The organism is Pseudomonas sp. 2 (genome assembly GCF_056627435.1).
In genome coordinates, this window is record NZ_JBWXNG010000024.1 from 1 (window position 1) to 56,012 (window position 56,012).

The following is a 56,012-nucleotide window of genomic DNA, read 5'->3' on the forward strand; positions in this document are numbered from 1 at the left end:
CCTTCGGCAGAAGCAGAAGCGCAATGCGTCTGGGGTTACTCGGTACTGCCCAGCCCCTGCCAGCGCTTGGCGCCGATGAAGATGAAGCGCAATTGCTGGGTGATCTTGGCCCGTGGCGTCAGGTGTTCGGCCAGGGTCACGGCAGGCGGGTCGATGAGTTCAGGCAGCATGGCGAACACGCTCTTGACCACAAGGTCGGCCATGACGGAAAGGTCATCGGTGTTCAGATGGTGGAATTTGGGCATCGACGCCAGGTCGGTGGCAAGGTCCGCGATGATGCCTTCACGCAGCGCACCCAGCGCCTGACGTACTTTCAGCGAGCCGCCGTACTGCTCGCGGGCCAGGAACAGGAACTGCGAGCGATTGGCTGCCACCACATCGAGGAAGATCCGCACCGATGCATCGATGATGCCGCTGTTGACGTTGTCGTTGTGGCGCACCCGGCGAATGGTTTCGCGGAAGGTCTGGCCCACTTCGCTGACCAGCGCCAGCCCCAGGTGATCCATGTCGTCGAAGTGGCGATAGAAACCGGTGGGCACGATGCCTGCCGTCTTCGCCACTTCCCGCAGGCTCAGGCTGCCGAACCCGCGCCCGCTCTCCATCAGGCCCCGGGCTGCATCGAGCAGGGCGTGGCGGGTCTGCTGTTTCTGTTCGGCGCGGGGCAACATGAGCGTGTGTATCTGCTTGGAGAAGGGCCGCACTCTAACAGGTGCGTTTATGGTGCGTCGAACCGCAATGATTAAATCACCTGTAGGAGTGAGCTTGCTCACGAAGGCGGTGTGTCATCCAACATCTGCGGCACAGACAAACCGCTTTCGCGAGCAAGCTCACTCCTACAAGTGGGGATGTCCGCGAGTACGAATGAAAAAGCCCGGCATCGGAGCCGGGCTTGATCGACGGACCTTGAATCAGGAAACGCGCTGATACTGTTGCACCAGACGATCCGGGCCGTTGTCGGCTACGCGCTGGTAGCGGTGGGCCAGGCTGTCGCAGTTTTCTTCGCTGGCCACACGCTGATACTGGTTGATCAGGCGGTTGGCGTTGTCTTGGGCCAGGGTTGGCAGACCAACCTCCTGGGCCGCTTTCACTTCGCCGAGCACCGGTTGTTCGCTGGCAGGCAGGGCGAACGCGCTCGAGGCGAGGAGGGAAAGGGTCAGGGCGATCAGTGGGCGTTTCATGAATGTTTGCTCCTCGAAAGGGCGTGTAGAGAACATGGGACGAATTTTACTGGCGCCACCGATATAAAGAAGTTCAAAGGGCTGATGGTGACCATCGATGGAATTGATTCGGGGTTGCAGCCGCTCTAGATCAGGGGTCTCAGGCACGTTAAGAACGTAGCAGCACGGCTTGCCGGCGGGATGGCCCGTGAGCTCGCACCCGCCGGCAAGCCGTGCTGCTACGGGCCTGCCGTGACATTTTTGTGGATTTCATCAAACCCGCGCGGCTTTTGTCAGTCGAACGGGCTATGACGTGCAAGACGCGCCCGGGAAGGTGCGTCGGGATTTGGGAGATGACGCAATGACGCGAGGACGCAAGATTTTCGCCTGGACGGTTGGCATTCTGCTGCTGTTGCTGGCCATTCTGATCATCGTGATCGCTACCTTCGACTGGAACCGGCTCAAGCCGACCATCAACGAAAAAGTGTCTGCCGAAATCCATCGACCGTTCGCCATCAACGGCAATCTGGCGGTGATCTGGCGTCGCGAGGCTGATGAAGGCGGCTGGCGGGCCTGGGTGCCGTGGCCGCACATGTCGGCCGAGGATATCTCCTTGGGCAACCCTGAATGGTCGAAGAATCCGCAGATGGTCACACTCAAACGAGTGGAGGCGCGTCTGGCGCCGCTGCCGCTGTTGGCGCAGCAAGTGGTCATCCCGCGCATCGACCTGACCGAACCCAACGCGAAAATCGAGCGCCTGGCCGATGGCCGGGCCAACTGGGTGTTCGACTTGCCAAAAAGCGACCCGAACGCCGAACCCTCCAAATGGGTGCTGGACATCGGCTCCATCGGTTTCGACAAAGGTTATGTCAGTTACAACGACCAGATGATCAACACCTCGGTGGAAGTGGTCATCGACCCGCTGGGCAAGCCGATTCCTTTCAGCGATATCGTCGGCAGCGGCGAGGCGAAGAAGGTTCAGGACAAGGGTGCGTCGGCGCAGGACTATGCCTTCGGCTTCAAGGCCCAGGGCCAGTACCACGGCCAGAAACTCAATGGCAGCGGCAAAGTAGGCGGGTTGCTGGCGCTCAAAGACGCCGCCTTGCCGTTCCCGGTGCAGGCCGATGTCAGCGCGGGCAATACCAAGGTTGCGGTGGCAGGCACAGTGACCGATCCGCAGAACCTGGGCGAGCTCGACCTGCGCCTGAAACTCTCCGGCGACAGCCTGGGCAACCTGTATCCGCTCACTGGCGTGACCTTGCCGGACTCGCCGCCATACTCCACCGATGGCCGGCTGATCGCCAAGTTGCATGATCCGGCCGGCGCGGCGTTCCAGTACAAGGGCTTCAACGGCAAGATCGGCAGCAGCGACATTCATGGCGACCTGAGTTTCGTGGCCAGCCAGCCACGTCCGAAACTCACCGGCGCGCTGGTCTCCAATCAGCTGCTGATGAGCGACCTCAAGCCGCTGATCGGCGCCGACTCCAACGCCGAGCAGAAAAACCGCGGCGGCGAGAGCAAGCAGCCCAAGGACAAGGTGCTGCCGGTCGAGGAGTTCAAGACCGACCGCTGGAGCGCAATGGACGCCGATGTCGAGTTCACCGGCAAGAAAATCGTCCAGAGCGCCGAGTTGCCGTTCACCGACCTGTACACCCATGTGGTGCTCAACGACGGCCAACTGAGCATGCAGCCCCTGCGTTTTGGCGTGGCGGGCGGCAAGCTGGATGCCGATATCAAGCTCAACGGCCATGCCCAGCCGCTGGACGGCCGGGCGAAACTGACCGCGCGCAACTTCAAGCTCAAGCAGTTGTTCCCGACCTTCGAGCCAATGAAAACCAGCTTTGGTGAGCTCAACGGCGACGCCGATATCAGCGGCAAGGGCAACTCCGTTGCCGCGTTGCTGGGCACCGCCAATGGTGAACTGAAGTTGTTGATCAACGACGGCGCGATCAGTCGCGACCTGATGGAGATTGCCGGGCTCAACGTCGGTAACTACGTGGTCGGCACGCTGTTTGGCGACAAGGACGTGAAGATCAATTGCGCCGCGTCCAATTTCGCCATCAAGGACGGCCTGGCGACCAGCAAGCTGTCGGTGTTCGACACCGAGAACGCGATCATCTACATCGACGGCACGGCGAACATGAAGGCCGAGCAACTGGACCTGAAGATCACGCCGGAGTCCAAAGGCTTCCGGGTGTTCTCGCTGCGTTCGCCCTTGTACGTACGCGGGCCGTTCATCAAGCCGAGTGCCGGGGTGCAGTCGGGTCCGTTGATCTTGCGTGGGGCCGGGATGGTGTTGCTGGGCGCGGCGGTCGGGCCTGCGGCGGGGTTGTTGGCGCTGGTGGCGCCGAGTGGCGGCGAGCAGAACCAGTGCGCACCGTTGCTCGAACAGATGCGCGCGGGCAAGGCGCCGAAGACGGTGCAGTAAAGCCAGTACGCCATTTCGTGTGGGAGCCGGCTTGCTGGCGAATGCGTTGTGTCATTCTCCGGTGAGACACCTGACACTCTGCATTCGCCAGCAAGCCGGCTCCCACGGCCTTCGGCCAGAAGCAGAATTCATCGGTCAGGCGTCATTGGTACAAAAAAGCCAAGGCAATTGCCTTGGCTTTTTTCTTGCGACTTCAAACATCAAAGCCCGTCAAGAATATCCGCCATGTCGTCGGCGTGTTCTTCTTCCTGGGCCAGGATCTCTTCGAAGATGCGGCGGGTGGTCGGGTCCTTGTCGCCAATGTACTGAATGATTTCGCGATAGCTGTCGACCGCGATGCGCTCGGCGATCAGGTCTTCGGTGACCATTTCCTTCAGCGTCTTGCCGGCCACGTACTGGGCGTGGGAGTTCTTGGTCAGCAGGTCGGGGTTCAGCTCGGGCTCGCCACCCAGCTGCACGATGCGCTCGGCCAGCATGTCGGCGTGGGACGCTTCCTGATTGGCGTGCTCCAGGAATTCTGCCGCAGCCACTTGGGCTTTCACGCCCTTGGCCATGTAGTAATGGCGTTTGTACCGCAGTACGCACACCCATTCGGTGGCCAGCGACTCGTTGAGCAGGCGCAGGATGGTTTCGCGGTCGGCGTCGTAGCCTTCGGTCACCGCGCCGTTCTCGACGTGCTGGCGAGCGCGGGCGCGCAGGGAATTGACATCGGAAAGTTGATGCACATTGCTCATGATTGATCTCCAGGGCTGATCCGGTTATTGCCGTCTCGCTCTTGGGCAAGATCGGGTCTTAAGCTGTGAGTCATGCGCGCGGAGAAAAGTTTTATCTGTTTTGCGGCATTCGCCCGGGCGGAGTTGTTGTCATGAACGATGAACGGTTTGCAGCTAGTGTCTGTACAAGGCAATCAGACAAGGATCAAGCCATCCATGACGCAAGCGCAGGCCACCCGCTACCCGATCGTTCTGGTGCCGGGGTTGTTGGGGTTCGTGAAACTGGTGGTTTATCCGTATTGGTTCGGCATCGCTTCGGCGTTGCGCCGTGGCGGGGCGACGGTGATTCCGGTGATGGTCTCGGCGGTGAACTCTTCAGAGATTCGTGGCGAGCAGTTGCTGGGGCGCATCGAGGAAATCCTGCGCGAAACCGGCGCGCAAAAGGTCAACCTGATCGGCCACAGCCAGGGCGCGTTGACCATTCGTTACGTGGCAGGCGTGCGGCCGGATCTGGTGGCGTCAGTGACCTCGGTGGCGGGCCCCAATCACGGCTCGGAACTGGCCGACTTTCTCGAAGAACACTTCCCCTACAGCAAACTGCGCGGGCGCATGGTGCATGGCCTGATCCGCCTGAGCACCCTGGCGCTGGCGCTGTTCGACACCGGCTACCGCGGCACCCGGCTGCCCACCGACGTGCACGCGGCCCACGGCTCGCTCACTTCCAAGGGCGTTGCCAAGTTCAATGCGATGTTCCCCCAGGGTTTGCCTGAAACCTGGGGCGGGCAGGGGCCCGAGCTGGTCAACGGCGTGCGCTATTACTCGTGGTCCGGCACCTTGCAGCCGAGGCGAACCGATCGCGGCAAGAACCTGTTCGACAGCACCAACCTGACCTGCCGCCTGTTCGCCCGCACCTTCACCCGCGAGCGGGAGTGCGATGGCATGGTCGGGCGCTTCAGTTCGCACCTGGGAACAGTGATCGGCGATGACTTCCCCCTCGACCACTTCGACATCGTCAATCAGCACTTGGGGCTGGTGGGCAAGGGCGCGGAACCGGTGCGGCTGTTCATGGAACACGCCGCACGGCTCAAGTCAGTCGGCCTTTGACGAAAGGGCCGCAGGCTTGCTGCGCAATGGCGTGGTCCAGCGCTCGGCGAGGATCACGCCGCTGAGGGTCAGCGCGCCGCCGATGAAGTGATACAGCGCCAGTTGCTCGCCCAGTGCCAGTGCGGCCACCAGCGCGGTGAGGATCGGCACCAGGTTGAAGAACAGCGTGGTGCGGCTCGGGCCCAGCAGCGTGATGGCTTTCATCCACAAAAGCGGCGCGATCATCGACACCGGGATGCAGGCGTACAGCACCAGCGGGATGTTGCTGGCGTTCAGGCCGGTCTTGGGCGAGAGCAGGTAGAGCGGGAACAGCGCGACAATGGCCACCAGCACCTGCAGGTACAGCAACTGCAACGGCGGCATGCGCAACTGCCACGTCTTCAGCAGCGTGCTGTAGGCGGCGTAGGCGAAGGCGGCGATCAGCATCATCGCGTCGCCCAGGTTCACGCCATGGGCCACCAGGACTGTCCAGCTGCCCTGGGACACCACCAGCAGAACCCCGGCGAATGATACTGCCGCGCCAACCAGGGCCCCTGCGGTCAGCGCCGTACCGAGCGTGACGATCGACAGGCCCAGGGTCATCACCGGCACCAGCGAGAGAATGATCCCCATGTTGGTCGCCGTGGTAATGCCCGCCGCGTAATACGCAAGGCTCTGGTAAACCGCCATGCCGAGCACGCCCAGCACGGCGACCTTGCCCAGAATCGGCCTGACCTGCGCCCGATTGCGCAGCACAGGGCCGAGCAGGAACGGGGTGAACAACAGGCCCGCCAGCAGCCAGCGATAGAAGCCGATCTCCGCCGGAAAGATTCGCCCGGCAGCGGCCTTGGTGATGACGTTGTTGCCCGCCCAGAGCATGACGGTGAAGAGGGGATAGAGGTATTGCATCGGTGAGCCGTTTGCGAAGTGAACGGCCATTATCGACGTGGCGAACCTCGCGTCTACCGCAAAGGGCGGTTTCTCTGAAATATGCCGCAATAATATTTGACTACACTGCTTTCACGGCTGCGAATAGACGCGGCGGTTCTGGAGAATGCCAATGAAAATGCTGCGTGTTCCTCTGCTGGTTATGGGCTTGTTGCTGTGTGCTCAAGGGTTTGCCGCCACCGCGCAGCAGAACAAGATGACCACCTGCAACGCCGACGCCACGGCCAAATCCCTCAAGGGCGACGAGCGCAAGGCGTTCATGAGCACCTGCCTCAAGGCCGCGCCCGCTGCACCCGCCACCCAACAGGACAAGATGAAGACCTGCAACGCCACCGCCACCACCCAGGCGCTCAAGGGCGATGCGCGCAAGGCGTTCATGAGTGATTGCCTGAAGAAGAAATAAATTCGGCACGGACCTGTAGGAGCGAATTCATTCGCGAAACGTTGGTACCGGCGATACATCTCTATCGTCTGGCCCATTTTTCGCGAATGAATTCGCTCCTACAGGTCGATCCGGACATTACCGGGAAATGATTGGCGGCAATGGCGGGTGCTGGTTCTGGACCGGGAACGCTGGCAGACTGCCAATCTTTCCGAGCCGTATGTTTTGAGGCTGTATGCCAACGTTTTCGCCGCGACAAGTGTATCTGGCCAGCTGCATTCTGGTGTTTGGTGGCCTGCTGCTGGTGTTACCGCTCAAATTGCTGCCCAGCCTGCTGGCCGGGCTGCTGGTCTATGAACTGGTCGACATGCTCACCCCGCAACTGCAACGCCTGATCGCCGGCGAACGTGCCCGCTGGCTGGCCGTGGCCTTGCTCGGCACGCTGGTGGTCAGTGTGCTGGCGCTGTTGTTTGCCGGCGCGATCAGCTTCGTGTTGCACGAGGCGGAAAACCCCGGCGCCTCGCTGGACAAATTCATGACCCTGGTGGACCGGGCGCGCGGCCAGCTACCGCCGTTCATCGACGGTTACCTGCCTGCCAGCGCGACTGAATTCCAGGCCTCGCTCAGTGCCTGGCTGACCAAGCACATCGGTGAGTTGCAGATGCTCGGCAAGGGCGCCGCGCACATGTTCGTAACCTTGCTGATCGGCATGATCCTGGGCGCGATCATCGCCCTGCAGCGCATCCCCGATATCTCCAAACGCAAGCCGCTGGCCGCCGCTCTGTTCGAGCGCCTGCACCTGCTCAGCCAGGCGTTTCGCAATATCGTCTTCGCCCAGATCAAGATTTCGGCGCTCAACACGGCGTTCACCTCGGTGTTCCTGGCAGTGATCCTGCCGCTGTGTGGCGTGCACCTGCCGCTGACCAAGACCCTGATCGTGCTGACCTTCCTGCTCGGCCTGCTGCCGGTGGTGGGCAACCTGATGTCCAACACGCTGATCTTCATCGTCGGCATGTCGCTGTCGATCTGGGTGGCGTTCGCGGCGCTGGGGTATCTGATCGTCATCCACAAGGTCGAGTACTTCCTCAACGCGCGGATCGTCGGCGGGCAGATCAGTGCCAAGTCGTGGGAGCTGCTGCTGGCGATGCTGATCTTCGAAGCGGCGTTCGGCCTGCCGGGGGTGGTGGCAGGGCCGATTTTCTATGCGTATCTGAAGAGCGAGTTGCGCAGGGCGGAGTTGGTCTGATCTTCACCGCCCGCCCCCTGTAGGAGCGAATTCATTCGCGATGCGGTGGTACATCCGATGCATATGTGTCGGAGGTTCGGTCCCTTCGCGAATGAATTCGCTCCTACAGGTTATGTGAAGGCACCGTTATCCGTAACGCTTCTTCGCTTCGATCGCCAACCCGGCGCCGATGCTGCCGAAGATATTGCCTTCCACATGCCGCGCATTCGGCAGCATGGCCGCCACGCTGTTGCGCAGGGCCGGGATGCCGCTGGAGCCGCCGGTGAAGAACACGGTGTCGACGTCGGTCACACCCACGCCTGCATCGCCCAGCAGTTGCGTCACGCTGGCGCGCACGCGCTCGAGCAGCGATTCGATCGACGCCTCGAACAGCTCGCGGGTCAGGTCGGCAGCAAGGCCCGCCTCGATCCGCTCCATCGGCACCACGCGGTTGTGGGCGTGGGTCAGCTGGATCTTGGTTTCTTCCACTTCCATCGCCAGCCAGTGCCCGGCGCGCTGCTCGATCAGCTTGAACAGACGGTCGATGCCCAGGGTGTCTTCGATGTCGTAGCGCATGCTGCCCAGCGCCAGCTGGGATTTCTGCGAGTACACCGAGTTGATGGTGTGCCAGGTCGCCAGGTTCATGTGGGTGCTGGTGGGCATGAAGGCGCCGCTTTTCATGCGGCTGCCGTAGCCGAACAGCGGCATCACGCCTTGCAGGCTCAACTGCTTGTCGAAGTCGGTCCCGCCGATGTGCACGCCGCCGGTGGCGAGAATGTCGCTCTGGCGCTCATCGACCAGACGGCGCTCGGGCGACAGGCGCACCAGCGAGAAGTCCGAGGTACCGCCGCCGATGTCGACGATCAGCACCAGCTCTTCGCGGTCCAGGGTCGACTCGTAGTCGAAGGCCGCGGCGATCGGCTCGAACTGGAACGACACGTCCTTGAAGCCGATCTTGCGCGCGACGTCGGCCAGGGTGTCTTCGGCTTCCTGGTCGGCCGCGGCGTCGTCATCGACGAAATGCACCGGGCGGCCCAGCACCACTTGCTCGAACGACTGACCGGCAGCGGCCTCGGCGCGCTTTTTCAGCTCGCCGATGAACAGGCCCAAAAGGTCCTTGAACGGCATGGCCGTGCCCAGCACGCTGGTGTCGTGCTTGATCAGCTTGGAGCCCAGCAGGCTCTTGAGCGAGCGCATCAGGCGGCCTTCGTAGCCTTCCAGGTACTCGTGCAGGGCCAGGCGGCCGTAGACCGGACGACGCTCCTCGATGTTGAAGAAGACCACCGAGGGCAGGGTGATCTTGTCGTCCTCCAGCGCGATCAGCGTTTCCGCTCCGGGGCGCAGCCAGCCGACCGTGGAGTTGGAGGTGCCGAAGTCGATGCCAAGGGCACGGGCTGGGGATGGGGTACTCATGTTCGTTGCGTTCCGGTCAAAAAAACGGCCGCGCAGTGTATGCGAGAGCGCGCCGGATGCGTAGCGCGAAACGTCGGTTTATCAGGCTATTTCTGCTCCGAGGCCTTGAAGTCGGGCGTTCGCCCCCCAATCTTGCAGGCAACTCTCAATGCATTCGGCCGGTTTGAACACCCGTTTCAAGCTCGCGAGGCCGTGTGCCGATAACCTTGCAACATTCAGCGCAGCGAACGTTCTCATCTGATGACGCAGACCGAGATGTGCTGGATTCTCCGGAATGGGTGACCGTTAGATGGACTTCAAAGACTATTACAAGATTCTTGGCGTGGAGCCGACGGCGGACGAGAAGACGATCAAGACCGCCTATCGCAAGCTCGCGCGCAAGTATCACCCGGACGTCAGCAAAGAAGCGGGCGCCGAGGACAAATTCAAAGAGGCCAGCGAGGCCTACGAAGCGCTGAGCGATCCTGAAAAGCGTGCCGAGTACGACGACATCCGCAAGTACGGCCAGCACGGCCGCTTCCAGCCGCCTCCGGGCTGGCAGGGGCGCGGCGGCGCGGGGCAGGGCTTTGGCGGCGGTGGCTTCGAGGGCGGCGACTTCTCCGACTTCTTCAGCTCGATCTTCGGCAACCGTGGCGGGCCACAGGGCGGGCGTGCGCGCAGCTCGGGCCGTAGAGGGCAGGACGTGGAACTGGAACTGGCGATTTTCCTGGAAGAAACCCTGTCCACCGAATCCAAGAAGATCAGCTTCAAGGTGCCGCAGCACGCCGCCAACGGGCAGCGCATGGCCGACATCACCAAGAACCTGAACGTGAAGATCCCGGCGGGTGTCACCGACGGCGAGCGCATTCGCCTCAAGGGCCAGGGCGCGCCGGGTGTGGCGGGCGGGGAAAACGGCGATCTGTTCCTGACCATTCGTCTGGCGCCGCATCCGAAGTTTGACGTCGAAGGTCATGACCTGATCATCACCGTACCGCTGGCCCCGTGGGAGGCCGCGCTGGGGACCAAGGTCGCGATGCCGACCCTGACCGGCAAGATCAACCTGACCATTCGTCCGGACAGCCAAAGCGGGCAGCGACTGCGAGTCAAAGGCAATGGTCTGTTGAACAAGAAGGGCGAGCGAGGCGATCTGTTCGCGCAGTTGAAGATCGTCATGCCCAAGACCACCGATGACGCCACCCGTGCACTGTGGGAGAAGCTGGCCGAGAAGGCTGCGTTCGACCCAAGGGCTCAGTGGAGCAGCTAATTGGGGAGTAACTGATCATGCGCAACACCCTGGTCGTAGACATGCAGGAGTTCTGTCAGGTAGTCGACTTGCCCGTCGCCTATGTCATGGAAATCGTCGAACACGGCATAGTCGAACCCCGGGGCAGGCGGCCGGATGAATGGCTGTTCGATACCGACTCGCTGTCGGTCGCCAAGCGCGCGGTCAAGTTGCATCACGAGCTGGAACTGGAGTGGGACGGCGTCGCCCTGGCGCTGAACCTGCTCGAAGAGCTGGAACAGGTGCGGGCCGAGAACCGCATGCTCAAGCAGCGGCTGGGGCGTTTTCTTCAGGATTGACGCGCTCAGCTTCTGCCCGGAGGGCGTGGGAGCGTAGCTTGCTCGCGATCTGGCGCGAAGCGGCAGTAAATCCATTTATCTCGGTATGTCAGAAATGACGCAGTCGTCTGGTTTTGCTGCTGCTTCGCAGCAGATCGCGAGCAAGCTACGCTCCCACGGCCTTCGGCCAGAATCAAAGGCAACGATGTAGCGGTCCTCAGGCGTTTTTTGGCAACACCACGGTAAACGTCGTCCCGTCCCCGAAGTTCGAGGTCACGGTAATGCTCCCCTCATGGGCATTGACCACTTCCTTGACGATGAACAACCCCAATCCCAGGCTGGTCGACGGATTGTGAGTGCCCGCCTCCTCATTGAGTGAACGCACCAGTGGATCGAAAATGCTGCCGATGGCTTCCTGGGCGATCGGCTCGCCGTCGTTGTGCACCGACAGACTCACATGGTTGTCGCCGCCCACCAGCCTGACGCTGATTTTGTGGGTCGCGGCGCCGTGCTGCAGGGCGTTGCCGATCAGGTTCTGCAGCATCTGATCGATCCGCGCCCGGTCCCACTCACCGCGGGTTTCGCCTTCGCTGCTGAACTCGGGGTCGCAGTCCGGCTGCCCGGCGCTGGCCGCCTCGATGGCCTCGCGGCAGGCCAGGGTCATGTCCATGGGTTTGCGTTCGACCGGCAGGGTCACACCCAGGCGGCTGCGCACGAATTCCAGCAAGTCGCTGACCATGGTCGCCATGTGCCGGCTGCTGCTTCTGATGCGTTTGACGTAGGAAAGGTCTGCGTCGGCCAGGCCGGCCTTGCGCAGCAGCAAGTCGGACGACATGCCGATGGCCTGCAACGGCGCGCGCAGGTCATGGCCGAGAATCGCCAGAAAGATATCCCGCGAGCGGGTGACGCGTTCGGCGTAGGCGGCGGTGGATTCGGCCAGCGCTTCGTCGATCGCCTCATTGAAGCGGATCATGTCGGTAAAGTAGGCGATCTGCGGCGAATCCAGGCTTTCGACCCAGAATCGGATCACAGTGGCGCGCAGGTGGCGAAACTCCGAGGTCATCTGCACCAGATCGAAGCCGACCGTATGGCGCAACTCGCCATGGCTGGCTGCCGCCTGATCCAGGCTCGGCGTCTTGCCCACATCCTCGCCCTCGGACTTGGCGATCTGCTCGGCCTTGGTCTGCGCAGTGTTCATGTCCCGCGCGGCAGCCAGCAGGATGGATTTGGCGTGATCGCGCAGCTCCACGCGGTTCATCGTCTCGGCGGCCGGGGTCATGGTCGCGGCGAACTTCTCCCACTCATCGACGATGCGGTCCACGTTCTGCACGATGAAATCGGAAAGACGCATGGGCAGATTCCTTGCTCACAGGCACTGCGGGAGATGGGGCATCTTAGCGCCAGTTTGTGGCGGGAAGAACAGGTAAAAACATCATAAGTACTGTGGGAGTGAGCTTGCTCACGAAGAGATCGTGTCGTCACATCGGTGGCGACTGATCCGACCTTTTCGTGAGCAAGCTCACTCCCACAGAGAGTCGTGCTTTCTACGCGTTTTCGCTAGAACAGAAAATACCGCTGCGCCATCGGCAACACATCCGCAGGCTCGCACCACAGCAGCACGCCGTCGGCCTTGACCTGATAGGTCTGCGGGTCGACGTCGATCTGCGGCAGGTAGTCGTTGTGGATCAAGTCGGCCTTGGTCACGCTGCGGCAGCCCTTGACCACGCCGATCTGCTTTTTCAGGCCCAGTTGCTCAGGAACGCCGGCGTCCATCGCGGCCTGGCTGATGAAGGTCAGGCTGCTGGCGTGCAGGTTGCTGCCGAAGCTTGCGAACATGGGGCGGTAGTGCACCGGTTGCGGGGTGGGGATCGAGGCGTTGGCGTCGCCCATCAGGCTGGCGGCGATGGAGCCGCCCTTGAGGATCAGCGTCGGTTTGACCCCGAAGAACGCCGGGCGCCAGAGCACCAGGTCCGCCCACTTGCCGACTTCGATTGAGCCCACTTCGTGGCTGATGCCATGAGTGATCGCCGGGTTAATGGTGTATTTGGCGATGTAGCGTTTGGCGCGGAAGTTGTCGTTGCCTTCGCCGTCGCCCGGCAGCGGGCCGCGCTGGCGTTTCATCTTGTCGGCGGTCTGCCAGGTGCGCAGGATCACCTCACCGACGCGGCCCATGGCCTGGCTGTCGGAGCTGAGCATGGAGAACGCGCCCAGGTCGTGGAGGATGTCTTCGGCGGCGATGGTCTCGCGGCGGATGCGGCTTTCGGCGAAGGCCACGTCCTCGGCGATGCTCGGGTCCAGGTGATGGCAGACCATGAGCATGTCCAGGTGCTCGTCGATGGTGTTGCGGGTGAACGGCCTAGTCGGGTTGGTCGAGCTGGGCAGCACGTTGGGAAAGCCACAGGCCTTGATGATGTCCGGGGCGTGGCCGCCGCCTGCACCTTCGGTGTGATAGGTGTGAATGGTGCGGTTCTTGAACGCGCCCAGCGTGGTTTCGACGAAGCCGGACTCGTTCAGGGTGTCGGTGTGGATCGCCACCTGCACATCGTACTGATCGGCGACGCTCAGGCAGTTGTCGATGGCCGCAGGCGTGGTGCCCCAGTCTTCGTGCAATTTGAGGCCGATGGCGCCCGCTTTCACTTGTTCGATCAACGGCTCCGGCACGCTGACGTTGCCCTTGCCGGTGAAACCGATGTTCATCGGGAAGGCTTCGGCGGCCTGCAGCATGCGCATCATGTGCCATTTTCCGGGGGTGACCGTGGTGGCGTTGGTGCCGGTGGCCGGGCCCGTTCCGCCGCCGATCATGGTGGTCACGCCGCTCATCAGCGCTTCTTCGATCTGCTGCGGGCAGATGAAGTGGATGTGCGTGTCGACGCCGCCTGCGGTGAGGATCATGCCTTCACCGGCGATGATTTCCGTGGCGGCGCCGATGGCGATGGTCACGTCGGGTTGAATGTCCGGGTTGCCGGCCTTGCCGATGGCGGCGATGCGGCCGTTCTTCAGGCCCACGTCGGCCTTGACGATGCCCCAGTGGTCGATGATCAGCGCGTTTGTGATCAGCGTGTCGACCACCTCGTCAGCGGTCAGCTGGCCTTGGCCCATGCCATCACGGATGACCTTGCCGCCGCCGAATTTCACTTCCTCGCCGTAGACGGTGAAGTCCTTCTCGACCTCGACCCACAGGTCGGTGTCGGCCAGACGCACGCGGTCGCCGACGGTGGGGCCGAACATGTCGGCGTAGGCTTGTCTGGAAATTTTCATGGTCACAGATCCCCCATCACGCGCCCGGCAAAGCCGAACACCCGGCGATGCCCGGCCAGGTCGACCAACTCGACCTCCCGCGCCTGTCCCGGCTCGAAGCGCACGGCGGTGCCGGCCGGGATGTTCAGGCGCATGCCGCGGCTGGCGGCGCGGTCGAAGGTGAGGGCGTCGTTGGTTTCGAAAAAGTGGAAATGCGAGCCGACCTGGATCGGCCGGTCGCCGCTGTTGGCGACGCTCAGGGTGACGGTGCGGCGCCCCACGTTGAGTTCGATCTCGCCGGGCTGGATCTGGTATTCACCAGGAATCATGCGCTCTTCCTCGACAGTAATTTGTAGTAGATGGCCGTTGCGTGGTACTCGCCGTCGGGGTTGCAGGCGTAGTCGGGCAGCTTGCCGGACAGCTGATAGCCCAGCGCGCGGTAGAAATCTTCGGCGGGGGAGCCGGCCAGGGTGTCCAGAAACAGCAAGCCGCGCTGATGTTGATACGCCGCCTGCTCGACCGCGCTCATCAGTTGCGTGGCCAGACCGTGGCGGCGGGCGTGGTTCATCACTAACAACTTCTGCACTTCGGCGCGGTTCAGCCCATTGGCTTTCTGGCACAAGGCAAGCTGCACCGTGGCCAGTACCTGTTCCTCCTGAACCACGACCCATAGCAGTACGTTGCCCTGCTCGACCTCGGCCTTGACGCCGTCCCACCACTGATAGGCCTCGTCGGCGTTCAGGTTCGCCATGAATCCCACCGAGGCACCGCGCTGCACGGCGTCGAGCAACAACGCCACCAAGCCGCGGTGGTAATGCGCAAAGCTTTCACGGGTAACGCGTCGCAGTTGAGCAGCATTCATGGCGGACATTCCTTTCAGAGGGACAATCAGGCTTTGGCCGGGGCTTGCGACGGCGGTGCCGAGGCGCCCGGCGACAGGTCGAGCTGCATGAAGGTCAGGTCCAGCCAGCGGCCGAACTTGGTGCCGACCTGCGGCATCTGGCCGGTGGTGACGAAACCTTCGCGCTGGTGCAGGTAGATCGAGGCGGCGTTACCGCTTTCGATGGCCGCGACCATCATGTGTTTGTCGCAGGCGCGGGCGCGTTCGATCAGGGCTTTCATCAGCAGCGGGCCCAGGCCATTGCCGCGCTGATCGGCGCGCACATAGACCGAGTGCTCCACGGTGTGGCGAAAGCCCTCGAACGGGCGCCAGTCGCCGAACGAGGAATAGCCCAGCACCTGATCAGCGGCATCCACCGCCACTAGAATCGGGTAGCCCTGGGTCTGCCGCGCGGCGAACCACGTCTCGCGGTTGGCCAGGTCCACCGGTTGTTCGTTCCAGATCGCCGTGGTGTTGAGGACGGCGTCGTTGTAGATGTCCAGCACGGCAGGCATGTCAGTCAGCAGCGCGTCACGAATCGTATACGTCATGTTCGTTTTCACTTGTTCAAAAAGCAGTTGTCAGGCGATCGGCTGGTGCACGGTGACCAGCTTGGTGCCGTCGGGAAAGGTCGCCTCGACCTGGATTTCCGGGATCATTTCCGGGACACCTTCCATCACCTGTTCGCGGGTCAGCAGGGTGGTGCCGTAATGCATCAGCTCGGCGACGGTCTGGCCATCGCGCGCGCCTTCCAGCAGCGCGGCGGAGATGAAGGCCATGGCTTCCGGGTAGTTGAGTTTCAACCCGCGAGCCAGCCGCCGCTCGGCAACCAGACCTGCGGTGAAGATCAGCATCTTGTCTTTTTCGCGTGGGGTCAGATCCATGTGTTTTTCCGTTTCAAAATCGGTTATTGAAAGCGTTGAATCATGTAAATGATCAAGTGTGGGAGTGAGCTTGCTCACGAACAGGCCGGTGCATTCGACGCATCTTCAGGCCCTGTTAATCAGCGTTCGTGAGCAAGCTCACTCCCACAGGGGACCGGCGGCGGTCATGTGCTCCATATTCTGGGCGGCACGGCCTCGCGGCCCAATAGCGCCGGGCGCAGCAATTTCCACAAGGCAATCAGCCAGGCCCGGGCGTGCAGCGCCTCGTCGGCCAGGCAGCGGGCGATGAGCAGGCCGGGCAACTGGCTGAGGTCGCCGCGCACCGCTGAATGTTCAGCCAGTTCGCGGCAGCGCTCCATCAGCTCATTGTCTATCTCGCCGGTCACGATCAACGTCGCGAACACCGGTTTGCCATTCAGTCCTACGGGCGAGTCCAGCAGGCCATCGTCGCCAACGATGCGCTGGCGCTCGTGCCATAGCAGCTTGCCATCGCGGCGGATATCCAGATGCGCCTGGAAGTGGCCCTGATCGAAGCGTTCGCCACTGGCCGGGCGCCCCAGCGCCACGACGTCCCAATAGAACAGCCGGGCATCGCCTTCAAGGTCGATGCGGGTGGTCAGTTCGGCCTGGGCCTGGCTGAACACGATCGTCTCTTGTGGCAGCCATTCCAGGGTCGCTCCGGGTGCTACCTTGAGCTCCAGCTGCTGATAGGCCGGGCTTGCCGCGCGATACCACTTGGCCGCGCCGGGGCTGGTCAGCTGCGCCCAGGCATCCACGCCAACGCTGGCGCTGATGTCCAGCCGGTCGCCGCCGGCAATCCCGCCCGGTGGGTGGACGATGATGTGCTGGCAGACTTCAGGCCCTTCGGCGTACAGGTGCTTCTGCACCCGCAATGGCCCTTTGTGGCGGCGTTGAACCGGCCGGGTGCTGTCTGCAAAACGGCCATAGCCCAGCTCCAGCTCGGCGTGCCAGCTGGGGGTGAACAGCGCGGTGTGGGCAGGAAGATTCATAAAGTCGTGATCGTTTTTCGAAGGCACTTACCTTAACCGATGGCCGCGTCAGATGGTCACCAGACCGCGCACGCCTTCGGCTTCCATGTTCTCGCCACGGCCCTGCTGAATGATCTCGCCGCGGGACATGACGATGTACTGATCGGCCAGCTCGGCGGCAAAGTCATAGAACTGCTCCACCAGCAGAATGGCCATGTCGCCGCGCTCGGCGAGCTTCTTGATCACGGCGCCGATTTCCTTGATCACCGAAGGCTGAATGCCTTCGGTGGGCTCATCGAGAATTAGCAAGCGTGGACGGCTCGCCAGTGCGCGCCCGATCGCCAGTTGTTGCTGCTGGCCACCCGAGAGGTCCCCGCCGCGGCGGTGCTTCATTTGCAACAGCACCGGGAACAGCTCGTAGATGAACGCCGGCACTTGCTTGGCCTCTTTGGCGCTGAAGCGGGACAGGCCCATCAGCAGGTTTTCCTCGACGGTCAGGCGCCCGAAGATCTCCCGGCCCTGGGGCACATAGGCGATGCCCGACTGCACGCGCTGGTGCGGCTTGAAACCGGTGATCGGCTTGCCTTCCCATTGCACCGCACCTTCCTTGGCCGGCAACAGGCCCATCAACACTTTGAGCAACGTGGTCTTGCCCACGCCGTTGCGCCCGAGCAGGCAAGTGACCTCGCCGACCTTCACGTCAAAGGACAGGCCGCGCAGGATGTGGCTGCCGCCGTAGAACTGGTGAAGCTTTTCAACCTGGAGCATAAGGGCCGTTCCCTTCTGTTGTGGCTATCGCGGTCCACTGTAGGAGCGAATTTATTCGCGAATCGGTTTTGCAGGCGCTGGGGGATGTGTCGGATGTACCACCGTTTCGCGAATGAATTCGCTCCTACAGGGGTTGTTCTAACGCCCGAGGTACACCTCGATCACCCGCTCATCCGCCTGCACGTCCTCAAGCGACCCTTCCGCCAGCACGCTGCCCTGATGCAGCACGGTCACATGGTCGGCGATGGTGCCGACGAAACCCATGTCGTGCTCGACCACCATCAGCGAGTGCTTGCCCGCCAGGCCCTTGAACAGCTCGGCGGTGAATTCGGTTTCGGCGTCGGTCATGCCCGCCACCGGCTCGTCGAGCAGCAGCAACTGCGGGTCCTGAACCAGCAACATGCCGATCTCCAGAAACTGCTTCTGACCGTGGGACAACAAACCCGCCGGGCGCGAACGTGAAGTACCCAGGCGAATGGTCTCCAGCACTTCGTCGATACGGTCGCGCTGCTCGCCGTTGAGTTTCGCCTTGAGGCTGGCCCACACCGACTTGTCGGTCTTCTGCGCCAGCTCCAGGTTTTCGAACACGCTCAGGGCCTCGAACACGGTGGGCTTCTGGAATTTGCGGCCGATGCCGGACTGGGCGATCTGCACTTCGCTCATTTTCGTCAGGTCCAGCGTCTCGCCGAACCAGGCCTTGCCGTGGGTGGGGCGGGTCTTGCCGGTGATCACGTCCATCAGCGTGGTCTTGCCCGCGCCGTTGGGGCCGATGATGCAGCGCAGTTCGCCGACGCCGATGTACAGGTTCAGATCGTTCAGCGCCTTGAAACCGTCGAAGCTGACGCTGATGTCTTCCAGGGTCAGAATGGTGCCGTGCAGCGTGTTCAGGCCGGAGCCTGCAATCTGCCCGAGGCCGATGGCGTCGCGGCTGGTGCCGGCGTCGCTGTTCGGGTCCAGCACCGGGTCGAACGCGGGAGTCGGTGTGCTCTTCATGCTTCACCCCTTGTCATTGCTCGCCCCTTTTCTTGATCAGGCCAATCACGCCCTTGGGCAGGTACAGCGTCACCACGATGAACAGCGCACCGAGGAAGAACAGCCAGTATTCGGGGAAGGCCACGGTGAACCAGCTCTTCATGCCGTTGACCAGGCCTGCGCCCAACAGCGGGCCGATCAGTGTGCCGCGCCCGCCCAGCGCGACCCAGACGGCGGCCTCGATGGAGTTGGTCGGCGACATTTCGCTGGGGTTGATGATGCCCACCTGCGGCACATACAGCGCGCCCGCCAGGCCGCACAACACGGCGCTCAACACCCAGACGAACAGCTTGAACCCGCGCGGGTCGTAGCCGCAGAACATCAGGCGGTTTTCCGCATCACGCACCGCAGTCAGCACTCGGCCGAACTTGCTGCGGGCCAGGCGCCAGCCGGTGTACAGGCTGCCCACCAGCAGCAAGACGGTCAGCAGAAACAGCACCGCACGAGTGCCTTGGGAGGTGATGCCAAAGCCCAGGATGCTGCGGAAGTTGGTGAAGCCGTTGTTGCCGCCAAAGCCAGTCTCGTTGCGGAAGAACAGCAACATGCCGGCGAAGGTCAGGGCCTGGGTCATGATCGAGAAATACACGCCCTTGATCCGCGAGCGGAAGGCGAAGAAGCCGAACACCAGCGCCAGCAAGCCCGGCGCCAGCACCACCAGGCACATCGCCCAGAGGAAATGCTGGGTGCCGACCCAGTACCACGGAAGCTCCGTCCACGACAGAAAGGTCATGAACGCCGGCAGGCCGTCGCCGGATGCTTCGCGCATCAGGTACATGCCCATCGCGTAACCGCCCAGGGCGAAGAACAGGCCGTGGCCCAGCGACAACAGCCCGGCGTAACCCCAGACCAGATCCAGCGCCAGGGCGACGATGGCGTAGCAGAGAATCTTGCCCACCAGCGTCAGGGTGTAGGCCGACACTTGCAGGCTGTTGCCCTCAGGCAACAATGAAAGCAGCGGCAGGGCGATCAGCAGGGCGAGGATGACCGCGCCCACCGAGATCGTGACTTTGGTGCCAGCGCGTTGCGCGGCGGTAACCATCAGTGGCTGGTTCATCAGTCGATCACCCGTCCCTTGAGCGCGAACAGCCCTTGCGGACGTTTCTGGATAAACAGAATGATCAGCGCCAGGATCAGGATCTTGCCCAGCACGGCGCCGATCTGCGGTTCGAGCAGCTTGTTGGCGATGCCCAGGCCGAACGCGGCCATGACGCTACCGGCCAGTTGCCCGACGCCGCCGAGCACCACCACCAGGAAGGAGTCGATGATGTAGCTCTGGCCAAGGTCGGGGCCGACGTTGCCGATCTGGCTCAGCGCCACGCCACCCAGGCCGGCGATGCCGGAACCGAGCCCGAAGGCCATCATGTCGATTCGCCCGGTCGGCACGCCGCAGCAGGCGGCCATGTTGCGGTTCTGGGTCACGGCGCGCACGTTCAGGCCCAGGCGGGTCTTGTTCAGCAACAGCCAGGTCAGCGCAACGACAAACAGCGCGAAACCGATAATGATGATGCGGTTGTACGGCAGCACCAGATTGGGCAGCACTTGAATGCCGCCCGACAGCCACTGCGGGTTGGCCACTTCAACGTTCTGCGCACCGAACAGCACGCGGATCAACTGGATCAGCACAAGGCTGATGCCCCAGGTGGCGAGCAGGGTTTCCAGCGGGCGGCCGTAGAGATGGCGAATCACGCTGCGTTCCAGAATCATGCCGACGCCGGCGGTGACGAAGAACGCCACCGGCAGCGCAACCAGTGGATACAGCTCGATCGCACCGGGTGCGTAACGCTGGAACATCAGCTGCACGACGTAGGTGGCGTAGGCGCCGAGCATCAGCATCTCGCCGTGGGCCATGTTGATCACGCCCAGCAGGCCGAAAGTGATCGCCAGGCCCAAGGCCGCGAGCAGCAGGATCGAGCCCAACGACACGCCGCTGAACACTTGGCCCAGTACCTCGCCGATCATGAGCTTGCGCTTGACCTGCGCCAGGCTGGTTTCGGCGGCCAGACGTACCGTGGCGTCGGTTTCGACGTTGGGTTCGAGCAGGTTTTCCAGGCGAGTGCGGGCCAGCGGGTCGCCGGTTTCACCCAGCAACCGCACGGCGGCCAAGCGCACGCTCGGGCTGGTGTCGACCAGCTGCAGGTTGGCCAGCGCCAGATTCAACGCCGAATGCACGGCGTCGTCTTTTTCATTGGCCACTTGTTGTATCAAGAGCTGCAGCTGGGCAGGGCGGGCGCTTTTTTGCAACGTCAGGGCAGCGGCCAGGCGCAGTTTGGCGTCGGCGGCGAGCAGCTGGTGGCTGGCCAGCGCGGTTTCGATCAGGCCGCGCAGACGGTTGTTCAGGCTGATGGCCTGAGGCTCGTCCGGGTTGGGCGCATCGGCCAGCGCCGGGGCATCCGGGTCGACGGGGATGAAGCTGTCGTCGCTGTTCTGGATGAACGCGCGGTTGCTGCTGTCGGCAGCCACGCGGCCTTCCTGCAGCGCAACCAGCAGCCCGACGCGCGCCGGGTCAGGCCGGGCGGCCCAGGCTTCGAGCAGTTCGGCGCGTTCGGAAGACTCGGCAGCGACAAAGTCGCCGGCATCGCTGGCGTGGGCTGCGAAGGGTAGCAGCAGGCTCAGCGTGAGCATGAGGCGGTGGAGAATTCTGGGCATATCGGTGTCCTGGAAGCACCTGCATGACCTGCGTCATGAGGAACCTGTGGGAGTGAGCTTGCTCACGATTGCAATATCTCGGTGACGGCGAGCTGCCTGACACGCCGCCTTCGTGAGCAAGCTCACTCCCACAGGTGGATGTTGAGCCGGAGCATTTGCGTCCGGCTGGAACCCGGTGTTGCTTAGTTACTCTTCACCGCATAGTCCGGCTTCTTGTCGTTGCCCGGAATGAACGGGCTCCACGGCTGGGCACGCAGCGGCTCTTTGGTTTTCCAGACCACGTTGAACTGACCGTCGGCCTTGATCTCGCCGATCATCACCGGCTTGTGCAGGTGGTGGTTGGTCTTGTCCATTTCCAGGGTGAAGCCCGACGGCGCGGCGAAGGTCTGGCCGGCCATGGCTTCGCGGACTTTATCCACATCGGTGGACTTGGCTTTCTCGACCGCCTGCGCCCACATGTGGATGCCGACGTAAGTGGCTTCCATCGGATCGTTGGTCACGGCCTTGTCGGCGTTCGGCAGGTTGTGGGCCTTGGCGTAGGCTTTCCAGTCCGCCACGAACTTGCTGTTGACCGGGTTCTTCACCGACTCGAAGTAGTTCCAGGCCGCCAGGTTGCCCACCAGCGGTTTGGTGTCGACGCCGCGCAGTTCTTCTTCGCCCACCGAGAAGGCCACCACCGGCACGTCGGTGGCTTTCAGGCCCTGGTTGCCCAGTTCCTTGTAGAACGGCACGTTGGAGTCGCCGTTGACGGTGGAGATCACCGCAGTCTTGCCGCCCGCAGCGAACTTCTTGATGTTGGCCACGATGGTCTGGTAATCGCTGTGGCCGAACGGGGTGTAGACCTCTTCGATGTCGCTGTCCTTCACGCCTTTGGAGTGCAGGAACGAACGCAGGATCTTGTTGGTGGTGCGCGGGTAGACGTAGTCGGTGCCCAGCAGGAAGAAGCGCTTCGCCGCGCCGCCGTCTTCGCTCATCAGGTACTCGACCGCAGGAATCGCCTGCTGGTTGGGTGCCGCGCCGGTGTAGAACACGTTCGGCGACATTTCTTCGCCTTCATACTGCACCGGGTAGAACAGCAGGCCGTTGAGCTCTTCGAACACTGGCAGCACCGATTTACGCGACACCGAGGTCCAGCAGCCGAACACTACCGAGACCTTGTCCTGGGTCAGCAGCTGGCGGGCCTTCTCTGCGAACAGCGGCCAGTTCGAGGCCGGGTCGACCACTACCGCTTCGAGTTTCTTGCCATTGACGCCGCCCTTGGCGTTGATTTCGTCGATGGTCATCAGCGCCATGTCCTTGAGCGAGGTCTCGGAGATGGCCATTGTGCCGGACAAAGAATGCAGAATGCCGACCTTGATGGTTTCGGCGGCCTGGACGGTCCAGGTCATGCCCATGGCGGCGATCGAGGCGGACAAGGTGAACGCTTTAAGCAAACTGCGACGCTTCATTGGCTAGCTCCATTCTTCGATTTTTTGAAATGACGGCGGTTGGCGGTGCCGGGAGTTGAGGCTGATGAGGTCATAGCAAAGGCTGGGCCAAGGCAGAAAATGCTGTTGAATCAAGGGGATTCGGAATATTCGCAAAGCGCTTTGCACCAATCTGGGATTCGTTTGATGCGAGGGTGCGCAGGGTGCGCCGATGTGGTGCGCAGAAGTTGTCGGAGTCGACAGGATTTCTTTTGATTCTGGGCGCAGCCCGTAGGAGCTTGGCTTGCCAGCGATCGGCGACGAAATCGTCGTGAAATCTCGTTGTGTGGTGTGTCAGGTGTAACTCGATTGTTCTTTCGATTTGCCTCCGGCGGGTCACTTTTTTCAAGAGCCAAAAAAGTAACCAAAAAGGCCCTCCCCGCCATACGGGTCCTCGCCTAGGCTCGGACTACCCTCATTCCGGCACCGCGAAGTGGGCACGCCGCAAATGGGCCATCCATGGCCCACAGCGGCTTGCCGGGCATCCATGCCCGGCAGCCCACTACGCAATACCTCCATTCGGCCTTCTGGAACGGGGCCCGACCTCACCGTTGGATTCAATTCGGCAGAACATCAAAAGCCAAAATCAAAATCACGGGTAACTCCCGACCGTAGCAGCACGGCTTGCCGGCGGGGCGATCTTGAGGGCGACCCGCGGGCAAGCCCGGCTGCTACGGGACGGTGGTGTTTGTGCGCTTTTGATCTGGCTTTTGATCTTCATGCGCGACAGCCCAGACGACACAAATCGCGACTTGGGTGCAGGCTGAACGGAGGTCTCGCGGAGTGGGTCAAGCGGCAGGATGCCGCGCGAGGCGCGGGGCCATGGATGGCCCATTCGCGCCGGGCCCACGGAGCGGGACCGGAGTGAAGGTAGTCCGACGGAGGAGGACCCAAACCAGGAGCAAAAGCGCTTTGGTTACTTTCGCGCTTTTCGAAAGTGACCCGCCGGAGGCAAAACGAAAGAACACATCAGCTCTAACTGACACGCCGCGTAATCAAGTTCAAACCTGAGGCCGCGCGCAAAAGCGCAGAAAAAAAACAAAGAGCGGGGCCTGAAACCGGAACTGAGGAGGAATTCATCACTAAACCACTCAAAAAGGTTCCAGGCCCCGCAGGACGCAATCTAAGCTGTTGCCGCCGTTTTGGCAAAGCGCGAAAGGGCTATCCGATCGAGCAACCATACTGCCAGCATGGAAATCCCGACGAGCGGGAAGGCAACGCCCAGTACCACCATCACGATAGTCGCAATTTTCCAGCGTGGGAGGTCATGACGCAGCGGCGGTACACCAAAGCCGTTCTGCGGCCGACGCTTCCACCAGATCACGATCCCGCTCACGGAACTGAGCAACACCATCAGGCAGATAAACAGAATCACCAACTGGTTGAACCGGCCGAACATCTTGCCTTCGTGCAGCATCACCCCCAGCTCGGTCGCCTTGGAAACGGCGCTGTAATCGGCGTAACGCACATCCGCCAGCACCTTGCCGCTGTATTGGTCGATATGCAGCGTGGCGTCGTTGCGCGGATCGTCGGCGAATACCGAAACCGTGAACACGCCGTCGGCGGTTTTCGGTGCGCTGATGCTGTAGCCCGGTTCGATCTTGCGCTCGCGGGCGATGTCGACCACCTGTTGCAGGCTCACCACAGGCGCCGCCGGCGCTGCAGACATGCCGCCGTGGTTCATGTGTTCGGCGTGATCGCCTGAGGACACTGGCATCGGGGTGTTTTCCATGGCCCATGGCACGGTCTGCACGGCGGCATTGTTCAGATCGCCCGCCTGCTTGGCAGACTTGGGCACGTCATTCCACATTGCTGCCGGGAAGGTGTTCCACACATCGGCGTAGACCTTGCCCCACATGCCGGTCCAGGTCATGCCGCTGAGCAGCATGAACAGCAGCGCCACCGAACCCCAGAAACCGGTCACGGCATGCAGGTCGCGCCACAGCACGCGTCCGCGGGCGCTGATGCGTGGAAAGAGCACGCCAGCGGAAGAGCGCCCGCGCGGCCACCACAGGTACAGGCCGGATACCACCAATACGATGCCCCAGCCGGCGGCCAGCTCGACCAGCCGGTCGCCGACCGTGCCGACCATCAGCTCGCCATGAATCTCGCGAGCCATGGCCTGCAGGTTGTTCTTGGCGTCCTGGGTGCCGAGGATGTTGCCGGTGTAGGGATCGACGAACACGTTGGTTTCGCGGCCGTCTTTCTTGATCACGAACTGCGCGCTGCCCTCGGCATTCACTGGCGGCAGGTATTTGCTGATCGGCGCCTGTGGGTAAGCGGTGAGCACGCGCTGTTGCTGCGCGTCGGCGCTGAGCAGGTGGTGGGCCGGTTTGACGGTCAGCAGGTCGCTGTACATCAGCGAATCGAGCTGAGGCTTGAACAGGTAAACCATGCCGGTCAGCGACAGCATGATCATGAAAGGGGCGACGAACAGGCCGGCATAGAAATGCCAGCGCCACGCCAGGTTATAGAACGACACGTTGGGTTTGGACATGATGCAACGCTCCCGTCAGGGAAGAACACGGCGCAACGCGCAGGCGGCGCACAGGCGGCCAGCGGATACGAAATCTTTTTTTAAGGTTCAGGCGACGGACGAGAGCGGCGGGGCGCGGGTGCGGGCGTTGGGGAAGATGCTTCTTTGCGCGTGCCCTTGTTGCGGGGCCGCGTTGTAGAAGTCGGCAGGTTTGGGCGGGATTGGCGCAACGACCGCGAGCGTCTGGGTCAGGGCCGGGCAACTGAACAGCAGGGTGCAGTAGCCACACTTGGCCCAGATCACATGGTCTACGGAGGCGACGTCAGGGGAGTCCGCGTGATGACCGTTATGGTCGCCCGCTTCCATGTGCATGGGCTGCGACATGTCCATGCCTGACGACATCGAGCCCGACATCGACATCCCGCTGTGATGCTCCATCGGCATCGACTGGGAAATCAGCGGGCCGATGAAGATCATCAGCATGGCGAACAGGCTCAGCCAGGTCGCCGACGACGTGCGGGATGCCTGGGTGGAGTGAGCGCGGATCGCGGTTACGGGTTTCATGTCGCTTCAGCTTCGACGGTCAGCTGCCATCAATGAACGTGGGCCGGAGCTGCGTCTGGTGACTGTTTCTGCACCATGACATCGACGGTCACGTCGCCGGTTTTCTCGAAGTGCAGGGTCAGGGGAAACTTCTGGCCATCAACAAGCTTCGAGCGGTCCTTAAGATCCAGCAGCATGACGTGGTAAGCCATGGGCGCGAAGGTCACCGCGCCACCCGCCGGGATCCCCACCGTCTGCACCTGCTGCATCTTCATCAGGCCGTCTTTCATCGTGTGCTCGTGCAGTTGAGCGGTGCCGGCAATGGGGCTGTCGACACCGGTCAGGCGATCGGCATCGGGGCCTGCATTGCTGATCACGAAATACGCCGCAACCGTGGGCGCATTCGGCGGCAGCTCCATCGACCACGGGTGGGCGATTGCAAGATGGCCTTTTGCATACTCATGAGCATCAACATAGCAGGCCGGCAACAGCAGCGCTGCCAGCAACAGGAACTTTTTCAGCATGGGTGACCCCTCTCCAATCCATTCAGATACGCAATTCAGAGCGTGAACGAACGATCAGACGCGAGGGGAGGCTCTGGGACTGAGGTTGGGCCACAAGACCCGGGGCGGGGCGTGAAAGACCAGCACCGAATCGGGCAGACGAACGGGCTGTATGAAAGCGATGAAACCCAGCTGATTGCCCGCCGGAACCGCCACCATCGTCAGCGCCCCTGAGCAGCAAGGGCAATGCTGCATCGCCCCGTGATCGCCCCGATCCGGCGCCTGCCGATCGGCCGGCGCAATGTTCGTGGCCACCAGACGCGGCCCGTTGCTCGTACAGAAACTGCCCCACAACACCTGCTCGCCCTGAGTGCGCGGCATGGTCGGGGTCATCGGCATCGCCAACATCCCGAACAGCAGCACGAAGCAGGCGATCCAGGCAAAGGCCCGGCGCCGCTTGAAACTCTGAAGGGATTGTTGTTGTGCGTTCATGCCGGCCATTTAGCCTGAATGGGCGGGAGATGTAAAAAGGCTGGGTGCGGCGATGTGTCGCGGGGCTCAAGTGGAGGCGTGTAACTTGAGCCCCAGTGCTTTCATCACTTTCATGATGGTGGCGAATTCGGGGTTGCCGCTTTCGCTCAGCGCTTTGTACAGGCTCTCCCTTCCCAATCCTGTGTTTCGCGCTATTTGAGTCATGCCTTGCGCGCGGGCAATGTTTCCCAGCGCTTTGCAAACGAGAACACCATCTCCTGCATCTTCTTCAAAGCAGGCATTCAGATACCCGGCCATATCTTCAAAGGTTTCTAGATACTCTGCCACGTCATACGGCTTGAATTCTTCTTCCACTTTCACTTTTGTGTACCGAGGTTCTTGGCCATTTCTCTGGCTTGATCGATATCCCGGATCTGGGTTGATTTGTCGCCGCCGATGAGAAGCAGATAAACCACTTCGTTACGGCGAGTCAGGTAAACGCGATATCCGGGTCCATAATGTATTCGCATCTCGAATACGCCGCCGCCGACGGGTTGGCAATCGCCAAAATTCCCCTCTTGGGCCGCGTCGAGTCTGGCAAAGATGCGCTGTTGTCCGGTTTTGTCCCTGAGGGATTTCAACCATTTTGAGAATGAGGTAGATCGTTCGAAAAAAATCATACGGGAAATGTATTCCAAGGGATACATTCCCGATGTCAGGCGTCACGGATAGCAGCGTTCAGATTTTTTGTCACGAACGTGATGACTTGGTGCGGTCGACGGCTACCGCTAGGGCGATTCCTGCAATGCCTCTAACACTTCTCCCACATTCCCAAACTCCCGATCCACCCCCGCCAACACCGGCCGTTTCAGCACCAGCACCGGCACCCCCCGCTCCCGCGCCACGTCCAGCTTGGGCTCGGTTGCGCTGCTGCCGCTGTTCTTGCTGATCAGCACATCGATGCCCCGGGCTTCGAACAGCCCGCGCTCGTCGTCGAGCTGAAACGGCCCGCGTGCACCGATGACTTCGCAGCGTTCGTTGCCGGGGTAGAGGTCGAGAGCGCGCAGGGTCCAGAACTGGTGTTCGGGGATTTCATCCAGGTGCTGCAGCGGCTCGCGGCCCAAGGTGAACAGCGGGCGCTTGAACGGGGCGAGGGCGGTGGTCAGTTCTGTCCAGTCGGACACTTCGCGCCAATCATCGCCCGGCCGTGCCTGCCAGGCCGGGCGGCGCAGGGCCCAGCTTGGGATGCCGGCCAGTTTCGCGGCTGCGGCGGCGTTGGCGCTGATCTGTGCGGCGTAGGGATGGGTGGCGTCGAGGACCAGACCGATCCCGTTATCCCGTACGAATTGCGCCAGTCCTTCCGCGCCGCCATAGCCACCGACACGCACCTGACAACGCAAGTCGGTCGGCACCCGGCCTACGCCTGCCAGGCTGTAGATATGTTCCGGTCCCAATGTGCGGGCGATCGCCAGCGCCTCGGTCACCCCGCCTAGCAGCAAAATGCGCTGTTTCAAAAGAAGGCTCCCGCATGGCCCACGATCCCACCCTGACGGTCGATGGCGAACACTTCCACCTGCACCTGCGCAGGCACCACGCTGCGGGCAAAGTCCAGGGCGTGCTGGCAGACCGCATCACCCAGCGCGATGCCTGCCTTTGAAGCCATGGCCAATGCCTGCTGGCTGGTGTTGGCCTCGCGAATCTGTTGTTGCAGTTCGGCATCTGCGCCCACGTCCGCCGCCCACGAGGCCAGTTGTTCGAGATTGATGCTGGAGTGGCGGCTGTGCAGGTCCATGTGGCCAGCGGCCAGTTTGCTGATCTTGCCGAAGCCGCCGCAAAGGCTGAGTTTATCCACAGGCACTTTGCGCAGGTGCTTGAGCACGGCGCCGACGAAATCGCCCATTTCGATCAGGGCGATGTCCGGGAAGTTGTAGACCCGGCGCATGGTGTCTTCGCTGGCGTTGCCGGTGCAGGCGGCGATGTGCTGATAGCCGTTGGTCTTGGCGACGTCGATGCCTTGATGGATCGACGCGATGTAGGCCGCGCAGGAAAACGGTCGCACGATGCCACTGGTGCCGAGAATCGACAGGCCACCGAGAATGCCCAGACGCGGGTTCATGGTCTTGAGCGCCAGTTCGCTGCCGTTGTCCACGCAGACCGTTACTTCAAAACCGCCGGCGTAGCCGAGTTCGGCGGCCAGGGCGCTCAGGTGTTCGGTCATCATCCGCCGCGGCACCGGGTTGATCGCAGGTTCGCCCACACCCAGCACCAGACCCGGCCGGGTCACGGTGCCTACGCCGGGGCCGGCTACAAAATGCACGCCTGTTTCAGAGATCAGCCTGACCTGGCTGTAGAGAAGCGCGCCATGGGTCACGTCCGGGTCGTCGCCGGCATCCTTGATCGTGCCTGCCTCGGCGCCGCCGTCGATCAGCCGACAGAACTCCAGGCGCATGGTCACACGCTTGCCCTTGGGCAGAGTGATATCGATGGCGTCGCACGCCTCGGTAGCCAGCAGCAGGCGCGCCGCCGCCAGTGAGGTGGCCGTCGCGCAACTGCCCGTTGTCAGCCCGCTGCGCAGCGGCGCGGGTTGTTCGCCGGTCTCTTCACGCATCAGGGCTTGATCGCTTCGAGCAGGGTGATGGGCAGCGCCTGACGCCAGGTGTCGAATTTGCCCAGGGGCTTGGAGTGCGCAAGATGCACGCGGGTCAGTTCGCCGCCATGGGCTTCACGCCAGTTGACCAGCATGGCGTCGCTCTGCAGCGTGACCGCGTTGGCCACCAGCCGCCCGCCCGAGCGCAGCTGTTGCCAGCAGGTGTCCAGCACACCGGCGCGGGTCACGCCGCCGCCGATGAAGATCGCATCCGGTGGTTCCAGGTCGTCCAGTGCATCCGGCGCGCGCCCACGCACCAACTGCAGGCCCGGCACGCCGAGGGCGTCGCGGTTGAATTCGATCAGTTGCTGACGCTCTTCGTGGGCTTCGATCGCCACTGCGCGGCAGGTTGGATGGGCGCGCATCCACTCGATGCCGATCGAGCCGCAACCGGCGCCCACGTCCCATAGCAACTGGCCGGGGACCGGTGCCAGGCGGGCCAGGGTGATGGCGCGCACGTCGCGTTTGGTCAGTTGGCCGTCATGGCGAAACGCATCGTCGGGCAAACCGCCGAGTGGCGACAGACGCAAGGTCTCGGGCGCCGCGCGGCAATCGATGGCCACCAGATTCAGCGCCGCGATTTCCGGGTTCGACCAGTCGTTGGCAGTGCCCTCGACACGCCGTTCCGCCGGGCCGCCCAGATGTTCCAGCACGGTCATGTGGCTGGGCCCGAAGCCGCGCTCGCGCAACTGCGCGGCAATTGCGGCGGGGCTTGTGCCATCGTTGCTCAACACCAGCAGCCGCAGCCCGTGGTGCAGTTGCGCATTGAGCGCCGCCAGCGGGCGCGCCACCACCGACAGCGTTACTACGTCCTGCAACGCCCAGCTCAGGCGCGCCGCCGCCAATGAATAAGAGGAGGGCGCGGGAATCACCCGCATCTGTTCCACCGGCACCTGGCGCGACAGGCTCACGCCCACGCCATAGAGCATCGGGTCGCCGCTGGCGATCACACACACCGGTTCACCGCGCTGCTCCAGCACCGGCTGCAGGGAAAACGGGCTCGGCCACTGCTGCCGTTCGGCGCGTATGCAAGGCGGCAGCAAATCGAGCTGGCGCGAGCTGCCAAACACCTGCCGCGCCTGCAACAGCGCATGCCGGGCGTTCCTGCCCAGCCCCTTGAAGCCGTCTTCACCGATTCCCACGACTGTCAGCCACGGCGACATGTATTGCCCTCAACCTTGAAACCTGCGACAGGCCGCTCTGAGGCCTGTGGATAAGGCGGGCATGATAGCGCGCTGGCGGGACGTCGTCGTCGACGCAACAGATTCGATCCTGCAATCAACATTCGCCCCACCCGACAAACCGCCTTTTCATGCCCACCGCCAAAGCAGGCATAATACGGCCCTTTCCAGCCCGTCCCTGTCAGGTGATCCCTTGTCCGAGCCGTTGTCCGCTCGCCCGTCCGCTGCGCCGCTGCGCCCTTCGGCTTGCCCTGGGTTGTTGCGCATCGTGCCGGCGCTCGATGGTGGGATCTGTCGGATCAAGCTGCCGGGCGGGGTGATCACGGCGCAGCAGGCGCTGGCCGTGGCCTGTGCGGCCGAGCGGTTTGCCGGTGGTGTGATCGAGGCGACCAACCGCGGCAATCTGCAGATTCGTGGCATCGGCGCTGACCATGACGGCCTGATCGCGGCGCTGCTGGATGCCGGGCTTGGGCCGCGCAATCCGGCCAGCGACGATGTGCGCAACTTCATGCTCAGCCCCACCGCCGGTGTCGACCCGCTTCAGGCGTTCGACGCCCGGCCGTTGGCGGCGCAGATTCTGCACTCGCTGGAAAACCATCCGCGTTTCCATGAGCTTTCTCCCAAGTTCGCGATTTCGCTGGATGCGGGGGAGGGGCTGGTGATGCTCGATCATCCCCACGATCTCTGGCTGTCGGCGGTGGATGTTGCGGGCGAAATGCTGCTGGGATTCGGCCTGGCCGGTTGCCCTGGCAACGATGCGCCGCTGGCGGCGGTGCCGGTTGCGGCGGGGCATGAGCTGGTGATCGCGGTGCTGGAGTTGTTTCTGGACCATGCGCGGCCCGAGCAAACCCGCATGCGGCATCTGTTGCAGGACATGCCGACCGCACATCTGCTCGAACATCTGAGCGCACGATTGACTGTGCCGCTGAGAACCGGGCGCGAGATCACCGACTGCAAGCGGGCGCCGATCCAGGCCCATGGGCACATCGGCATTTATGCCCAGTCGCAGCCGAATCTGCTCTGTGTTGGCGGCGTCGTGCCTTTGGGCCGTCTGACGCCGTCCATGTTGCGCAGCGCTGCAGAAGTGGCAACGACGCTGGGCGATGCCACGCTGGTGATGACGGCCTGGCAGAGCCTGATGCTGCGCAACGTTCCCAAGGCTTCGTCCGCCAACGCGCTGGATGATTTAGCCGACGCGGGGCTGCTGTGCGACGTCGATCAGGCACTCGCCCATGTGATCGCCTGCACCGGTTCTTCCGCGTGCAAAAAGGGCCTGGCCGACACCAAGGCCGACGCGCTGCAACTGGCAGCAATCCTGCAGCACAACGGTGTGACGCAAGCCGTGCACCTGTCTGGCTGCGACCGTTCCTGCGCCGCCGCCCATGCTGCGCCAGTCACCCTGCTGGCGGTGAGCGCCGGGCGCTATGACCTTTATTTTCACCACGCAGACGAGCCGGATTTGGGCCGGTTGCGTGGGCGTGACCTCACTATTGAAGCAGTCGGTGCGTTGTTGACCGCCGACTCACGGAGCAACACCGATGATTGATTACATCCGCGACGGTCAGGAGATTTATCGCAACTCCTTCGCGATCATCCGCGCCGAGGCCAACCTGGAGCGGATTCCGGCCGATCTGGAAAAACTCGCTGTGCGGGTGATTCACGCCTGTGGCATGGTCGACGCGGTCGATGGCCTGCGCTTTTCTCCGGGGGCAGGCACCGCCGGGCGTCAGGCCTTGGCCGCCGGCGCGCCGATCCTGTGTGACGCGCACATGGTCGCCGAGGGCGTGACCCGGGCGCGCCTGCCTGCCAACAACCAGGTGATCTGCACCCTCAAGAACGAAGGCGTGCCGGACCTCGCCCGCGAGCTGGGCAACACCCGCTCGGCGGCGGCGCTGGAGTTGTGGCGTCCGCATCTGGAAGGGGCGGTGGTGGTGATCGGCAACGCGCCGACCGCGCTGTTCTATCTGCTGGAAATGATCGACGCCGGTGCGCCGAAACCGGCACTGATTCTCGGCTTTCCGGTGGGCTTCGTCGGCGCCGCCGAATCCAAGGACATGCTCGCTGCCGACAGCCGCGGCGTGCCTTACGTGATCATGCAGGGCCGCCGCGGCGGCAGTGCCATGGCAGCCGCTGCGGTCAATGCGCTGGCCACGGAGGTCGAATGATGCAGGCTCGTGGTCGTCTGATCGGGCTGGGCGTAGGCCCAGGGGATCCGGAACTCATTACCGTCAAGGCGCTGCGCCTGCTGCGTGAGTCGCCGGTCGTTGCCTACTTCGTTGCCAAGGGCAAGAAAGGCAATGCATTCGGCATCATCGAGGCGCACCTGCAAGAGGCCCAGACGCTGATGCCGCTGGTCTACCCGGTCACCACCGAGGTGCTGCCCGAGCCCATGTCCTACGAGCAGATCATCAGCGACTTCTACGACAGCGCCGCTCTGGACGTGGCGGCGCACCTGGACGCCGGGCGCGATGTGGCGGTGATCTGCGAAGGTGATCCGTTCTTCTATGGCTCCTACATGTACCTGCACGACCGCCTGGCCGCGCACTATGAGGCGCAGGTGATTCCAGGTGTCTGCTCGATGCTGGGCGGTGCTTCGGTGCTGGGCGCGCCGCTGGTGTATCGCAATCAGAGCCTGTCGGTGCTGTCCGGCGTGCTGTCGGCTGACGAGCTCAAGCGCAAGCTGGTGGACGCCGACGCGGCGGTGATCATGAAGCTGGGGCGCAACCTGCCCAAGGTCCGTCAGGTGCTGGTGGAGTCGGGGCTTGCCGAGCGCGCGCTGTACGTGGAACGCGCGACTATGAGCAATCAGAAGGTCGTGCCGCTGGCGGAGGTCGATCCGATGTCCTCGCCGTACTTCTCGCTGATCATTGTTCCGGGCGAAAGGTGGCAGGGCTGATGGGCGCATCGAACATGAAAGCCCCGGCCATCGTCATTCTCGGCAAGGGCGCGCTGGCGACGGCGCAGCGCATCCAACGGATCTACCCGGATGCGTTGATCCATGGTCTGGCCGGTCGGGTCGAAGGGGCTGATCGCAGCTATTCGGACTTCGGCGCGATGCTTCGCCAGTTATATCAGCAAGACACGCCGATCATCGCCCTGTGCGCAGCAGGCATCGTCATTCGCACGCTGGCGCCGCTGCTGCTGGAGAAGGGCGTCGAGCCGCCGGTGCTGGCCGTGGCCGAAGATGGCAGCGCCGTCGTGCCGCTGCTCGGCGGGCTGGGCGGGGTCAATGTCATGGCCCGGCAAATCGCTGCAGGTCTGGAGACCGCTCCTGCGATCACCACCAGCGGCGAGCTGCGTTTCGGCACCTGCCTGCTCAACCCGCCGGCCGGTTACGCGCTGGGTGATCTGGAGCTGGGCAAGCGCTTCGTTTCGGATTTGCTGTCGGGCGAGAGTGTGCGCATCGAAGGCGCGGCGCCCTGGCTGGCCCAGGCGCAACTGCCCCAAAGCGATCAGGCGCACCTGGCGATTTGTGTGGGCTACGCCGAGCGCGAACCATCGGCCCATGAGCTGCTGATCTACCCGCGCAATGTGCTGGTGGCGGTCGATGTTCCGTTCGACGGCCTTGCCGATAGCATCAGAAAAGCACTGCATGACGCGCATATTGCCCAGCAAGCGCTGGCGTGCCTGCTGGCCCGCGAAACCGAGATGGCCAATCCTGCACTGCACGCCGCTGCGCGGGAACTGGGCGTGCCGCTGCGCTTCACCGCTGGCGCTTCGGCTGCTGAAATGGCGCAGCAAGTCCTGCCGCAATTGTTGCCGCCAATCAGCTGCGTTGAAGGCCTTGCGATTGCAGTCGCTGCGCAACCGCTGGACATCGAACAGATCGGCCGCCCACGCGGGCGGCTGGCGGTCATCGGCCTGGGGCCGGGCGCTTCCGAGTTCATGATCCCGGCGGTCAAGGCCGAGCTGGCCCGCGCCAACGACGTGCTGGGTTACGAAACCTACGTGCGCATGGCCGGCCCCTTTCGCGCCGATCAAGTGCTGCACTGCACCGACAACCGCGAAGAAATGCAGCGCGCCCGCCACGCCTTCGAACTGGCGGCTCAAGGCCGTTCGGTAGTGGTCGTGTCGTCGGGTGATCCGGGAGTGTTCGCCATGGCGGCGGCAGTGCTCGAAGCGCTGCACGAATCCGACGACCCGCAGTGGCACGCAGTGGATCTGGAGATTCTGCCCGGCGTCTCGGCGTCTCTGGCCACCGCCGCGCAAGCGGGTGCGCCGCTGGGCCATGACTTCTGTGTGATGTCGCTGTCCGACAACCTCAAGCCCTGGGACATCATCGAAAAACGCCTGGACCTGGCCTGCCAGGCCGATCTGGCGCTGGCCTTCTACAACCCGATTTCCCGCTCGCGCCCTTGGCAACTGGGTCGTGCGCTGGAAATCGTGCGTCAGCATCGCTCGCCGCGCACGCCCGTGACGCTGGGGCGGGACATCGGGCGGCCGGGGCAGACCTTGCGCGTGACTACCCTCGGCGACTTGACGCCCGAGCAGGTCGACATGCGCACCATGGTGCTGGTGGGGTCATCGGTCACCTGCGTGTTCCCGCGAGCCGATGGCACCGAGTGGGTCTACACCCCGCGCTGGTACGGCGAGAAGCCTGCCAAGTGATGGCTAGCGTCTGAATGTGTGTTTGGGGAAGTAGTATCGGTCGGGGTTAGCGTCCATTTCGGCCGATACGCTTCCCTGATCCTTTCCTTCCGGGGTGCCCGAAAATTCCGGTTGTATCCCCTTTTCGATGTCAGCCATTTCTCCCTGCACAATTAGGCACCTCTGATTTTTCCTTGTTTTCTGGGGGTTCTTGTTCGCGTTGGTCCCGAGATAACGTCGAGTGCCTTGTAGGATCATCAGGACGCTCATTGCAAAGTGACGTCGTCTCGCCACGAGTTTTCTTTCGCTGCTAACTCGTTAGTCTCTTAAGTGCCATTGAGGCAATGACTTTCAAGGGACTAAACAATGAATTCGCAACTGGATAATGGCGTGGCCCGTGCCCGAGCCTTCATCGCCAACAGCGAGATGGCCGACGGTGCGCGCTCTCTGATGGACACGCTCGCCGATAGCAAGATCGCGTTCGATAACCCGGCAACCGAGCCTGCAAGTGCTGCGGTTACAGGCAGCAACCTGTTGGTGTTTACCGAGGGCGTTTCGCGCCAGAACAGGGAGGACGTGATGGATTCCTACCTGTTCGCGACCCTGGTGGCCAACAAGGCGTTCAACCCCGAAACCCAAAGTGAGCGGTGGTACGCGAAGTTTAACGAGGTGCTCTCCAAGGTGGGCTGGTTGTCGAGCAACTGGAGCTACTCGCGTTACCGCTCGACCGATCGCAGTTTCAGCATGGACAAGGCCGGCCTGGAGATCCTCGGTTCAGCCATCGCGGCAGCAGCGCTGCCGGGGCCTGCCTCCGCCGCGATGCTCAAGGTCGCCGCCGATGCTGTGCAGACGCTCGCGGCCAGAAACGAGCCATTGCAATTGTTCGAGCGCCAGACCCGCTCCCATAGCGGGGCGAACTTTCGGCTGGGCGCGTGCATGGAGTCGTCGGACGGGACCATCAGCCTGGCCATGGGCGCCGTGAACTTTCAGGCCGATGCAGCGTTCACCAACGTCCTGTTCTGGGAGTGGAACAGTGCGCAGGTCAAGACCTTCAGGGGCGAAAGCAATCTGGTGCTCAACAGTTCGCTGTACGCCACGGTGCGGGCTGCTATCCGGGCAAGGCTGGGCAACAACGCCGAAGCGGCGATTGCCGAATTCGACATCTGAACATGGAAGGGAGCGCCTGGCGTTCCCTTTTTTCGCAGGAGCGACATATGAAGCAGGAACCGTTCACCGCCCAGGTCAACGCCGGATGTTTGCTGTTCCTCCACCGGGATTGTTCCGCGCAACTGCAGGAAGACACGTCGGATTGCCTGCTCTACACGCAGCTGGCTGCGACGAAGAAACACGACCGCTTCAATGCGGCTGACGACTGGAGCAACACCAGGTTGGCGGCCATGAACCGGTTTGGCTACGTATTGAAAAATGCTGAAAGCCTGAGCCTGCCCTCACAGGAAATGAGGGGTACGACGATCTGGGAATGGATTGACGGGCACCTGCCCAGCTTTCTTTCGCGCGGGCTATTTATCGAGATCGAGAGGCTGGTGAAGCGTTCATTCATGGCGTTCCCGGGTCAACCTGCTTTTGAGTTGCTGGCTCGACAGACGCTTCAACCCGTGGCCCCCGGCGATCATCCGGCAGGACACTGCCAGCAAAAGGCCCTGTTGCAGCTCGGTATGCTCGATGCAGGAGGGGAGCTTTCGCTGGTGACGCTGGGCTTTACCTCGTGTACGGCTTTAGGGCCGGATTACCTGTTCCAGAACCTGGCCATTGCGGACGTGAAAGGCAACATCGAGATGCGTTTTCAGTCCATGCGCATGATGGATATCGTTTACGGCTCCCTGCGAAATGCCGTTCGAGGGGCGCTTGAGGACAAGCGTACCGGTTTGAGTCAGGTGCTCGAAACAAGGGCAGCTGGTGAGGCCATATCGCTATGAACGGAACGGGCGCAGTCATTGGCAGCAGTTTGGTTTCGATGTCTGCGGGCACTGGCGCGCAGGACCGTGATGATCTGTTCAATTGCTTGCTACGAGTCGACCGGCTGGCAGGGCAGGTGGATCGGCAGGAGCATTTTTCCTACTGGACGTATCGATACGGCATGGGCCTGGAGCAGCGGGGCTTTACCAAAATGGCGTCCATTCACCCTCAACCCACGGTGATCAACAGCGCCCCGGAACTCAAGTCCATCACTTTCGACGTTACCCGCCAGACCGCGTCCGAGGCGCTTGCCAGACAGGCCATCGCGTCGTTGGAGGCCATGCAGCTTCGAGGGCAGGCTGATCGTTTTTTTACCAATGGCAGTGGTCGGAGCGATCTGGCCCGCTTCCAAGTAGTGCCTTGTCAGACCGGGCGATACGGGCAGGTATCTGTCGTGGTTTGCGGTATCCAGCTCACCGGCTATGCCGATGTGCGTGATTATGAATTCTGGACCCAGACATCTCGGGACATGGTGCTGCGCATCAGCGGTGCGGTTTACCGCTTCGATCGCGACGCGTACGCACCGCATCGCGAAAGAATCCGGCGGGAACTGGGTGACGCTGCGCAAGGTGCAATCCGGTCATTCGAACTTTGAGGGGCGTCCGCTCAGGGCACCAGATACCCCTTGATCCCGGTAAAGATGATCTGCGCCGCAAGCGCGCAGACGAACAGCCCCATCAACCGGCTGACGATCTGCAAGCCCTGGTCGCCCAGCAGCCGCTCGATGCTGTTGGACAGGTACAACACAACGCCGACGGTGAAGCTGGCCAGGGCGATGCTGACGATGGCGGTGAGCTTGTCGTCCCAGTGCGGCTGGCTCACGCCCATGACCAGCAGGGCGCCGATGGTACCGGGGCCGACGGTGATCGGGATGGTCAGCGGGACGATGGCCACGTCCTGCTGCACGTTGTCGGTCTGCACGCCGGATTTTCCCTGGGCCATGCCCAGCGCCGAAATGAACAGCACGCTGCCGGCGCCGATGCGAAAGGCGTCGGCGGTGATGCCGAACACGCCGAAAATCACCCGCCCGAACAGGTACAGCAGCACGCTGGAAACCAGGGTCGCGAATGCGATCTTCCACGCCAGGTAGCGGCGTTCCTTGCGCGAATAGCCGCGGCTCAGGCTGATGAAACAGGACAGGACGAAGAACGGGCTGTAGAGCACCAGCATCTTCAGGTAAACGCTGAACAGCACATGCAGCATGGTATCGGCTCTTGGCGGCAGACTCGGAAGGGGGCCAGTCTATCAGGCGCCGCGCAGGAGAGCGGGGTCAGTTTTGTCCGTAGCGTTCCTGATCACCGGGGGTGTCTCCCGCCTGTTGCCGGGCGCGCTGCTCGACCCAGTATTCGACCAGTTCGCGCAGTTGTGACAGCTCGACCGGCTTGGACATGTGCCCGTCCATGCCAGACTGACGGGCGCGATCCTTGTGCTCGGCCAGGATGTGCGCGGTCAGGGCCACGACTGGGGTACGCAGCCGCTGGTTACCCATTTCCCAGGCGCGCAATTGCTGGGTGGCCGAGAAACCATCGAGGATCGGCATTTCGCAGTCCATCAACACCAGGTCATAGCGCTGGGCCTTCATGGCGCGCAGGGCTTCCTCGCCGTTGCTGGCGGTGTCGGGCTGCAGGTTGAGCTTGCCGAGCATGCCGCGGATCACCTTGGTGGAAATGCTGTTGTCCTCGGCCACCAGAATGCGGAAGTCGCTGGGCACGTCGATTTCCGGCAGCACGTTCGGTGCGGGCGGGAATGTCGCCTGGCCCTTGTTGCGCTGATTCAGCTCATCGGCCAGGGTGGTTTTCAGGGTGTAACCGGCCACCGGCTTGGCGAGGATACGCTTGACCCCGGCGTTGCGCGCGATGACCTTGCTCGGCGCGTTACTGATGCCGGTGAGCATGATCAACAGGATGTCGTGGTTCAGGCTCGGGTCTTCCTTGATCTTGGCCGCGAGCTGCATGCCGGTCATGCCGGGCATGTTCTGGTCCAGCAGAACGATGTCGAAGTAGTCGCGCAGGTGCGCCTTGGTCCGCAGCAGCGCCAGCGCCTCCTTGCCCGACGGCACGGCGCTGACGTTCAGGCCCCAGGCGCTGCATTGCTGCACCAGCACCTTGCGGCAGGTGTCGTTGTCGTCGACCACCAGCACCCGCGCGCCCTTGAGCGGGCTGTCCAGATCAGACGGCGGCTGTTCCAGACGCTCGGGGTCCAGCGGCAGGCTCATCCATAGCGTGCTGCCCTGGTTGCTGCCGCTCTGGATGCCGAATTCGCCGTTCATCAGCAGGATCAACTGCCGGGCGATCACCAGCCCCAGGTGGCCGCCGACCTTGCTGGCGGCCAGGAAATTCTTGCTGTGCAGCTCGGCGTGCAGCAGCGCATCGCGCTCTTTGGGGGTCAACGGCATGCCGCTGTCCTGCACCGCGATGCGCAGCCGCGGCTTGCCGCCCCGGGAGTCGAGCGCCACGACCAGCAGAATCTCGCCCTCGTCGGTTTTCTTCAGAGCGTTTTCCAGCAGGCTCAGCAGGGTCTGGCGCAGGCGCGTCGGGTCACCGCTGATCACCCGTGGCACTTGCGGCTGAATGAAACTGATCAGCTCGACACTCTGCTGCTCGGCCTTGGCGCGAAAGATGTTCAGGCAGTCTTCGATCATCGCGTTGAGGTCGAACTGCACGTCATCCAGTTCGATCTGCCCGGATTCGAGCTTGGTGATGTCGAGGATCTCGTTGATCAGCGTCAGCAGTTCGTTGCCCGCGCTGTGGATGGTCTGCACGTAATCGCGCTGCTTGACCGACAGCGGCGTGCCCAGCAGCAGTTCGGTCATGCCCAGCACGCCGTTCATGGGCGTGCGGATTTCGTGGCTGATCTTGGCCAGAAACTCCGCCTTGGCGTTGATCTCGGCGGTGCTGGCGGCCAGCTCGCGGCTGATGCTGAAGTTGTCTTCGGTGATGCTGCGATGACGTTCGCTCAGGGCGATGCTCATCAGCAGCCCGCACAGGCAGAACATGCCCATCACCGCGATGATCAGGGTCTGCGCGGGAATGGTGGTCAGCCACAGCATGGCCGGCAGGATCACCAGATTGCCCAGGTTGAAGACGATCATGGCGATGACGAACGGCCGCGCCGGGGCGTAGCCTTTTTGCAGGTGATAGATCGAGACGAGGGTGATGGTCAGGGTGGTCAGCGCCACCAGCAAAAAGGTCAGGATGTTCAGCGGCAGGGTGTTGACGAACAGCACCAGCAGGCCGCCGAAGCCGACCACCAGCAGCACGCTCATCAGCATCCGGTTGAGCGACTCGACGCCGCGCTGAATGAAGAAACAATAGGTGTAGATCAGCCCCGTGGCCGCAGCGAACAGCAGCGCGATGTGGGCGCTCGGGGTCTGCGCCAGATGCCAGCGCGACAGCCAGGGCGCCTGCAGGTTGAGCAGCAACAGTGCGCTGAGCCCCAGGAACGCCTCGCAGGCCGCCAGCCACAGGCTACTGACCGAGCGCGACTGGGCGTAGCGGGTGATGTTCTGCACGATCAGCATGATCAGCGAGCCGAAGAACAGCCCCAGCAGCAGCGGGCGACGCTCGTCGGCGGCGATGTCCACGGCCGCGTCCAGGGAGATATTGGGGCGCAGCTCCTGCTCGGATTTCAGCCGCAGGTAGAGGTCCAGCGGCCGGTCGCTTTGCGGCACTGGCAGGAGAAAGTCGATGGAGGGCAACGGTTGAGCGTCGCGCCGGATCTTGTTGCCAGTACGCGAATGGTCGACGAGGTTTTCGCCGTCCAGCACGTACATGTCCACCGTGGCCAGGTCCGGGGCGAAGATGCGCACCAGTTGTTCATGGTCGGTGGGGGCGAGGCGATAGTGCAGCCACAGCGCGGAGTCGCGGCTGGTGGCGCGAACCTGATCGAGTTCGACCGGGCTGAATTGGGATTCGTAATGGGGGGAGCGGATGTCGCTGAGCTGCAGATTGGCCTGATCGTCGACAAGGGTCGACCAGCCTGCAGTGACCTCGGCCGTTGCCGTGGGTACACAGAGCAGTGTCATCATCGCGATGATCAAACAAGTGGCAATCCTGAGCCAGCGCACGGCGAAATCCCTTCGTGAATGTAGCCAGTTTACTCTGGGGCGGCACAGGAAAACCGGGCAGCTGTCCCAAAAGGGAAAACTGCCCGACCCGGACTTACTCCAGATGTTCGCCGCGTTCCCGGGCAATGGCACGGTAGCCAATGTCCTTGCGGTAGAAACAACCTTGCCAGTCAATCTTTGCAGCCAGTTCGTAAGCGTGCTTCTGCGCGTCACCTACGCTGTCACCCAGCGCGGTCGCACACAGGACACGACCGCCGGAGGTGACCACCTGGCCATCCTTGAGCGCGGTACCTGCGTGGAACACCTTGCCCGGCAGACCCGCTGCCGCGTCCAGGCCGTTGATCGCCGCGCCCTTGGCGTAATCGCCAGGGTAACCGCCAGCGGCCAGCACGATGCCCAGACTTGGACGCGGATCCCACTGCGCTTCCACCTTGTCCAGAGCTTGCGCCATTGCCGCCTCGACCAGCAACACCAGGCTCGATTGCAGACGCAGCATGACCGGCTGGGTTTCCGGATCGCCGAAACGGCAGTTGAACTCGATGACCTTCGGGTTGCCAGCCTTGTCGATCATCAGACCAGCATAGAGGAAACCGGTATAAACGTTGCCTTCCTCGGCCATGCCTCGGACGGTCGGCCAGATCACCTGATCCATCACGCGCTGGTGCACTTCGGCGGTCACGACCGGAGCCGGGGAGTAGGCGCCCATGCCGCCGGTGTTCGGGCCGCTGTCGCCGTCGCCGACGCGCTTGTGGTCCTGGCTGGTGGCCATCGGCAGGACGTTCTTGCCGTCGACCATGACGATGAAGCTCGCTTCTTCGCCGTCGAGGAATTCCTCGATGACCACGCGCGAACCGGCGTCGCCGAAGGCGTTGCCCGCCAGCATGTCGCGCACGGCGTCTTCGGCTTCCGCCAGGGTCATGGCGACGATCACGCCTTTACCGGCGGCCAGGCCATCGGCCTTGATCACGATCGGTGCGCCTTTTTCGCGCAGGTAGGCCAGCGCCGGCTCGATTTCGGTGAAGTTCTGGTACTCGGCGGTCGGGATCTTGTGACGCGCCAGGAAATCCTTGGTGAAGGCCTTGGAGCCTTCCAGCTGAGCGGCGCCCTTGGTCGGACCGAAGCAGTCCAGGCCACGGGCGCGGAACAGGTCGACGACACCGGCCACCAGCGGCACTTCCGGACCGACGATGGTCAGCGCAACGTTCTTCTCGGCGAAGTCGGCCAGTTGCTCCAGCGCGGTGACGTCGATGGCGACGTTCTCGCATTTGGCTTCGATGGCGGTACCGGCGTTGCCGGGCGCGACGAAGACCTTCTGCACGCGGGCATCCTGCGCGACCTTCCAGGCCAGCGCGTGTTCACGGCCACCGCTGCCGATGATCAAAACATTCATTTCAAAAACCTCGATGACGCTGATTCTGTGGGTGTCGCTGGCAAGTCGACGATGTGTGCGTCGCGTACCAACCCTGTGGGAGCGAGCTTGCTCGCGAAAGCGGTGTGTCAGTCGACATCAATGTCTCTGGCAGATTGCATTCGCGAGCAAGCTCGCTCCCACAGTTGATCGATGTATCAGTGACGGAAATGGCGCATGCCGGTGAACACCATTGCAATGCCCGCTTCGTCGGCGGCAGCAATGACTTCCGCATCGCGCATCGAACCGCCCGGCTGGATCACCGCAGTGATGCCGACCTTGGCCGCATTGTCCAGGCCGTCGCGGAACGGGAAGAACGCATCCGATGCCATGACCGAGCCCGCGACCTGCAGGCCAGCGTGCTCGGCTTTGATCGCGGCGATGCGCGCGGAGTTCACGCGGCTCATCTGGCCGGCGCCGACACCGATGGTCTGGCGGTTCTTGGCGTAGACGATGGCGTTGGACTTGACGTATTTGGCCACTTTCCAGGCGAAGATCAGGTCGTTGATTTCCTGCTCGGTCGGCGCGCGCTTGGTCACCACTTTCAGGTCGTCGGCGCTGATCATGCCGTTGTCACGGCTCTGCACCAGCAGGCCGCCGTTGACGCGCTTGTAGTCCCAGGCCGGTGCACGGTCGGCAGCCCATTGGCCGCTGGTCAGCAGGCGTACGTTGGCCTTGGCGGCGACAACGGCCGCCGCTTCGGCGCTGACGCTCGGGGCGATGATCACTTCGACGAACTGACGGTCGACGATGGCTTTTGCGGTTTCAGCGTCCAGCTCGCGGTTGAAGGCGATGATGCCGCCGAAGGCCGACTCGCTGTCGGTGGCGTAGGCCAGCTCGTAGGCCTGACGGATGCCGCCTTCGGCGTCCGGGCTGACCGCCACGCCGCACGGGTTGGCGTGCTTGACGATGACGCAGGCCGGTTTGGTGAAGCTCTTGACGCATTCCAGCGCGGCGTCGGTGTCGGCCACGTTGTTGTAGGACAGTTCCTTGCCTTGCAGCTGGGTCGCGGTAGCGATGCCCACTTCGGCCGGCTTGGCTTCAACGTAGAACGCCGCGCTCTGGTGCGGGTTCTCGCCGTAGCGCATTTCCTGCGCCTTGATGAACTGGGTGTTGAAGGTGCGCGGGAACTCGCTGCGGCCTTCGGTGGACAGGGTGTCGGCGCTCTGGTCGACGCTGCCCAGGTAGTTGGCGATCATGCCGTCGTAGGCGGCGGTGTGCTCGAACGCCTTGAGCATCAGGTCGAAGCGCTGGGCGTAGGTCAGGCCGCCGGCCTTGAGGCTTTCCAGCACCTGGCCATAGTCACTGGCGTTGACCACGATGGCCACGTCTTTATGGTTTTTCGCCGCCGAACGGACCATGGTCGGGCCGCCGATGTCGATGTTTTCAATGGCGGTCGGCAGGTCACAGCCAGGCTTGGAAACCGTAGCTTCGAATGGGTAGAGGTTCACCGCCACCAGGTCGATCGGCTTGATGCCGTGCTCGGCCATGATGGCGTCGTCGGTGCCGCGACGGCCCAGGATGCCGCCGTGGATTTTCGGGTGCAGGGTCTTGACCCGGCCGTCCATCATTTCAGCGAAGCCGGTGTAATCCGCGACTTCCACCGCTGCAACGCCGTTGTCCTTGAGCAGCTTGAAGGTGCCGCCGGTGGACAGGATCTCGACGCCCAGGGCTTCGAGTTCACGGGCGAATTCAAGGATGCCGGTCTTGTCGGAAACGCTGATCAAGGCGCGGCGGATCGGCAGGCGGGTAGTCTGGTCGGTCATCTCAACTTCCATTATCAATTCAGCAAAAAAAACGACCGCAGGGAATGAGGTCGCTTTTAGTGTTTTGGATGCTTACAGCAGGTCGTACTGCTTGAGTTTCTTGCGCAAGGTGCCACGGTTCAGGCCCAGCAGCTCGGAGGCCTTGGTCTGGTTGCCCTTGACGTAGTTCATCACGCACTCGAGCAAGGGGGCTTCGACTTCCGAGAGCACCAGGTTGTAGACGTCGGTGACGGCAGCACCTTCAAGGTGAGCGAAATAATTGTGCAGCGCCTTTTCGACGCTTCCGCGCAGGGTCTGACCCTCTTCGCTCGGCGTGTTGAGGTGCTGTTTCAAATTGACGTTGTCGCTCACGGGTGTTGTTCCACTCACTAAAGTCTCTGTCATCATCGTCATGCGGCCACCTCTTGTTCGTTCCCTGACTGCGGGCTTTTTATGCGTTCGGCAAAGAATTCCCGAACGTTGGCGCACTGTGCTTGCGTATCTTCCAAACGATTGAAAAGGGCGCGAAACTCCCTGGCGCCCGGCAAGGTTGCGAGATACCAGCCGACGTGCTTGCGGGCGATTCGCACGCCCATCACGTCGCCATAGAACGTATGAAGTGCTGCCAGATGCTCTAGCAGAATGCGTTCCACTTCATGCAGATCCAGCGCAGGGAGTTTTTCCCCGGTGCGCAGGTAGTGCTCTATCTCGCGAAAAATCCATGGGCGCCCCTGGGCGGCCCGGCCAATCAACAGCCCGTCGGCACCGGTTGCGTCGAGCACATGCCGGGCTTTCTCGGGTGAAACGATGTCGCCATTGGCGAACACCGGGATCGACACCGCTTGCTTGATCGCGGCGATGGTGTCGTACTCGGCTTCACCGGTGTAGAGGTCCGCACGGGTCCGTCCGTGAACCGCCAGTGCCTGGATGCCGGCTTGTTCGGCGATCCGGGCGACGGTCAGACCATTCTTGTTCGCGCGGTCCCAGCCGGTGCGAATCTTCAGGGTGACCGGTACCTCGACTGCCGCGACCACCGCGTGCAGGATTTCGGTCACCAACTGCTCATCTTTCAACAGTGCCGACCCTGCGGCCTTGTTGCAGACCTTCTTGGCCGGGCAGCCCATGTTGATGTCGATGATCTGCGCGCCAAGTTCGACGTTGGCACGTGCTGCATCCGCAAGCATCTGCGGATCGCCACCGGCGATCTGTACCGAGCGCGGCTCGGGATCACCTTCGTGGATCATGCGCAGCCGCGATTTGCGGCTGTTCCACAGGCTCATGTCACTGGTGACCATTTCCGACACCACCAGGCCGGCGCCGAGTTGGCGGCACAGCTGGCGGAAAGGCTGGTCGGTGACGCCCGCCATGGGGGCGAGGATCAAGCCGTTCTGCAATGTATATGGGCCGATGCGTACCGCCGACATAGGGTGACCTGTTGTGGGGCCGTATCACGAGGTCGGGTCCGAAAAGTGCGGCCGCATTCGGCATGGCGCTTTTCAGACGGGACCCGGAGTATGAAAAAGGGTGGGCATGATACCCGCTCTCGATGACCGGATAAAGGCTGAATTGGATAAAATCTGAACAGTTGCTTTCTTATCGCGAACGGTTCGGTTCGGGTTCGCGCTGTCATTAAACTGTCGTCGAATTTTCGACTGCCCTGCGCCGCCTTTCAGTGCGTCTGCGGCGCGGGCCATTCAGCTTGCCTGTCTGTGGAGTTTACTCCGGCGAGCGAAAACTCAAACTGTAATTCACCGCCTTGGGACCGGGGTCCAGAATGTCCAGCGCGATGTGAATGGGCGTCTGGGGCGGCATTTCGTCCTTTCCGGCCAGTTCTCCCGAGAGATATTCGCCGGGCTTGAACCGACGACTGGCAATGAGCTGACCATTGGTATCGGCGAAACGCAGCTCCAGCAGCGGGAACGGCTGGGAGAATGAAGCACGGTTGTAGATGATCGCGTCCACCACCAGCGCGCCCTGGAACTCAGGATGGGTGCGCACCACCAGATTGCTGCTCTTGAGCAGTTTGATATCGACCCGCGATGGCACCTTGCAGCCGACCTGCGGGCACAGCTCCTGGAACCAGGGCCGGTACTGATCCTGGCGCGCCAGTTCGTCGAAGTGATACCAGACGTATTGCCCGACCAGCGCGCCCAGGGCGATCAGCACCAACAGCAGCCACAGCATGCGCCGGCCCCAGCGAGGCTTGGGTTTCTGCCAGGACAGCTGCAGCGGGTCGTCCATCAGGTCATGCAGGGCCTGATCGCGCAGGGCGGGTTCGCTGCGGGCACGCTTGCCGCGATTGTGCCGGCGATCATCGTCGTCTTCATCGTCCAGTTCATCGCGTTTGTGGGCGTGACGATCGTCTTCGCCATCAAGCGCGGAAAACCGCTCGCCGCGATGCGCGTCGTCATGGGGTTCGTGGTGTTCGTCGTCATCCCGCGCGTCGGCGTTCAGGCGTTGGCCGTGGGCCGGTTCGTCTTCCAGATCCACCGGCGTCAGCGACAGTGAAGGCTCCGTGCGCGGATCATCGTCATGGTCGATGTCTTCCGGTTCGGCGGTTTCGGTCAGCAGCGCGGGCTCGTCCCGTTCGTCGATGACTTCGGCGCGCAGTTCGGGCAGCTGGCTGATGTCATCGTGGCTCGGGCCGTGGTCCCACTTCTCGGTGGCGATCTGCGGTTCATCGCGGCTGGCGCTGAAAGACTCGACTTCATCGTGCTCATGCTCGCGGCTCGCACCCCGGCCAGCGCGGCCAAAAGACTCGGGCAGCTGAATCTCGCGTTGCTCCAGGCGCGCCAGTTCGACGTCCAGATCATCCAGGTCGAGGCTGTCGAGGTCGACCGGGGATGTCTCCTGCCTGACCGGCACTGGCACTGGCGCCTGCACCGGCAATGCCGCTTGGGGCTGCGGTGCGGGCACTTCGACAGGTGCAACAACAGGCTCGACCGGCTTTGGCGCGGCTTCAGGCAGCTGTGCAGCGATTTCTTCGGCGCGCTGTTCCAGCAGTTGCTTGGCGGCATTGAACACTTGCAGGCAGGAGCCGCAACGCACCATGCCACGGGCCACGCTCAGTTGAGCGTGGCTGACGCGGAAGCTGGTCTGGCAGTGAGGGCACTGGGTGACGAAACTGTCGGTCATGCGGGTATCCGGAGATGAAAGCGCCTGAGTGTCTGGGGAGTGTCAGCGACGACGGCCGGTAATGCGTACCCAGCCGTCGCGATTGGCGATCGGGTCCAGGTCGAATGTGTCGGCGTAGGCCGCTGCCACTTCATCGCCTTGCTCGGCAAGAATGCCGGACAACGCCAGGCGTCCACCGGGTTTGACCAGACTTGCCAGCTGGGGTGCCAGCGAAACCAGTGGTCCTGCCAGAATATTAGCCACCAATACGTCGGCTGGCTGCTTGGGCAGGTCTTCAGGCAAGTACAGCGGGAATTTCTCGGCAGGGACGTTGTTGCGCCCGGCGTTGTCGCGGGAGGCTTCCAGCGCCTGCACATCGATATCGGTGCCGACGGCGTGTTCGGCGCCCAGCAGCAGTGCGGCGATGGCCAGGATGCCCGAGCCGCAGCCGAAATCCAGCACGTTGGCGCCGGACAGGTCCTGGCCGTCGAGCCACTCCAGGCACAGGGCGGTGGTCGGGTGAGTGCCGGTGCCGAACGCCAGACCCGGATCGAGCAGCAGGTTGACCGCGTCAGGTTCGGGGGCGGCATGCCAGCTCGGCACGATCCACAGGCGCTGGCCGAAACGCATCGGCTGGAAGCCGTCCATCCAGCTGCGTTCCCAGTCCTGGTCCTCGATCACCTCGTGGCTGTGTTCAGGCAGCTCTGCGCCGGTCAGCAGTTTCAGGTGATTGAGGGCCATGTCGGCGTCGGTGTCGGCTTCGAACAGGGCCAGCAGGTGGGTGTGAGTCCACAGCGGCGTGGTGTTGAGCTCGGGCTCGAAGATGGGCTGGTCTTCAGCGTCCATGAACGTCACGGACACGGCACCGACTTCAAGCAGCGCGTCTTCGTAGGTTTCGGCTTGTTCTGGGCTGATGGCGAGACGGACTTGCAGCCAAGGCATGGCGGATTACCTTCGAATGAAAAAATGACAGGCGGCGCAAATGCCGCGAAAGACCGGCAAGTTTACGGGGTTCGGCCAGAAACAACAAAGCCGCTCGAAAGCGGCTCTGTTGGTCTGCAACATTGACTGACGGATCAGTGTTTCTCACCGGCCAGTTTGTGTTCCAGGTAGTGAATGTTGACGCCGCCCTTGCAGAAGCCAGGGTCGCGGGTCAGTTCACGGTGCAGCGGGATGTTGGTCTTGATGCCGTCGACCACGATTTCGTCCAGGGCGTTGCGCATGCGAGCCATGGCTTCGTCACGGGTAGCGCCCCAGGTGATCAGCTTGCCGATCAGCGAGTCGTAGTTCGGCGGAACGGCATAGCCACTGTACAGGTGCGAATCGACGCGAACGCCGTTGCCGCCTGGTGCGTGGAAATGCTTGACCGTGCCAGGGCTCGGCATGAAGGTTTTCGGGTCTTCGGCGTTGATACGGCATTCCAGCGCGTGACCGTGAATCTTCACGTCATCCTGAGTGAACGACAGCTTGTTGCCAGCGGCGATGCTCAGCATCTCCTTGACGATGTCGATACCGGTGACCATTTCCGAAACCGGGTGCTCGACCTGGACGCGGGTGTTCATTTCGATGAAATAGAACGCGCCGTTTTCGTACAGGAATTCGAAGGTACCGGCACCGCGGTAACCGATATCGATGCACGCCTTGACGCAGCGGGCCAGTACTTCCTGGCGAGCCTTTTCATCGATGCCTGGAGCCGGCGCTTCTTCAAGCACCTTCTGGTGGCGGCGTTGCAGCGAGCAGTCACGGTCGCCCAGGTGGATCGCCTGGCCCTGGCCGTCGGACAGCACCTGAACTTCCACGTGACGTGGGTTGGTCAGGAACTTCTCCAGGTAGACCATCGGGTTGCCGAAGGCCGCACCGGCTTCCGAACGGGTCAGCTTGGCCGACGCGATCAGGTCTTCTTCCTTGTGAACCACGCGCATGCCGCGACCACCGCCGCCGCCGGCGGCCTTGATGATCACCGGATAACCGACCGCACGGCCGATACGCAGGGCTTCTTCTTCGTCTTCAGGCAGCGGGCCGTCAGAACCTGGAACGGTCGGCACGCCCGCCTTGATCATGGCGTCCTTGGCCGACACCTTGTCGCCCATCAGGCGAATGGTCTCGGCGTTCGGGCCGATGAAGGCGAAGCCGGATTTCTCGACCTGTTCGGCGAAGTCGGCGTTTTCCGCCAGGAAGCCGTAGCCAGGGTGAATGGCGGTGGCGCCGGTGACTTCCGCAGCGGCGATGATCGCCGGGATATGCAGGTAGGACTGCGCAGCCGATGCCGGACCAATGCAAACGGATTCGTCGGCCAGGCCCAGGTGCATCAGTTCTTTGTCGGCCTTGGAGTAGACGGCGACAGTCTTGATGTCCAGTTCCTTGCAAGCACGCAGGATTCGCAGAGCGATTTCACCGCGGTTGGCGATCAGGACTTTTTCCAGTTTCGCAGGTTTCAACATCATTGGCTCCTCGCGGTTCAAACGATGGTGAACAGCGGCTGGTCGAATTCAACCGGCTGGCCATCTTCAACGAGGATGGATTCGATCACACCGCTGGTTTCAGCTTCGATGTGGTTCATCATTTTCATCGCTTCAACGATGCACAGCGTGTCGCCTTTCTTGACGGTCTGGCCGACTTCGACGAACGCAGGGGAAGTCGGGGACGCCTTGCGGTAGAACGTACCGACCATTGGCGAACGGGCGACGGTGCCGTTGAGTTTTGGTGCGGCGGCTTCGGCGGCGGCAGGTGCAGCAGCGGCAACCGGGGCGGCAGCAGGGGCTGCGACAGGCGCGGCAGCCGGGGCTGGCGCGTAGAACTGTTGAGCTGGAGCCTTGCTGTGGCGGCTGATACGTACGGACTCTTCGCCTTCCTTGATTTCCAGCTCGTCGATGCCGGACTCTTCCAGCAGTTCGATCAGTTTCTTGACTTTACGGATATCCATTAATCATCAACTCCCAGGGGACGGTCAGGGGTATGGGGTAGCCGGTTCGGGCTGTGTGTGGCTCAGTGCGAAACTGCGCCGGTCATGCCTTCGAACGGGTGGCCAGTTGTTCCAGGGCAGCCTCCAGGGCCAGTCGGTATCCGCTGGCGCCAAGGCCGCAGATCACTCCTACGGCGACATCTGAAAAGTAGGAGTGATGGCGGAAAGGTTCGCGTTTGTGCACGTTCGAGAGGTGCACTTCGATGAATGGGATGCTCACTCCCAGCAACGCGTCACGTATTGCGACACTTGTATGCGTGAAAGCGGCCGGATTGATCAGAATGAAGTCCACGCCTTCGTCGCGCGCGGCATGGATGCGGTCGATCAGTTCGTACTCGGCATTGCTTTGCAGATACATCAGATGGTGGCCGGCTTCGCGCGCACGCTTTTCCAGGTCCTGGTTGATATCGGCCAACGTGACCGCGCCGTAGATGCCCGGTTCGCGGGTGCCCAGCAGGTTCAGGTTAGGTCCGTGAAGAACCAGAAAAGTCGCCATCGTGTGTCCCTTGTTGTGTGCTGTGTCGACACTCATACGAGGGTATGAGTCGTTGATGCGCAGCGACTATGCCGCAAAGGTCAATGGACTGTCCAGTTAGCGCCGCAGATATCGGCAATGTTCAGCACGATGACCGATGTTCGCGCAAAGTTTGTGACTAAAGGGCTAAATTTGGTCATTTGCTCTAGTTAGGTGCTCAGAGAAACCTTCGACGTCGATTTCGCCGACAACTCGCGCATTTGTCAGCTCGTTCCCGTCTTTTCCGAAAAACAGCAGCGCCGGCGGGCCGAACAATTTGTAGCGATCGAGCAAGGCGCGCTGTTCGGAGCCGCTGGCCGTCATGTCGAAACGAATCAGACGGAACCCCTTGAGTTGGCTGACAATTTTCGGATCGGGCAGCACTTGATGCTCGATCACCTTGCAGCTGATGCACCAGTCGGCATACCAGTCGACGAGGACCGGTTTTCCGGCGTTTTTCGATGTTTCGAGGATCCGGTCCAGTTCACGGGCGTCGGTCACGGTTTGCCATTCAGACGCTGGATTGCCGTTGCCTTGTGTAGCCATTCGAGTGTCTTGCGATTGCCCCAGTGGCTGCAGCGGATCGCCTTGCCCGCCCAAGGCCCCAAACCAACAGCAGAGAGCGTAGACCAACAGCAGAATTCCGAGCAGTTGATTCAGGCGGCCGCGGGTGGACTTCTCGACGAACTCCAGCGCCCCGAGAAACAGCGCGACGCCTGCACTGAGCGCGCCGATCAGCATCAGCGTCAGCGGCTCAGGGATGACCCGGCTCAGCAGGCCGATGGCCAGGCCCAGCAGCAGAACGCCTATGATGTTCTTCACCGTCACCAGCCACGGGCCGCTTTTCGGCAGCCATGCCGCGCCGCCGGTGGCGACCAGCACCAGTGGCGCGCCCATGCCCAGCCCCAGGGCGAACAGCTTGAGTGCGCCGCCCAGGGCATCGCCGCTGGCGCTTATATAGAGGAGGGCGCCGGCCAGTGGCGCCGAGACGCAAGGGGAGACCACTAGGCTGGATACGGCGCCCAGCACTGCAGCGCCCCACAGCGAGCCGCCCTGGGTGTTGCCCGCGATGCGTTCGAGGCGGTCGTTGAGTGCTCGGGGCAGGCGCAGCTCGAACGCGCCGAACATGGCAATGGCGAACACCACGAAGAACAGTGCGAACGGCACCAGCACCCAGGCCGATTGCAGCCGCGCCTGCAAATTCAGACTGGCGCCGAACAGGCCCATCAGCGCGCCGAGCAGGGCAAAACAGATGGCCATCGGCAGCACATAAGCCAGTGAAAGCGAAAAGCCGCGCATGCCGCCGACCTGTCCGCGCAGCACCACACCCGAGAGGATCGGCAACATCGGCAGCACGCAGGGGGTGAAGGTCAGGCCGATGCCAGCGAGAAAGAACAGGGCCAGTTGCTTCCAGCTGAAGGCGGCCTTGGTCGTTGACGTCGTTCCTGCTGCTGGGGCGATTTCGGCTGCGGCCTCGTCGTCACCGATCTTCAGGCGCTCTGTCTCGGGCGGGTAACACAGGCCTTTGTCGGCACAGCCCTGATAGGTCACCACCAGCGTGAACGGGCGATTGTCACCGGCCTTGCGTGGCAGGGTGACGTCGAGAATGCCGTGGTAGACCTCGACGTCGCCGAAATACTCGTCGTGTTTCTTTTTCCCGTCCGGCAGTTGCGCCGCGCCCAGGCCAATGTCGGCAGGCTCGGTGCGAAAGGCAAAGCGATGGCGGTACAGGTAATAGCCTTCAGTGGCGACGAACTGCAGCTTGATCGCCTCGGGCGAGGTGTCGATCAGGTTCAGCTGGAAGGCCTGGCGAACAGGCAGGAAGTCCTTGCTGTTGTCGATGCTAGAGGCGCTCAGCGACGAATTGCCCAAGCCTGTGGCAGGCCGATTGTCCAGAATGCTCGCGCTGAAGGCGGGCAGGGCAAGGGTCAGCAGTATCAGACAAAGCAGGCGGCGCATGGCGGTCTCGCAGTACAAGGATGCGCGCATCATAACGGACCCCGCGACACATCGCATGGGAACGCCATTCGTAGCAGCACGGCTTGCCGGCGGGAGCGATCTCAAGGGCCAACCCGCGGGCAAGCCCTGCTGCTACGGGGTGAGTTCGGGGGCGGGGTGGTTGTGCACGGCGTGATCCCGCGCCGAATGCACCTGATTGCGCCCGGCCTTCTTGGCCCGGTACAGCGCGTCGTCCGCCTGCGCGGCCAGCAGCAGCGCGTCGTCGTTGTCGCGCAATTCCACCACGCCGGCGCTGAAGGTGCAGAACAGGTCGGCAGGTTGCGCCGGGTAATGGATTTCGGCGAAGCGTCGGCGGATTTCGTCCAGCACGCTGTGGGCCGCCGCAAGGTCGGTGTCGGGCATGACCACCGCGAACTCTTCGCCGCCGTAACGGCCGATGTAGTCGGTCTTGCGCAGGCGTTGCTTGAGGAACAGCGCCAGGCTTTTGATCACCCGGTCGCCCATGGGGTGGCCGTGGGTGTCGTTGACCTTCTTGAAGTGGTCGATGTCGAGCATCACGAAGCTCAGCGGCTTGTTCTCGCGGCGGGCGCGGAAGCTGCAGTCTTCGAGCAATTGCAGGATGTGGGTGTGGTTGTACAGCCCGGTGAGGCTGTCGCGCACCATGCGCGCCTTGAGGTTGCGCGCGCGGGCAGCGCGGTTGCGCACGGTGGTGATCAGGTGCCGTGGCTTGATCGGCTTGGTGAGGAAGTCGTCGCCGCCTTCGCTCATCGCGTCGAGCTGTTTATCCAGGTCGTCCTCGGCAGAGAGGTAAATGATCGGCACGCTGACGTAACGGTCGTTGTGGCGGATCACTTTGGCCAGTTCCGTGCCGGTGCAGCCGGGCATGTACATGTCGAGGATGATCAGGTCGGGCTGGAATTCGGCGAGTTCGGCCATGGTCTTGATCGGATCGAACAGCGTGCGTGTGACGATCCCGGCGCTGTTGAGCAGGCGTTCGGTGTGCGTGGCCTGGGCGCGGGAGTCGTCGATGATCAGCACTTTATAAGGCTCGTACTGCGCCACCCGGGTCAGGATTTCAATCTTTTCCAGGAGGCTCGACGCTTCCAGCGTGCCGGTCAGGAATTCCTCGCCACCGGCGCGCACGGCGGCCAGGCGCGTTGGCGTGTCGGTTTCATGATGGCTGAAGAACAGCAGCGGCAACTTCTGCTCCAGGCCTTCCTGCATCTTGCTCGCCAGCTTCAGGCCTTCGCCGATGCCACCGAAATCCACATCCATCACCACTGCCGCCGGCAGGCGCTCGGCCAACGTCGCGTGAAAGGCCTGAACGCTGTTCAGCGATTGGGCGATCAGGCCGAAGAACTCCAGCTGCTTGGCCAGCCGGTCGCCGCGTTCGTGATCCTGCAGCATCACGTAGATGGGCTTACGCAGGGGCGGCAGCGAGGTGTGCTCCAGCCGGTCGCCATGGCGCAGGCCGGTGCGCGACAGGCGCTGCATCAAACGGTTGAGGTCGGTAATCAGGGCGCTGCTCAAGCGGCCGCGATTGGCCTGCACTTCGTCCAGCGAGCGGCTGATGCCGCGGGCCAGTTGCGCGTGGTCGGCCTGCTCGAAGCGTTCGGCAAAGCGCAGCAGGCGCTGGTTGGCGTCGACCAGTTCTTCCATGTCCGCCACCGACCACTCGCTTTGCTGCAAGCGCTGCCATACCTCCAGGATCTGTCGTGCCTGATGGATGACGCGCTGGGCGAAGTGATGTTTGAGGCGGTCTGCGCTCGGATCTTCTGGCTCGGTCATGTCCTGACTACTTATCGGGGAAACCCTGATGCAAATGCTGGCGCTATGCTAGCACTACTTTTATGGCGCAAGTGCGCCGCAAGTCATTTTGTTGTCATTTTTTTCATGGCTTTTTGCGTCAAATTTCTATCTTTTGCGACAGGCGCATTGCCCTGCCAGCGGTCCGGATTGCGACCAGCCAGTCAGGGATTCCCTGATGGCCAATTGTGGAGATGGCGCACATGGACCAATGGATTACGCAAATGGACCTTCCCCCGCGTTCCTGCCAAACGCACCTTGCTGTAAGGTTGCGGTCCTAAGCACTGAATTCCGTGATTGAAAGGACAAGGCCATGCTGGATTGGAAGAAGCGCTCGGGCGCTGCGGGTACAGGCGAGCGTGTTGACGAGAAGCCGGTAGGCAAGGCACCTCGGGCGCCTCGCGGGTACTGGGGCGGTCTGGTGTTCAGCCGCGCGGTGGGCGCAGTGGTGGGCATCTATCTGCTGGTGACCATCGTGCTGGGCATCTGGTGGAGCAGCGAGCCGGCCCTGTTTCCGGTTCAGCAACAGGCTCAGGCGGCCGCCGAGCGTGATGGCAAGCCGATGGTGATCGGTTACACCACCGTCGAAACCCTCAAGACCGTGGTCTCGACCCTGCTCGACAAGCCGGGCGGCTACATTTCCAACGACCGCTTCCCGCCTGGCCTGTGGATGGACAACATGCCGAGCTGGGAATACGGCGTGCTTGTCCAGGTACGTGACCTGACCCGCGCCCTGCGCAAGGACTTCGCCCGCTCGCAGTCCCAGTCGGCTGAAGACAGCGATCTGGGCCGCGCCGAGCCGTTGTTCAACTTCGACAACAAGAGCTGGATCCTGCCCTCGAGCGAATCCCAGTACCGCGACGGTATTGCTGCGTTGAGCCGCTATCAGGCGCGTCTGTCCGATCCGAACCAGCGCGGCGCGCTGTTCTACACCCGCGCCGACAACCTGAACAACTGGCTGGGTGACGTCGGTACTCGCCTGGGTTCGTTGTCGCAGCGCCTTTCGGCCAGCGTTGGCCGGGTCAAGCTCAACAGCACCCTGAAGACTGAAGCGCAGTCCACCGTGACCGTGAAGCCGGGCGAGGTGCCGCAGGTCGACGAGGAAATCGTCGAAACCCCATGGATGCAGATCGACAACGTGTTCTATGAAGCACGCGGCCAGGCCTGGGCGCTTTCCCTGCTGCTGCGCGCCATCGAAGTCGACTTCGCCGACGTGCTGGCCAAGAAGAACGCTACCGTGAGCGTGCGTCAGATCATTCGTGA

General features: G+C 62.5%; 53 protein-coding genes (1 of these 53 running past the window's edge). 14 read left to right on the forward strand and 39 right to left on the reverse strand.

Going from position 1 to position 56,012, the window contains the following annotated elements; genetic code table 11:
* Nucleotides 1–35 precede the first annotated feature (35 nt).
* Nucleotides 36–668 (reverse strand): TetR family transcriptional regulator, encoded by a 633-nt coding sequence (locus AC1MEK_RS27970; protein ID WP_480399497.1) that lies wholly within the window; start codon nucleotides 666–668, stop codon nucleotides 36–38.
* Nucleotides 669–908: 240 nt separating this feature from the next.
* Nucleotides 909–1,178 carry a hypothetical protein gene (locus AC1MEK_RS27975; RefSeq protein WP_480399498.1) on the reverse strand — a complete coding sequence of 90 codons (270 nt, stop codon included), beginning with the start codon at nucleotides 1,176–1,178 and terminating at the stop codon, nucleotides 909–911.
* Nucleotides 1,179–1,518: 340 nt separating this feature from the next.
* Between AC1MEK_RS27975 and AC1MEK_RS27980 the strand changes: the two genes are divergently transcribed.
* Nucleotides 1,519–3,585 carry an AsmA family protein gene (locus AC1MEK_RS27980; RefSeq protein WP_480399499.1) on the forward strand — a complete coding sequence of 689 codons (2,067 nt, stop codon included), beginning with the start codon at nucleotides 1,519–1,521 and terminating at the stop codon, nucleotides 3,583–3,585.
* Between the two features lie 200 nt (nucleotides 3,586–3,785).
* Here AC1MEK_RS27980 and AC1MEK_RS27985 read toward each other — a convergent pair whose 3' ends face one another.
* Nucleotides 3,786–4,319: a ferritin-like domain-containing protein gene (locus tag AC1MEK_RS27985; RefSeq protein WP_480399500.1), complete on the reverse strand. Its 534-nt coding sequence runs from the start codon at nucleotides 4,317–4,319 to the stop codon at nucleotides 3,786–3,788.
* Nucleotides 4,320–4,514: 195 nt separating this feature from the next.
* Between AC1MEK_RS27985 and AC1MEK_RS27990 the strand changes: the two genes are divergently transcribed.
* Nucleotides 4,515–5,402 (forward strand): esterase/lipase family protein, encoded by an 888-nt coding sequence (locus AC1MEK_RS27990; RefSeq protein WP_480399501.1) that lies wholly within the window; start codon nucleotides 4,515–4,517, stop codon nucleotides 5,400–5,402.
* Here the strand turns inward: AC1MEK_RS27990 and AC1MEK_RS27995 are convergent.
* Complete coding sequence (locus tag AC1MEK_RS27995; protein WP_480399502.1) at nucleotides 5,388–6,290, reverse strand: DMT family transporter; 903 nt, start codon at nucleotides 6,288–6,290, stop codon at nucleotides 5,388–5,390. The two genes, AC1MEK_RS27990 and AC1MEK_RS27995, sit on opposite strands and share 15 nt — an antisense overlap.
* 151 nt (nucleotides 6,291–6,441) lie before the next feature.
* Between AC1MEK_RS27995 and AC1MEK_RS28000 the strand changes: the two genes are divergently transcribed.
* Complete coding sequence (locus AC1MEK_RS28000; RefSeq protein ID WP_480399503.1) at nucleotides 6,442–6,732, forward strand: PsiF family protein; 291 nt, start codon at nucleotides 6,442–6,444, stop codon at nucleotides 6,730–6,732.
* Nucleotides 6,733–6,946: 214 nt separating this feature from the next.
* On the forward strand, nucleotides 6,947–7,957 hold the full coding sequence (locus tag AC1MEK_RS28005; RefSeq protein ID WP_480399504.1) for an AI-2E family transporter: 1,011 nt from the start codon (nucleotides 6,947–6,949) through the stop codon (nucleotides 7,955–7,957).
* A gap of 126 nt (nucleotides 7,958–8,083) precedes the next feature.
* On the opposite strand, the gene AC1MEK_RS28010 is transcribed toward AC1MEK_RS28005, so the two are convergent.
* Nucleotides 8,084–9,349: an Hsp70 family protein gene (locus AC1MEK_RS28010; RefSeq protein ID WP_480399505.1), complete on the reverse strand. Its 1,266-nt coding sequence runs from the start codon at nucleotides 9,347–9,349 to the stop codon at nucleotides 8,084–8,086.
* A 289-nt stretch (nucleotides 9,350–9,638) separates the two neighbouring features.
* Here AC1MEK_RS28010 and cbpA point away from each other — a divergent pair, with 289 nt between their 5' ends.
* Nucleotides 9,639–10,592: a curved DNA-binding protein gene (gene cbpA / locus AC1MEK_RS28015; RefSeq protein ID WP_480399506.1), complete on the forward strand. Its 954-nt coding sequence runs from the start codon at nucleotides 9,639–9,641 to the stop codon at nucleotides 10,590–10,592.
* 17 nt (nucleotides 10,593–10,609) lie between these two features.
* A complete protein-coding gene (locus AC1MEK_RS28020; RefSeq protein ID WP_480399507.1) occupies nucleotides 10,610–10,909 on the forward strand; it encodes a chaperone modulator CbpM in 300 nt (99 codons plus the stop codon).
* Between the two features lie 196 nt (nucleotides 10,910–11,105).
* Here AC1MEK_RS28020 and AC1MEK_RS28025 read toward each other — a convergent pair whose 3' ends face one another.
* The 21 genes from AC1MEK_RS28025 to cbiE all read right to left on the reverse strand — a co-directional run bounded on the left by AC1MEK_RS28025 (nucleotide 11,106) and on the right by cbiE (nucleotide 30,593).
* Nucleotides 11,106–12,239 carry a sensor histidine kinase gene (locus AC1MEK_RS28025; RefSeq protein WP_480399508.1) on the reverse strand — a complete coding sequence of 378 codons (1,134 nt, stop codon included), beginning with the start codon at nucleotides 12,237–12,239 and terminating at the stop codon, nucleotides 11,106–11,108.
* 206 nt (nucleotides 12,240–12,445) lie between these two features.
* Nucleotides 12,446–14,146, reverse strand: coding sequence for an urease subunit alpha (gene ureC / locus AC1MEK_RS28030; protein ID WP_480399509.1), 1,701 nt, complete (start codon nucleotides 14,144–14,146; stop codon nucleotides 12,446–12,448).
* Nucleotides 14,147–14,148: 2 nt separating this feature from the next.
* Nucleotides 14,149–14,454 (reverse strand): urease subunit beta, encoded by a 306-nt coding sequence (locus AC1MEK_RS28035; protein WP_480399510.1) that lies wholly within the window; start codon nucleotides 14,452–14,454, stop codon nucleotides 14,149–14,151.
* Nucleotides 14,451–14,987: a GNAT family N-acetyltransferase gene (locus AC1MEK_RS28040; RefSeq protein ID WP_480399511.1), complete on the reverse strand. Its 537-nt coding sequence runs from the start codon at nucleotides 14,985–14,987 to the stop codon at nucleotides 14,451–14,453. Before AC1MEK_RS28040 ends, AC1MEK_RS28035 begins: the two co-directional genes overlap by 4 nt.
* Before the next feature lie 26 nt (nucleotides 14,988–15,013).
* The gene (locus AC1MEK_RS28045; RefSeq protein ID WP_480399512.1) at nucleotides 15,014–15,556 is read right to left on the reverse strand and encodes an N-acetyltransferase family protein; all 543 of its coding nucleotides are present in this window, start codon (nucleotides 15,554–15,556) and stop codon (nucleotides 15,014–15,016) included.
* Nucleotides 15,557–15,586: 30 nt separating this feature from the next.
* Nucleotides 15,587–15,889, reverse strand: a complete 303-nt coding sequence (locus AC1MEK_RS28050) for an urease subunit gamma (RefSeq protein WP_274136241.1) — start codon at nucleotides 15,887–15,889, stop codon at nucleotides 15,587–15,589.
* Nucleotides 15,890–16,053: 164 nt separating this feature from the next.
* Complete coding sequence (locus tag AC1MEK_RS28055) at nucleotides 16,054–16,899, reverse strand: urease accessory protein UreD (protein WP_480399513.1); 846 nt, start codon at nucleotides 16,897–16,899, stop codon at nucleotides 16,054–16,056.
* A gap of 48 nt (nucleotides 16,900–16,947) precedes the next feature.
* Nucleotides 16,948–17,646 carry an urea ABC transporter ATP-binding subunit UrtE gene (gene urtE / locus AC1MEK_RS28060; protein ID WP_480399514.1) on the reverse strand — a complete coding sequence of 233 codons (699 nt, stop codon included), beginning with the start codon at nucleotides 17,644–17,646 and terminating at the stop codon, nucleotides 16,948–16,950.
* 138 nt (nucleotides 17,647–17,784) lie between these two features.
* Entirely contained in the window at nucleotides 17,785–18,639 is an 855-nt protein-coding gene (gene urtD, locus AC1MEK_RS28065) for an urea ABC transporter ATP-binding protein UrtD (RefSeq protein WP_480399515.1), read from the reverse strand.
* 13 nt (nucleotides 18,640–18,652) lie between these two features.
* Nucleotides 18,653–19,732, reverse strand: a complete 1,080-nt coding sequence (urtC, locus tag AC1MEK_RS28070) for an urea ABC transporter permease subunit UrtC (RefSeq protein ID WP_480399516.1) — start codon at nucleotides 19,730–19,732, stop codon at nucleotides 18,653–18,655.
* A complete protein-coding gene (gene urtB, locus AC1MEK_RS28075; RefSeq protein ID WP_480399517.1) occupies nucleotides 19,732–21,324 on the reverse strand; it encodes an urea ABC transporter permease subunit UrtB in 1,593 nt (530 codons plus the stop codon). The genes urtC and urtB overlap by 1 nt, the downstream gene beginning before the upstream one ends.
* Before the next feature lie 182 nt (nucleotides 21,325–21,506).
* Nucleotides 21,507–22,772 (reverse strand): urea ABC transporter substrate-binding protein, encoded by a 1,266-nt coding sequence (urtA, locus tag AC1MEK_RS28080; RefSeq protein WP_480399518.1) that lies wholly within the window; start codon nucleotides 22,770–22,772, stop codon nucleotides 21,507–21,509.
* Nucleotides 22,773–23,913: 1,141 nt separating this feature from the next.
* On the reverse strand, nucleotides 23,914–25,287 hold the full coding sequence (locus AC1MEK_RS28085) for a PepSY-associated TM helix domain-containing protein (protein WP_480399519.1): 1,374 nt from the start codon (nucleotides 25,285–25,287) through the stop codon (nucleotides 23,914–23,916).
* An 87-nt stretch (nucleotides 25,288–25,374) separates the two neighbouring features.
* Nucleotides 25,375–25,830: a DUF2946 domain-containing protein gene (locus tag AC1MEK_RS28090; RefSeq protein ID WP_480399520.1), complete on the reverse strand. Its 456-nt coding sequence runs from the start codon at nucleotides 25,828–25,830 to the stop codon at nucleotides 25,375–25,377.
* Between the two features lie 29 nt (nucleotides 25,831–25,859).
* A complete protein-coding gene (locus AC1MEK_RS28095) occupies nucleotides 25,860–26,333 on the reverse strand; it encodes a copper chaperone PCu(A)C (protein ID WP_480399521.1) in 474 nt (157 codons plus the stop codon).
* A gap of 54 nt (nucleotides 26,334–26,387) precedes the next feature.
* The gene (locus tag AC1MEK_RS28100) at nucleotides 26,388–26,804 is read right to left on the reverse strand and encodes a DUF2946 domain-containing protein (protein WP_480399522.1); all 417 of its coding nucleotides are present in this window, start codon (nucleotides 26,802–26,804) and stop codon (nucleotides 26,388–26,390) included.
* Nucleotides 26,805–26,870: 66 nt separating this feature from the next.
* On the reverse strand, nucleotides 26,871–27,158 hold the full coding sequence (locus AC1MEK_RS28105; RefSeq protein WP_480399570.1) for an addiction module antidote protein: 288 nt from the start codon (nucleotides 27,156–27,158) through the stop codon (nucleotides 26,871–26,873).
* Nucleotides 27,159–27,160: 2 nt separating this feature from the next.
* A complete protein-coding gene (locus AC1MEK_RS28110) occupies nucleotides 27,161–27,463 on the reverse strand; it encodes a type II toxin-antitoxin system RelE/ParE family toxin (RefSeq protein WP_480399571.1) in 303 nt (100 codons plus the stop codon).
* Nucleotides 27,464–27,571: 108 nt separating this feature from the next.
* A complete protein-coding gene (locus AC1MEK_RS28115) occupies nucleotides 27,572–28,297 on the reverse strand; it encodes a cobalt-precorrin-6A reductase (protein WP_480399523.1) in 726 nt (241 codons plus the stop codon).
* Complete coding sequence (locus AC1MEK_RS28120; protein ID WP_480399524.1) at nucleotides 28,294–29,391, reverse strand: cobalt-precorrin-5B (C(1))-methyltransferase; 1,098 nt, start codon at nucleotides 29,389–29,391, stop codon at nucleotides 28,294–28,296. The genes AC1MEK_RS28115 and AC1MEK_RS28120 overlap by 4 nt, the downstream gene beginning before the upstream one ends.
* Entirely contained in the window at nucleotides 29,391–30,593 is a 1,203-nt protein-coding gene (cbiE, locus tag AC1MEK_RS28125) for a precorrin-6y C5,15-methyltransferase (decarboxylating) subunit CbiE (protein ID WP_480399525.1), read from the reverse strand. The genes AC1MEK_RS28120 and cbiE overlap by 1 nt, the downstream gene beginning before the upstream one ends.
* Nucleotides 30,594–30,804: 211 nt before the next feature.
* Here cbiE and cobG point away from each other — a divergent pair, with 211 nt between their 5' ends.
* From cobG to AC1MEK_RS28160, 7 genes are all read left to right on the forward strand, one after another.
* Entirely contained in the window at nucleotides 30,805–32,157 is a 1,353-nt protein-coding gene (gene cobG / locus AC1MEK_RS28130; protein WP_480399526.1) for a precorrin-3B synthase, read from the forward strand.
* Nucleotides 32,150–32,776 carry a precorrin-8X methylmutase gene (locus AC1MEK_RS28135; protein ID WP_480399527.1) on the forward strand — a complete coding sequence of 209 codons (627 nt, stop codon included), beginning with the start codon at nucleotides 32,150–32,152 and terminating at the stop codon, nucleotides 32,774–32,776. Before cobG ends, AC1MEK_RS28135 begins: the two co-directional genes overlap by 8 nt.
* Entirely contained in the window at nucleotides 32,773–33,507 is a 735-nt protein-coding gene (locus AC1MEK_RS28140; RefSeq protein ID WP_480399528.1) for a precorrin-2 C(20)-methyltransferase, read from the forward strand. Before AC1MEK_RS28135 ends, AC1MEK_RS28140 begins: the two co-directional genes overlap by 4 nt.
* Nucleotides 33,507–35,219 (forward strand): precorrin-3B C(17)-methyltransferase, encoded by a 1,713-nt coding sequence (cobJ, locus tag AC1MEK_RS28145; protein ID WP_480399529.1) that lies wholly within the window; start codon nucleotides 33,507–33,509, stop codon nucleotides 35,217–35,219. The genes AC1MEK_RS28140 and cobJ overlap by 1 nt, the downstream gene beginning before the upstream one ends.
* Nucleotides 35,220–35,564: 345 nt before the next feature.
* Complete coding sequence (locus AC1MEK_RS28150; RefSeq protein WP_480399530.1) at nucleotides 35,565–36,365, forward strand: hypothetical protein; 801 nt, start codon at nucleotides 35,565–35,567, stop codon at nucleotides 36,363–36,365.
* A gap of 47 nt (nucleotides 36,366–36,412) precedes the next feature.
* A complete protein-coding gene (locus tag AC1MEK_RS28155; protein ID WP_480399531.1) occupies nucleotides 36,413–37,135 on the forward strand; it encodes a hypothetical protein in 723 nt (240 codons plus the stop codon).
* A complete protein-coding gene (locus tag AC1MEK_RS28160; RefSeq protein WP_480399532.1) occupies nucleotides 37,132–37,770 on the forward strand; it encodes a hypothetical protein in 639 nt (212 codons plus the stop codon). The genes AC1MEK_RS28155 and AC1MEK_RS28160 overlap by 4 nt, the downstream gene beginning before the upstream one ends.
* An 11-nt stretch (nucleotides 37,771–37,781) precedes the next feature.
* Here the strand turns inward: AC1MEK_RS28160 and AC1MEK_RS28165 are convergent, their stop codons facing one another.
* The 13 genes from AC1MEK_RS28165 to AC1MEK_RS28225 form a co-directional block, all read right to left on the reverse strand.
* Complete coding sequence (locus tag AC1MEK_RS28165) at nucleotides 37,782–38,378, reverse strand: MarC family protein (protein WP_480399533.1); 597 nt, start codon at nucleotides 38,376–38,378, stop codon at nucleotides 37,782–37,784.
* A gap of 67 nt (nucleotides 38,379–38,445) precedes the next feature.
* Nucleotides 38,446–41,241, reverse strand: a complete 2,796-nt coding sequence (locus AC1MEK_RS28170) for a response regulator (protein WP_480399534.1) — start codon at nucleotides 41,239–41,241, stop codon at nucleotides 38,446–38,448.
* A gap of 94 nt (nucleotides 41,242–41,335) precedes the next feature.
* A complete protein-coding gene (gene purD, locus AC1MEK_RS28175; protein WP_480399535.1) occupies nucleotides 41,336–42,631 on the reverse strand; it encodes a phosphoribosylamine--glycine ligase in 1,296 nt (431 codons plus the stop codon).
* A 176-nt stretch (nucleotides 42,632–42,807) separates the two neighbouring features.
* Nucleotides 42,808–44,415, reverse strand: coding sequence for a bifunctional phosphoribosylaminoimidazolecarboxamide formyltransferase/IMP cyclohydrolase (gene purH / locus AC1MEK_RS28180; RefSeq protein ID WP_480399536.1), 1,608 nt, complete (start codon nucleotides 44,413–44,415; stop codon nucleotides 42,808–42,810).
* A gap of 72 nt (nucleotides 44,416–44,487) precedes the next feature.
* Nucleotides 44,488–44,808, reverse strand: coding sequence for a DNA-binding transcriptional regulator Fis (gene fis, locus AC1MEK_RS28185; RefSeq protein WP_007907419.1), 321 nt, complete (start codon nucleotides 44,806–44,808; stop codon nucleotides 44,488–44,490).
* Nucleotides 44,805–45,818, reverse strand: coding sequence for a tRNA dihydrouridine synthase DusB (gene dusB / locus AC1MEK_RS28190; RefSeq protein ID WP_480399537.1), 1,014 nt, complete (start codon nucleotides 45,816–45,818; stop codon nucleotides 44,805–44,807). The genes fis and dusB overlap by 4 nt, the downstream gene beginning before the upstream one ends.
* A 292-nt stretch (nucleotides 45,819–46,110) precedes the next feature.
* Nucleotides 46,111–47,529 carry a DUF3426 domain-containing protein gene (locus tag AC1MEK_RS28195; RefSeq protein ID WP_480399538.1) on the reverse strand — a complete coding sequence of 473 codons (1,419 nt, stop codon included), beginning with the start codon at nucleotides 47,527–47,529 and terminating at the stop codon, nucleotides 46,111–46,113.
* A gap of 42 nt (nucleotides 47,530–47,571) precedes the next feature.
* Complete coding sequence (gene prmA, locus AC1MEK_RS28200) at nucleotides 47,572–48,450, reverse strand: 50S ribosomal protein L11 methyltransferase (protein WP_480399539.1); 879 nt, start codon at nucleotides 48,448–48,450, stop codon at nucleotides 47,572–47,574.
* Nucleotides 48,451–48,584: 134 nt separating this feature from the next.
* Nucleotides 48,585–49,949: an acetyl-CoA carboxylase biotin carboxylase subunit gene (gene accC / locus AC1MEK_RS28205; protein ID WP_480399540.1), complete on the reverse strand. Its 1,365-nt coding sequence runs from the start codon at nucleotides 49,947–49,949 to the stop codon at nucleotides 48,585–48,587.
* A gap of 17 nt (nucleotides 49,950–49,966) precedes the next feature.
* The gene (accB, locus tag AC1MEK_RS28210; RefSeq protein ID WP_480399541.1) at nucleotides 49,967–50,431 is read right to left on the reverse strand and encodes an acetyl-CoA carboxylase biotin carboxyl carrier protein; all 465 of its coding nucleotides are present in this window, start codon (nucleotides 50,429–50,431) and stop codon (nucleotides 49,967–49,969) included.
* An 82-nt stretch (nucleotides 50,432–50,513) separates the two neighbouring features.
* The gene (gene aroQ / locus AC1MEK_RS28215) at nucleotides 50,514–50,966 is read right to left on the reverse strand and encodes a type II 3-dehydroquinate dehydratase (protein WP_274134136.1); all 453 of its coding nucleotides are present in this window, start codon (nucleotides 50,964–50,966) and stop codon (nucleotides 50,514–50,516) included.
* A gap of 165 nt (nucleotides 50,967–51,131) precedes the next feature.
* Nucleotides 51,132–52,943 (reverse strand): protein-disulfide reductase DsbD, encoded by a 1,812-nt coding sequence (locus AC1MEK_RS28220; RefSeq protein ID WP_480399542.1) that lies wholly within the window; start codon nucleotides 52,941–52,943, stop codon nucleotides 51,132–51,134.
* A 132-nt stretch (nucleotides 52,944–53,075) separates the two neighbouring features.
* Nucleotides 53,076–54,731 (reverse strand): diguanylate cyclase, encoded by a 1,656-nt coding sequence (locus AC1MEK_RS28225; protein ID WP_480399543.1) that lies wholly within the window; start codon nucleotides 54,729–54,731, stop codon nucleotides 53,076–53,078.
* Between the two features lie 331 nt (nucleotides 54,732–55,062).
* Between AC1MEK_RS28225 and AC1MEK_RS28230 the strand changes: the two genes are divergently transcribed.
* Nucleotides 55,063–56,012: the 5' portion of a DUF2333 family protein gene (locus AC1MEK_RS28230; protein ID WP_480399544.1), read on the forward strand. It continues 154 nt past the right edge of the window; only the first 950 of its 1,104 coding nucleotides appear in the window; its start codon is at nucleotides 55,063–55,065; its stop codon lies beyond the right edge, outside the window.

Excerpts from the sequence above, each read along its gene's own strand:
- AC1MEK_RS27970 (WP_480399497.1), bottom strand. The coding sequence starts at position 668 with ATGTTGCCCCGCGCCGAACAGAAACAGCAGACCCGCCACGCCCTGCTC.
- AC1MEK_RS27975 (WP_480399498.1), bottom strand. The coding sequence starts at position 1,178 with ATGAAACGCCCACTGATCGCCCTGACCCTTTCCCTCCTCGCCTCGAGC.
- AC1MEK_RS27980 (WP_480399499.1), top strand. The coding sequence starts at position 1,519 with ATGACGCGAGGACGCAAGATTTTCGCCTGGACGGTTGGCATTCTGCTG.
- AC1MEK_RS27985 (WP_480399500.1), bottom strand. The coding sequence starts at position 4,319 with ATGAGCAATGTGCATCAACTTTCCGATGTCAATTCCCTGCGCGCCCGC.
- AC1MEK_RS27990 (WP_480399501.1), top strand. The coding sequence starts at position 4,515 with ATGACGCAAGCGCAGGCCACCCGCTACCCGATCGTTCTGGTGCCGGGG.
- AC1MEK_RS27995 (WP_480399502.1), bottom strand. The coding sequence starts at position 6,290 with ATGCAATACCTCTATCCCCTCTTCACCGTCATGCTCTGGGCGGGCAAC.
- AC1MEK_RS28000 (WP_480399503.1), top strand. The coding sequence starts at position 6,442 with ATGAAAATGCTGCGTGTTCCTCTGCTGGTTATGGGCTTGTTGCTGTGT.
- AC1MEK_RS28005 (WP_480399504.1), top strand. The coding sequence starts at position 6,947 with ATGCCAACGTTTTCGCCGCGACAAGTGTATCTGGCCAGCTGCATTCTG.
- AC1MEK_RS28010 (WP_480399505.1), bottom strand. The coding sequence starts at position 9,349 with ATGAGTACCCCATCCCCAGCCCGTGCCCTTGGCATCGACTTCGGCACC.
- cbpA (WP_480399506.1), top strand. The coding sequence starts at position 9,639 with ATGGACTTCAAAGACTATTACAAGATTCTTGGCGTGGAGCCGACGGCG.
- AC1MEK_RS28020 (WP_480399507.1), top strand. The coding sequence starts at position 10,610 with ATGCGCAACACCCTGGTCGTAGACATGCAGGAGTTCTGTCAGGTAGTC.
- AC1MEK_RS28025 (WP_480399508.1), bottom strand. The coding sequence starts at position 12,239 with ATGCGTCTTTCCGATTTCATCGTGCAGAACGTGGACCGCATCGTCGAT.
- ureC (WP_480399509.1), bottom strand. The coding sequence starts at position 14,146 with ATGAAAATTTCCAGACAAGCCTACGCCGACATGTTCGGCCCCACCGTC.
- AC1MEK_RS28035 (WP_480399510.1), bottom strand. The coding sequence starts at position 14,454 with ATGATTCCTGGTGAATACCAGATCCAGCCCGGCGAGATCGAACTCAAC.
- AC1MEK_RS28040 (WP_480399511.1), bottom strand. The coding sequence starts at position 14,987 with ATGAATGCTGCTCAACTGCGACGCGTTACCCGTGAAAGCTTTGCGCAT.
- AC1MEK_RS28045 (WP_480399512.1), bottom strand. The coding sequence starts at position 15,556 with ATGACGTATACGATTCGTGACGCGCTGCTGACTGACATGCCTGCCGTG.
- AC1MEK_RS28050 (WP_274136241.1), bottom strand. The coding sequence starts at position 15,889 with ATGGATCTGACCCCACGCGAAAAAGACAAGATGCTGATCTTCACCGCA.
- AC1MEK_RS28055 (WP_480399513.1), bottom strand. The coding sequence starts at position 16,899 with ATGAATCTTCCTGCCCACACCGCGCTGTTCACCCCCAGCTGGCACGCC.
- urtE (WP_480399514.1), bottom strand. The coding sequence starts at position 17,646 with ATGCTCCAGGTTGAAAAGCTTCACCAGTTCTACGGCGGCAGCCACATC.
- urtD (WP_480399515.1), bottom strand. The coding sequence starts at position 18,639 with ATGAAGAGCACACCGACTCCCGCGTTCGACCCGGTGCTGGACCCGAAC.
- urtC (WP_480399516.1), bottom strand. The coding sequence starts at position 19,732 with ATGAACCAGCCACTGATGGTTACCGCCGCGCAACGCGCTGGCACCAAA.
- urtB (WP_480399517.1), bottom strand. The coding sequence starts at position 21,324 with ATGCCCAGAATTCTCCACCGCCTCATGCTCACGCTGAGCCTGCTGCTA.
- urtA (WP_480399518.1), bottom strand. The coding sequence starts at position 22,772 with ATGAAGCGTCGCAGTTTGCTTAAAGCGTTCACCTTGTCCGCCTCGATC.
- AC1MEK_RS28085 (WP_480399519.1), bottom strand. The coding sequence starts at position 25,287 with ATGTCCAAACCCAACGTGTCGTTCTATAACCTGGCGTGGCGCTGGCAT.
- AC1MEK_RS28090 (WP_480399520.1), bottom strand. The coding sequence starts at position 25,830 with ATGAAACCCGTAACCGCGATCCGCGCTCACTCCACCCAGGCATCCCGC.
- AC1MEK_RS28095 (WP_480399521.1), bottom strand. The coding sequence starts at position 26,333 with ATGCTGAAAAAGTTCCTGTTGCTGGCAGCGCTGCTGTTGCCGGCCTGC.
- AC1MEK_RS28100 (WP_480399522.1), bottom strand. The coding sequence starts at position 26,804 with ATGAACGCACAACAACAATCCCTTCAGAGTTTCAAGCGGCGCCGGGCC.
- AC1MEK_RS28110 (WP_480399571.1), bottom strand. The coding sequence starts at position 27,463 with ATGATTTTTTTCGAACGATCTACCTCATTCTCAAAATGGTTGAAATCC.
- AC1MEK_RS28120 (WP_480399524.1), bottom strand. The coding sequence starts at position 29,391 with ATGCGTGAAGAGACCGGCGAACAACCCGCGCCGCTGCGCAGCGGGCTG.
- cbiE (WP_480399525.1), bottom strand. The coding sequence starts at position 30,593 with ATGTCGCCGTGGCTGACAGTCGTGGGAATCGGTGAAGACGGCTTCAAG.
- AC1MEK_RS28135 (WP_480399527.1), top strand. The coding sequence starts at position 32,150 with ATGATTGATTACATCCGCGACGGTCAGGAGATTTATCGCAACTCCTTC.
- AC1MEK_RS28140 (WP_480399528.1), top strand. The coding sequence starts at position 32,773 with ATGATGCAGGCTCGTGGTCGTCTGATCGGGCTGGGCGTAGGCCCAGGG.
- cobJ (WP_480399529.1), top strand. The coding sequence starts at position 33,507 with ATGGGCGCATCGAACATGAAAGCCCCGGCCATCGTCATTCTCGGCAAG.
- AC1MEK_RS28150 (WP_480399530.1), top strand. The coding sequence starts at position 35,565 with ATGAATTCGCAACTGGATAATGGCGTGGCCCGTGCCCGAGCCTTCATC.
- AC1MEK_RS28155 (WP_480399531.1), top strand. The coding sequence starts at position 36,413 with ATGAAGCAGGAACCGTTCACCGCCCAGGTCAACGCCGGATGTTTGCTG.
- AC1MEK_RS28160 (WP_480399532.1), top strand. The coding sequence starts at position 37,132 with ATGAACGGAACGGGCGCAGTCATTGGCAGCAGTTTGGTTTCGATGTCT.
- AC1MEK_RS28165 (WP_480399533.1), bottom strand. The coding sequence starts at position 38,378 with ATGCTGCATGTGCTGTTCAGCGTTTACCTGAAGATGCTGGTGCTCTAC.
- purD (WP_480399535.1), bottom strand. The coding sequence starts at position 42,631 with ATGAATGTTTTGATCATCGGCAGCGGTGGCCGTGAACACGCGCTGGCC.
- purH (WP_480399536.1), bottom strand. The coding sequence starts at position 44,415 with ATGACCGACCAGACTACCCGCCTGCCGATCCGCCGCGCCTTGATCAGC.
- fis (WP_007907419.1), bottom strand. The coding sequence starts at position 44,808 with ATGACGATGATGACAGAGACTTTAGTGAGTGGAACAACACCCGTGAGC.
- dusB (WP_480399537.1), bottom strand. The coding sequence starts at position 45,818 with ATGTCGGCGGTACGCATCGGCCCATATACATTGCAGAACGGCTTGATC.
- AC1MEK_RS28195 (WP_480399538.1), bottom strand. The coding sequence starts at position 47,529 with ATGACCGACAGTTTCGTCACCCAGTGCCCTCACTGCCAGACCAGCTTC.
- prmA (WP_480399539.1), bottom strand. The coding sequence starts at position 48,450 with ATGCCTTGGCTGCAAGTCCGTCTCGCCATCAGCCCAGAACAAGCCGAA.
- accC (WP_480399540.1), bottom strand. The coding sequence starts at position 49,949 with ATGTTGAAACCTGCGAAACTGGAAAAAGTCCTGATCGCCAACCGCGGT.
- accB (WP_480399541.1), bottom strand. The coding sequence starts at position 50,431 with ATGGATATCCGTAAAGTCAAGAAACTGATCGAACTGCTGGAAGAGTCC.
- aroQ (WP_274134136.1), bottom strand. The coding sequence starts at position 50,966 with ATGGCGACTTTTCTGGTTCTTCACGGACCTAACCTGAACCTGCTGGGC.
- AC1MEK_RS28220 (WP_480399542.1), bottom strand. The coding sequence starts at position 52,943 with ATGCGCCGCCTGCTTTGTCTGATACTGCTGACCCTTGCCCTGCCCGCC.
- AC1MEK_RS28225 (WP_480399543.1), bottom strand. The coding sequence starts at position 54,731 with ATGACCGAGCCAGAAGATCCGAGCGCAGACCGCCTCAAACATCACTTC.